Origin of the sequence: Rehaibacterium terrae (assembly GCF_014202935.1) — a bacterium.
Lineage (GTDB): Bacteria > Pseudomonadota > Gammaproteobacteria > Xanthomonadales > Xanthomonadaceae > Rehaibacterium > Rehaibacterium terrae.
On sequence record NZ_JACHHX010000016.1, the window covers coordinates 1 to 55,457 of the forward strand.

Below are 55,457 nucleotides of genomic sequence, written 5' to 3' on the forward strand. Positions count from 1 at the left end.
AAAACTCTCAGGAATTGGCAACGACGGTGTGATTTTCCGGGGATTCGCGCAGTCGTCCAAGGGGGGCCAAGCCAAGCCCGCTGCGGAGTTCGTGCGTTTTGCAGGGCCGACGAAAAAGCCGCGCAGCGGGCGCGGCTTGTCGTTTGCGTTGGAGGCCTGGGTCGGAATCGAACCGGCGTACACGGCTTTGCAGGCCGCTGCATGACCACTCTGCCACCAGGCCTTGTTCGGCGGCGCGCCGGGGAAGCGTAGCTTCGTCCGGCTGAAAAAACAAAACCCCGGCGGACCGAGGTTTTGTTCTTGAAGATGGAGCGGGAAACGAGACTCGAACTCGCGACCCCGACCTTGGCAAGGTCGTGCTCTACCAACTGAGCTATTCCCGCGGAAGAGAACGGGAATTTTACGGATGCTTCGAGGGCTGTCAACACCCCGTCACGTACTTTTTTCGCCGCGCATGGCCGGCCAGGCCGCGACCAGGTAGTTCCAGCCCGACCACAGGGTGAGGAAGGCGGCCACCGCCAGCAGCACCTCGCCGACCCGGAAGGTCGGGAACAGGTACTCGCCGCCAGCCAGCGGGATCGGCGCGAAGTACAGCAGCAGGATCAGCGCGACCATCTGCACGATGGTCTTGATCTTGCCGACCCAGGCGACCTTGACCCGGCCGCGCTCGCCGATCTCGGCCATCCACTCGCGCAGCGCCGAGATGGTGATCTCGCGGCCGACGATGATCGCCGCCAGGATCGCCATGAACAGCGTCGGGTGCTTCTGCACGATCAGGAACAGCGCCACCGTCACCGCCAGCTTGTCCGCGACCGGATCAAGGAAGGCACCGAAGGCCGAATACATCCCGAAGCGGCGCGCGATCCAGCCGTCCAGCCAGTCGGTGATCGCGCCGATGGTGAAGATGAAGGCGGCGGCGAAGTTGGTCCAGGAATAGTCCAGGTACCACACCAGCACGAGCACCGGGATCAGGGCGATCCGGAACAGCGTGAGCACGGTGGGAATGGTCAAGGTCATCGGGTGCCTCCCTGCCCTGCGGTCGCGCCCGGACTGTCCAGGCCGTGCAGTGCGGCATAGATCCTTTCGGCGAGCGCGGCGTTGACGCCGTCGACGCGGGCGATCTCCTCGACGCCCGCGGCGCGCAGCCCGGCCAGCCCGCCGAAATGCTTCAACAGCTTAGCGCGTCGGCGCGGGCCGATGCCGGGAATGTCCTCCAGCCGGCTGGTTTCGCGCAGCTTCTGGCGCTTGCCGCGGTGGCCGGTGATGGCGAAACGGTGTGCCTCGTCGCGGATCTGCTGGACCAGCTGCAAGGCCGGCGAGCCGCCGCCGGGGCGCAGTTCGCTGCCGTCGGGCCGGATCAGCGTCTCCTCGCCGGGGCGGCGCGCTTCGCCCTTGGCGACGCCGACCAGTTCGACGCCGCGCACGCCCAGTTCGTCGAGCACGTCGCGCGCCTGCGCGAGCTGACCCCTGCCGCCGTCGATCAGCAGCACGTCGGGCAGCACGCCCTCCTCGGCGGCGCGCCGGAAGCGCCGCTCCAGCGCCTGGCGCATGGCGGCGTAGTCGTCTCCGGGCGTGATGCCGACGATGTTGTAGCGGCGGTACTGGCCGCGCACCGGGCCTTCGCCGTCGAACACCACGCAGGAGGCCACGGTGGCCTCGCCCAGGGTGTGGCTGATGTCGAAGCACTCCAGCCGCCCGGGCGGCGATTCCAGGCCGAGCAGCGCCTGCAGGGCGTCGAGCCGGGCGCGCTGGTTGGCGCTGCTCTGCCTCTCGGTGGCGAGTGCCAGTTGCGCATTGCGCATGGCCAGGTCGAGGTAGCGGGCGCGCTCGCCGCGTACCGCGGTCTTCAGTTCGACACGGCGACCGGCCTGCTCGCTCAGCGCGGCGGCAAGCAGTTCGGCGTCGGGCACGGCGTGGCTGAGCACGATCTCGCGCGGCGGACGCTGCGCCAGGTAGTACTGCGAGAGGAAGGCGCCGAGCACTTCCTCGGGCGCGTCGGCGCCGTTGGTGCGCGGAAAGAAGGCGCGGGTGCCGAGGTTCATGCCGTTGCGGAAGCACAGCAGCAGCACGCAGGCGCTGCCCTGCTCGACCACGCAGGCGAGCACGTCCATCTCGGCCTGGCCGCCCTCGACGTACTGGCGCGCCTGCAGCCGGCGCAGGTCGGCGATCAGGTCGCGCAGGCGGGCGGCGTCCTCGAAGCGCAGCGCGGCGCTGGCCTGTTCCATGGCCGCGCCGAGCTCGCCAAGCAGCTCCTCGCCGCGGCCGTCGAGCAGCAGGCCGGCGCGGCGCACGCTGTCGTGATAGTCCTCGCGCGAGACCAGTCCCACGCAGGGCGCCGAGCAGCGGCCGATCTGGTACTGCAGGCAGGGACGGCTGCGGTTGCGGAACACCGAGTCCTCGCAGCCGCGCAGGCGGAACAGCTTGTGCAACAGGTCGAGCGCGTCGCGCACCGCCGAGGCGCTCGGGTAGGGGCCGAAATAGCGTCCCGGCGCGGCGCGGCTGCCGCGATGGAAGGCGATGCGCGGCCACTCGCCGGCGGTGATGTGGATGTACGGGTAGCTCTTGTCGTCGCGCAGCAGCACGTTGTAGCGCGGCCGCAGCGACTTGATGAGCTGGTTTTCCAGCAGCAGTGCCTCGGCCTCGGTGCGGGTGACCGTGACCTCCATGCGCGCGATCTGCGACACCATGCGCTGGGTACGCAGCGGCAGCGCCTTGGTGAAGTAGCTGGCGACGCGCTTGTCCAGCGCCGACGCCTTGCCGACATACAGCACGCTGCCGTCGGCGGCGTACATGCGGTACACGCCGGGCGCGGAAGTCAGGGTGCGGACGAAGGCCTTGCCGTCGAAGACGCTGGCGGAAGTGTCGGTCTGGCTCATTCGCCCACGGGCAGCCGGCTCGCCTGGCCGCTGTCGATCTGGATGCGCAGGATCTCGTGCGCATCGGTGTTGGCCAGCCACAACGCCCCCGCGGCGACGGCGATCGCGGCCGGCCGCCGCAGTGGATGATCGCACGGGAATCGACTGAGCCCGCCACCGCCCAGCTTCAGGCGGCGCAGGGCGTCGTTGTAGGCATCGGCCACCCACAGCACCGGCGCGTCGGGGTCGAGCGCGATCGCCAGCGGGTATTGCAACCTCGCCGCTTCACGGCTGCCGTCCTGGTCGCCGAATTCGAACGGCCCACGCCCGACCAGCGTCTGCACTGCGCCGCTGTCGATGTTGACGCTGCGCAACGCCGAAGCCGATGCGTCGCAGACGTAGAGTGTCTTCTGCACCAGCGCCAGGGATGCCGGATGGGCGAATTCCGCCACGTCGGCCGCGCCGTCGGTGAGTCCGAACTGGTCGCTGCCGCAGAGCCGCCGCAGCACGCCGAGACCGAGGTCGTACTCCCAGATCTGGTTGCTGCCGGCCAGCGCGGCGAACAGGCGGCCCTGGGCGGCCGCCACCGCCCAGGGCTGGTCGAGCGTCGCGGCCGCCGGGTCGGCCACCGGCCCCTCCACCGGCGTGCCGGGCTGGCCGTTGCCGGCCAGCGTGTCGACTTGGCCGCGCGGCAGCGAAATCCGCCGCAGCGCGTGGTTGCCGGTATCGGCGACGTAGAGCGTGTCGCGTACCAGGCTGAGCCCGCGCGGGGCGTTGAAGGCGGCCTCGTCGAGGCTACCGTCCACCAGATCCGGAAAGCCGCCGCCGAACACACGCAACAGACGCCCGTCGTGGGTGCATTCGAGGATGCGGTGGTGGCCGCTGTCGGCGATGTACAGGTGCTTGGCACCCACCGCGATGCCGGCCGGCCAGGCCAGCGCCGTGCGCATGGCGGCGTTGCGCACGACCACGGCCTCGGCCTGCGGCACCACGCCGGGTTCGTCGAGCATGGCGGCGATGCTGGCATCGAGCGCCTCGCGCTGCATGTCGCCGGCGACGATCTCGCGCAGCTGGCCGCGCGCGTCGACCAGCGCCACCGAGGGCCAGGCCTGGATGCCGTAGTGCTGCCAGGCGACGAAGTCCGGGTCGTTGGCGACCGGGAAGGCCAGGCCGAGCCGGCCGACCGCCTGCTCGACCAGCGCCGGGCTGCGCTCGGCCTCGAATTTGGGCACGTGCAGGGCGAACACGCGCAGCCGGTCGGGGTACTTGGCCTGCAGATGGCGCAGGTCGCCGAGCAGGTTGTGACTGTAGGCCGAGCCGGCACTCCAGAACGCGATCGCCACCACCCGCCCGCGCTGGCCGGCCAGCGTCGCCGCCGGCGCGTTGATCCAGTGCAGGCGGTCGGTGAATTCGGGAGCGAGCGCGGCGGCGGTCATGACGGGCCTCCAGTGGGCCTGGCGCGATTATGCGCCCTGCCGCAGCCGTTGCAGCAAACCATCGGCGGCGTCCGAGAGCAGCGCGAAGACCTGCTCGAAGTCGGCCTCGTCGCCATAGTAGGGATCGGGCACCTCCGCGGACTCGCCCAGGCCGGCCGCATCGAGCAGCAGGCTGACGCGGGCCGGGGCGCCGGCCGGCGCACGGCGTCGCACCACGGCCAGGTTCTGGCGGTCGGCGCAGAGCAGCCAGTCGAAGTCGTGGAAGTCGCGCTCGACGAGCTGGCGTGCGCGCAGGCCGGCGATATCGATGCCGTGACGGCGCGCCACCGCGATCGCACGCGGGTCGGGCGGCCGACCGATGTGCCAATCCCCGGTCCCGGCCGAATCGATCCGGACCTGCCCGTCGACTCCCGCCGCTTGTAGCCGGGCGCGCACGATGCCCTCGGCCAAGGGCGAGCGGCAAATGTTTCCGAGACAGACAAAAAGCAATCCATTCATGTAGATATGGATTAAATCTAGGGAAGATCTGAACAAGTCCATCCTGGACTTGCCAGCCCACGCCGCGTCCGGCGCATGTCCGGACGCGGCTTCGACGAATCAAGCACTTGCGTGCTTGATTCGCGAGCCGGCCATCCCTGGCCGGCGGAACCTCTGAATTGATCAGAGGTTCCCTAAAGCTTTTTATCAGCAACGATCCGCGCCTCGGCCCGGGCCAGATCGGCCTCGGTATCGACGCCGGGCGGGAACGGCACGGGCGTCAGCGCCACCGCGATGCGCTGGCCGGCTTCCAGCACACGCAGTTGCTCCAGCGACTCGACCCGTTCCAGCCAGCCCGGCGGCATCGCCGCGAACCGGCGCAGGAAGCCGGCGCGGTAGGCGTAGATGCCGATGTGGCGCAGCCAGCCGCCGCCGGGCAGGCTCAGCCGGTCGACGGCGAAGCGGTCGCGGTGCCAGGGGATCGGCGCGCGGCTGAAGTACAGCGCCAGCCCGTCGGCGTCACGCACCAGTTTGACCACATTGGGGTCGAACAGCGCTTCGCTGTCGTCGACCGGCGCCGCCAGCGTCGCCATCGGCGCGGCGCTGGCCGCCAGCGTCTCGGCCACGCAGCGGATGCCCTCGGGCGGCGCGAACGGCTCGTCGCCCTGCAGGTTCACCACGATCTGCGCCTCGTCCCACCCCAGCGCCTGGGCGCATTCGGCGAGCCGGTCGGTGCCGGAGACGTGGTCGGCGCGGGTCATGCAGACGGTGACGCCCTGCCCGGCCACGGCCTCGGCGACGCGGGCGTCGTCGGTGGCGACCACCACCTCGCGCGCGCCGGCGGCCAGGGCGCGGCGGGCGACATGCAGCACCATCGGCTCGCCGGCGAGCGGGCGCAGCGGCTTGCCCGGCAGGCGGCTGGCGCCGTAGCGGGCGGGGATGGCGACGATGAAGTCGAGGGATGGGGTCATCCAGTCATTCCGAAGTCGAAGGTCTGCATGGCAGGAAGCGTGTGCTCGTCTGCCGCCGGCTGAGGGCGCAAGCCGCGACCGTGACCCGGCCCGGCCGTGGCGGCCGCTCGCGGCTCGCTCACGCCGCTCCTGCCGGGGCTGTCCGCAAACCGTCCAGCCGGGCCAGCAGCGCCTCGTAGAAGGCGTCCGGCAGCTCGGCCTCGACCGGCACCACCCAGGCATCCGGCAGCGCGAAGTCGCGGCACTTCACCGCATCCTTCTCGGTCATCAGCAGCGGCAGCGGCTCGTCGAAATCCAGCTCGTGCGGGGCGAAGACATGATGGTCGAGAAAGGCATGCTCGACCAGCTCGATGCCGAGCCGACGCAGGGCCTCGAAGAAGCGGGCGGGGTGGCCGATGCCGGCCACGGCGTGCACGCGACGGCCGGCGAAGGCGCTCAGCGGCAGGACGCGGTCGCCGGCCAGCGCACGGGCATCGAGCAGGCGCGGCAGCATCAGCCATTCGTCGTCGCGCGGCTCGCCGCCGTTGACGACACGGAAATCACAGGGGGGGCGGTCGCCGGGCCGCTCGCGCAAAGGGCCAGCCGGCAGCAGTCGGCCATTGCCGTAGCGGCGGACGCCGTCGAGCACCTCGATCTCGACGTCGCGGCCGAGCCGGTAATGCTGCAGGCCGTCGTCGGCCAGGATCAGGTCGCAGCCGGCATCGACCAGCGCCCGCGCAGCCCGCACGCGGTCGGCATCGACCCGCACCGGCAGGCCGGTACGCCGGGCGATCAGGCAGGGCTCGTCGCCGGCGTCGGTCGCCGGCGTGTCGGCCTCGACGGTGAGCGGCTCGCGTCCGCGCCGGCCGTAGCCACGGCTGACCACGCCGGGCCGCCAGCCGGCATCGCGCAGGCGCTCGCCTAGCGCGACGATCAAGGGCGTCTTGCCGGCGCCGCCGACGGTGAGGTTGCCGACCACCACCACCGGCACCGGCAACCGCTGCACACGCAGCCAGCCGCGCAGGTAGGCGGCGCGGCGCAGTGCGCTCAGCGCGGCGTGGATCGCCGCCAGCAGGCGCAGGCCGATCCCCGGCGCCTCACCGCCGTACCAGCGGCGCTGCAGCCGATCGACCAGTCCGTTCACGCCCCTTCGGTCTCCCGGAACTGCAGGCGGTACAGGTGCGAGTACAGGCCGTCGCGGGCCAGCAGCTCGGCATGGGTGCCCTGTTCGACGATCCGCCCCTGGTCGAGCACCAGCACCTGGTCGGCATGCTCGACGGTGGACAGACGATGGGCGATCACCAGCGTGGTGCGGTCCGGGATCAGGTGCGCCAACGCGTCCTGCACCAGCCGCTCGGATTCGCTGTCGAGCGCGGCGGTGGCCTCGTCCAGGATCAGGATCGGCGCGTCCTTGAGGAAGGCGCGGGCGATGGCCAGGCGCTGGCGCTGGCCGCCCGACAGCAGTGCGCCGTTCTCGCCGATGCGGGTGTCGAAGCCCTGCGGCAGGCGCTCGATGAATTCCAGCGCATTGGCGGCCTCGGCAGCGCGGCGGATCGCCTCGGGCGTGGCCTGGCTCTGCGCGCCGTAGGCGATGTTGGCGGCGACGGTGTCGTCGAACAGCATCACCTTCTGTCCCACCAGGGCGATCTGCCGGCGCAGGTCGGCCAACCGGTACTCCTGCAGCGGCACGCCGTCGAGCAGGATCTGCCCGGCATCAGGCTCGTAGAAGCGCGGGATCAGCCGCACCAGGGTGGACTTGCCGCTGCCGGAGCGGCCGACCACGGCGGTCACCGTACCGGGCCGGGCGATGAAGCTGACCCCGTCCAGCGCCGGCCGTTGCTGGCCGGGGTAGTTCAGCCGCACGTCGCGGAACTCGATCTCGCCACGCGCGCGCGCCAGCGGCCGGCTGCCGGTATCGCGCTCCTCGGGCGCATCGAGCACCGAGAACAGCCGCTCGGAGGCGGCGATGCCGCGCTGGATCGCGCTCTGCACATTGGTGATGCGCTTGAGCGAGGGCAGCAGCGCCATCATCGCCGTCATCAGCGAGACGAACTGGCCGGCGGTCATGCGGCCCTTGATCGCCTCGCGACCGGCGACGAACAGGATCACCGCCAACGCCAGCGCGGCCAGGAACTGCACCACCGACGACGCCGCGGCGCGCGTGGTCTCGACCTTGATGTTGAGATAGAGGTTGCGGTTGGCCAGCGCCGAGTAGCGTGAGGCTTCCTCGGCCTGACCGCCGTAAACCTTGACCTCCTGCTGCGCGGCCAGGGTCTGTTCGGCGCTCTGCGCCATCTGCGCGACGCCGTCCTGGATGCCGAGGTTGATGCGCCGGTAGCGGCGCGAGACGTAGCCGGAGATGGCGACGATCAGCGGCACCACCACGATCATCGCCAGCGTCACCCGCACGCTCTGGCTGAGCATGACGGCGATCAGGATGGCAATGGTGAGGGTGTCGGTGATGATCACCTTGAGCGCCTCGGCGCTGGCCTGGCTGACCTGCTCGGTGTCGTAATTGAGCCGCGACACCAATGCCGGCACCGGCTCGGCATCGAAACGCGCGCTCGGCAGCCGCAGATACTTGAGCAGCAGCGCCTCGCGCAGGTCGCGCACCACGCTGCGGCCGGCACGGGCCATGCCGTAGTCGGTGGCGAAGGTGGCCAGGCCGCGAATGATGAACAGGCCGAGCACCGACAGCGGCAGCGCCAACCGGACCTCCGGGTTGCGCGCCACGAAGGCCTCGTCGACCATCGGCCGCATCAGCAGGGTGAACGCGCCGGCCGCGGCCGCCTCGACGACCATGCCGATCGCCGCCGCCAGCAGCAGGTACCAGTAGCGCCCGGCATAACCCAGCAGGCGGCGGTAGATGCGCCAGCCGTCGGCGCTCACGCCGGGACTCATCGGGTCTCCTCCGGCGCGGTGGGGATGGCGATCTGGCGGAAGCCGAGCTGGCCGAGCACATCGATCGCGGTGACCACCGCCTGGTGCGGCGTGCGCGCATCGGCACGGACCATCACCGGCCGGTCGCGATCATCGCCGGCCACGCGCCGCACGGCTTCGCGCAGCGCGGCCGCGTCGCGCCGCAGCACCTCCTCGTTGCCGACGTAGTAGCGGCCCTCGACGTCGACCGTGATCGTGAGCGTCTGCGGCTGCTCCAGCGTGGGCGGCGCGTCGGCGCGCGGCAGCTGCAGCTTGAGCGCCGAGCGCGCATCGAAGGTGGTCGTCACCACGAAGAAGATGATCAGCGTGAACACCACGTCGATCAGGGAAGTGAGGCTGATCTCCGGCTCGTCGCGCAGCCGGCCGCTGTCCAGCCTCATGCGGTACCCCGCTGCGCACGCGACGGCGTGGCCGGCTTGGGCGGCACGGGCGCGACGCGGGTCTCGCCGTGCAGGGTGTCGAGCAGCGCGATCGCCTGTTTCTCCATCTCCACCACGTACTCCTGCACGCGGCCACGGAAATAGCGGTAGAACATCAGCGCCGGGATCGCCACCAGCAAGCCGGCCGCGGTGCTGATCAGCGCCTCGCCGATGCCGCCGGCCAGCCGGCTGGCATCGCCGACGCCGTGATCGAGGATGTTGAGGAACATCCGGATCATGCCGACCACGGTGCCGAGCAGGCCGAGCAGCGGCGCCACGCCGGCGATGGTGCCCAGGGTGTTGAGGAAGCGCTCCAGCGAATGGACGACGTGGCGACCGACGTCCTCGATGCGCTCCTTGACCTGCTCGCGCGGGCGCTGGCGCACGTCGAGCGCCGCCGCCAGCAGTTCGCCCAGCGGCGAATTGCGGCGCAGCGCCTCGATATGGGCCGGGTCGAGCTGACGGCGGGCCGCCCAGGCGCGCACCTCGTCGCCCAGGCCCGCCGGGATCACCGCCCTGCGACGCAGGGTCCAGAAACGCTCGACGATGATGGCCATGGCGATGGCGGACAGCGCCAGGATCGGCCACATCACCCAGCCGCCGGCGAACAGCAATTCCAGCACGTGCGGTCCTCGATACTTCCGATGGCCGATAGGATAGCCGCAAGCCGACCCCGACGCTCAGCCCGGCCCCCCGCGAGACCATCCACGACCGGCTCTGCATGGCCCCAGGGCGGGCCGGGCGCAGGGAGAATCCGCACGCGCTCAGCCGGCCGGCTCATGCCAGAACCGTCGCCGCGCCGTCCGTGCCCGCTCGACCACCCGCACCCCCTGCGCGTCCACGCGCAGCCGGACATGGCCATCGGCGGCGCTGTCCAGCCGTTCCGCGCCAACCGCATCGTAACGGGCCACCACCTCGGGCCGCGGGAAGTCGAAGCGGTTGCGGTGACCGATGCCATACAGCGCGTAGCGCGGGGCCACCGCCTCGACGAAGGCCGCCGAGGACGAGCCGCGGCTGCCGTGGTGCGGCACCACCAGCACATCGGCCGGCAACAGGTCCGGGCGCTCGCGCAGCAGGCGCTGCTCGATCACCACGCCGATGTCGCCCGGCAGCAGGGCCGAGCCGTGCGGCCCCGCGACCCGCAGCACGCAACTGGCCTCGTTGCCCAGATAGGGGAAATGCGGCGGCGGGTGCAGGAACTCGAAACGCACGCCGTCCCATTCCCACCCCTCGTCGGCCAGGCAGGGCGAGGTTTCGCCGTCGCGCCAGCCGGCCGGCGCCAGCACCCGCGCGGGCGCGTAGGCGCGACGGACGGCACCCAGACCGCCGGCGTGGTCGCTGTCGCCATGGCTGACCACCACCGCGTCCAGCCGCGCCACCCCGGTCGCGCGCAGCGCCGGCACCACGGCGGCCTCGCCCATGTCCAGGCCACCGGCATAGGCCGGTCCCGCGTCGTAGAGGAGCACATGCCCGGCCGTGCGCACCAGCAGCGCGCTGCCCTGCCCCACGTCGATCATCGTCAGCTCGAACTCGCCCGGCTCCATCCGCTCACGCGCCGGCCACAGCAGCGGCAGGAACAGCAGCAGCGCCAGCGGCTTGGCCGGCAGCCCCCGCGGCAGCAGCAGCCAGAACGCACCGGCCAGCGCCAGCAGCAGCGCAGCCAGGCTCGGTTCCGGCAGCCACACCAGCGCGCCGCGCAGGTCGGCCACCCGTTCCAGCCACGGCCAGAACAGATCCATCGCCCCGGCCGCCAGCCGCCATGGCCACAGCCCGAGGCCGGCGTGCAGCAGCTCGAACAGCAGGCCGAGCAGGGCCAGCGGCACCACCAGCAGGGTGATCCAGGGGATCCCGGCCAAATTGACCAGCGGCCCGGCCAACGAAGCCTGGCCGAAAAACCACACCGTCAGCGGCAGCAGGCCGAGCGCGGCCACGCCCTGCGCATTCACCAGGGCGCGCAGATAACCGGCGTCGCCGTCGCGCGGCAGGCACCACAGCAGCCAGGCCACACCGAGGAAGCTCAACCAGAAGCCGGCGCCGAGCACGGCCAGCGGATCGGCCAACAGCAGCGCGATCAGCGCCAGCGCCAGCGACTGCGCGGTCGAATGCGCCCGGCGCAGCAGCCGCGCCAGCAGGGCGGCGGCGATCATCAGCGTGGCGCGCAGCGTCGGCAGCGCGAAGCCGGCCGCGGCGGCGTAGCCGACGGCGGCGCACAAGGCGAGCACCGCCGCGCCCTGCGGCCGTGGCAGGCGCAGGCCCAGCGGCGGCCACAGCCAGTACAGCGCGCGTGCCAGCAGGGCGGCAAAGCCCGCCACCACACCGACATGGAAACCGGAGATGGCCAGCAGGTGGCTGAGGCCGGTGGCACGCAGCACCTCCCAGTCGCGCTCGCCCAGGCCGCGGGTGTCGCCCAGCGCCAAGGCGCGGACGAAGCGCAGCGAGGGCGAGTCGCCGGCGGCGTCGATCCGTGTCGCCATGCCGGCCCGCCAGGCATCCAGCCCGCCCGCCTCGCGCAGGCGCTGCGCGCTTTGCGGCGCGCGCACGTAGCCGGTGGCGGCCAGGCGCCGTTCCAGCGCACGGCGCTCGAAGTCGAAGCCGCCGGGATTGAGCACCCCGCGCGGCCGCCGCAGGCGCACGGTGAGCGCCCACTGCTCGCCGGGCGCGAATTCCGGCGCGCGGCCATACCAGCTCAGGCGCAGACGGCGGCCGGCGAGGACGGCCGCCTCGCCTTCGCCGGCGATCACGCGGGCATCCAGACGGGTCAGGCCCGGCCGTACGTCGGGCAGGCCGGCCAACGTCACGGTGAGGCGCAGATCCATCCCCGCCAGCTCGGGCGGCAACCGCGTGTCGAGCGCGTGCTGGCCGGCCAGCGCGGCCCAGCCGAAACCGAACGCCAGCGCACCGGCCGGACGCAGCCAACGCGGACGCGGGCACAGCCAGGCGGCCGTGCCGGCGATGCAGAACAGGACCAGCCAACCGGTCGCCGGCAATTCGGCCAGGCGCATGACCACAAGCACGCCCAGCGCGAGCGCGGCGGCCACCGCCAGACCGAACGGCGCGACGGCCGGGGCGGGCGCTTCCGGGCCCGCGGCGCGATCCTTGCGCCAGCCTGCGAACACCCGCTTACACCTCGTCGGGCGTCAGCGGGTGCAGCCTGCCGCCGGTCAGCTCCAGCGTGCGGTCGAGCCGGCGCGCCAGGCGGCGGTCGTGGGTCACCAGCACCAGACTGGTGCCCTGCTCGCGGTTGAGTTCGAGCATCAGCTCGAACACCGTGGCCGCGGTGCGCTCATCGAGATTGCCGGTCGGCTCGTCACCGAGCACGCAGGCCGGATCGTTGACCAGTGCCCGCGCCACTGCCGCACGCTGGCGCTCGCCGCCGGACAGCTCGCCCGGCTTGTGGTCCAGGCGTGCGCCAAGGCCGACCCGCTCGAGCAGGCCGCGCGCCTTCGCCGCCGCCTGCGCCACCGGCCGACCGGCGATCAGCAGCGGCATCATCACGTTCTCCAGTGCGGTGAACTCCGGCAGCAGATGGTGGAACTGGTAGATGAAGCCCAGGGCCTGGTTGCGCAGCTCGCCGCGGGCGCGATCACCGAGTTTCGACATCGAGCGGCCGGCGACGAACACTTCGCCCTCGGTGGGCGCATCCAGCCCGCCGAGCAGGTGCAGCAGCGTGCTCTTGCCGGCGCCGGAGGCGCCGACGATGGCGACCGTCTCGCCGCGCGCGACGCTCAGCTCCAGGTCGGCGAACACCGGCGTGCGCAGGTTGCCCTCGGCGTAGGTCTTGCCCAGCTTTTCGCAGCGGATCACGGCATCCATGACGTTCTCACTCGTAGCGCAGGGCGGTGGCGGGATCGGTCCGCGCCGCGCGCCAGGCCGGATACAGGGTGGCCAGCATGCACAGCACGAAGGCCACGCCGGCGATCAGCCCGACATCGCCCCAGTCGAGCATGGTCGGCACGCCGGTGATGTAGTAGACATCGGCGGGCATCACCTCGATGCCGAAACTGCGCTCGACGAAGGCCACCACCAGGTCGAGGTTGCGGGTCAGCAGCACGCCGCCGATCACGCCGAGCACGATGCCGACCACGCCGATCAGCGAGCCCTGCACCATGAAGATCCGCATCACCGTCGCCGGACTCATGCCGAGTGTGCGCAGGATGGCGATGTCCGACTGCTTGTCGGTCACCAGCATCACCAGCGAACTGACCAGGTTGAACGCCGCCACCGCCACGATCAGCGAGAGGATGATGAACATCACCGTCTTCTCCAGCTTGATCGCGCGGAAGAAGTTGGCGTGGTCACGGGTCCAGTCGCGCACCCGGTACAGGCCACCGAGGCGGTCGGCCAGATCACGCGCCACATGCCAGGCCTGGAACATGTCGTCGAGCTTGAGCCGCACGCCGGACACGCCCTCGCCCATCCGCAGAAGGCGCTGGGCGTCGTGCATGTGGACGATGGCCAGGCCGAGGTCGTACTCCTGCATGCCGGCCTCGAAGATGCCGACCACGGTGAAGCGCTTGAGCTGGGGCAGCACGCCGACCGGTGTGGTGCGGAATTCCGGCACGTAGACGGTGACCTGGTCGCCGATGTCCACGCCCAGCCACAGCGCCAGCTCCTTGCCGAGGATGATGTCGAAGCCGCCAGGCCGCAGGTCGGCCAGGCTGCCGGCCTTCATCTTGTCGGCCAGTTCGGAGACCTCGGGTTCGTGTTCAGGCAACACACCGCGCAGCAGCGCGCCCTGCACCCGCGCGCCCTGCAGCATCGCCTCGCGCTCGACGTAGGGCGCGGCGCCCAGCACGCGCCGATCCTGACGGGCCAGTTCGACCGCATGCGACCAGTCCTGCATCGACTCGCCGGCGCCACTGACGGTGGCGTGCGCCACCATGCCGAGAATGCGCGCGCGCAGCTCCTGCTCGAAGCCGTTCATCACCGAGATCGTCGTGATCAGTGCGATCACGCCGACAGCGATGCCCAGCATCGACACCGCCGAGATGAAGGAAATGAAGTGATTGCGGCGCTTGGCGCGGGTGTAGCGCAGGCCGATGGAAAGCGAGAGGGGATGGAACACGTCGGCCTCGAAGGTCGGTATGCCGCCTATCCTGCCACCAGCGGCAGCAGGGAATCACGCTTCGACAACCCGGACACCGCCAGCACCAGCGCCCGGCGTTGGTTCGCGTTCAGGGTGTCGGGCCACCACAGCAGGCGGTGGCTGCATCCTTCCGCATCACGGCAGCTCAGCCGCAGCAGCGGGCCGCGTCGCTCGATGTCGAGCCGGACCAGCGTCACCACCCGGCCACCGCTCTCCAGCCGGCAGACGCCCTCACCCGCCGGCAGGTACAGCACCGGGCGCGGGCGCCGCCACTCGCGGACGATCAGGATGCCGGCCCAGGCCGGGCACAGCAGCATGGCGGACCAGCGCAGACCGTCCGGCAGGCCGGACAGATGCAAGGACACGGCAGCGAGCAGACCCAGCGAACCCAGCGCGGCCAGCAGCCAGCGCGAGGGGCGCCACTCAATGCGGCAGGGCGAGGATGCGTTCGACGATGTCACGGAGCTCCGTCTCCTCGACCGCTTCGCGCCCCATGAACCAGCGCCACAGGCGGTCGTCCTCGGTGTCGAGCAGCCGCTCGAAGACGGCGCGCTCGGCGGTGTCGGCCTGCGGCCAGCGGCGTTCGAGGTAGCGCAACATGAGCTGGTCGAGCTCGCGCATGCCGCGGCGACAGCGCCAGCGCAGGCGGCGCAGTTCGGCCTCCTCGCTCATCGCGTCCACAGCCCCCAGGCCAGCACGCCCCACAATGCCCACAGCGCCAGCCCGCCCGCCACGTACGCGTAGAAACGATGCTTGACGCGATTGTAGGTGCACTGGATCGCGCTGTGCGCGATGCGCAGTGCGACGAAACCCCAGGCCAGGCCCAACGTGAGCGCATCGACCTGCGCGGTCAGAAAGGCCACGACCAGCGCCAGGTAGAACAGCACCGGCAGCTCGAACAGGTTGCGGAAATTGTCCGCGCCGCGGCTGTCGGTCAACCTGGCCGCCGCTTGGGAAGAGACGGCCACGGATTGCAGGCGGATGCGCTCGCGCCGGATCTGCCCGATGCGCTGGAAGAACATCACCCACCAGACCACGAAGGTCAGTGCCGCCATCGCGAAAGCCGGCCAGAAGATCAGGTTGGCGTCCATCGCTTGCATCCCTCATGCATGCCATCGCCCCGCCGTTCCCGCGGAAGCGGGAACACGACGCCTTGCCCTCGTCGGCCCGAAGCCGCTGGATCCCCGCTTCCGCGGGGATGGCGATGACGAGAGGGCGAAGTATCCAACATGGCAGCGTGGCGTCAGCCCCGCCGCTGCAGCATCAGCTTCTTGATCTCGCCGATCGCCTTGGCCGGGTTCAGACCCTTCGGGCAGGTCCGGGTGCAGTTCATGATGGTGTGGCAGCGGTACAGGCGGAACGGATCTTCCAGCTCGTCCAGGCGCGCGCCGGTATCCTCGTCGCGCGAGTCGACGATCCAGCGGTAGGCCTGCAGCAGGATCGCCGGACCGAGGTAGCGGTCGCCGTTCCACCAGTAGCTCGGGCAGGAGGTCGAGCAGCACGCGCACAGGATGCACTCGTACAGGCCGTCGAGCTTCTTGCGGTCCTCCGGCGACTGCAGCCGCTCCTTGTCCGGCGGCGGCGCGCTCTGGGTGCGCAGCCACGGGCGGATCGAGGCGTACTGGGCATAGAAATGGGTCAGGTCGGGCACCAGATCCTTCACCACCGGCATGTGCGGCAGCGGGTAGATCGGCACCTCGGCCTTGCCGCAGTCCTCGATCGCCTTGGTGCAGGCGAGCGTGTTGGTGCCGTCGATGTTCATCGCGCACGAGCCGCAGATGCCCTCGCGGCAGGAGCGGCGGAAGGTCAGTGTCGGGTCGATCTCGTTCTTGATCTTGATCAGCGCGTCAAGAACCATCGGCCCGCAACTGCCCAGATCCACCTCGTAGGTGTCCACGCGCGGGTTGGCACCGTCTTCCGGGTTCCAGCGGTAGACCTTGAAGGTACGCACCTTGCCCTTCGGGTTCTTCGCCGGGAAGTGCTTGCCCTGGGTGACCTTGGAGTTCTTCGGGAGAGTGAATTCGGCCATTGCCTGGATCCGGGATTCGGAATTCGGTATTCGGGGTTCGTGACAGCGGGACGGAAACGGCCGGCAAGCCTGCTTTGGCGGAACCGGGATCCCGTATCACGAATCCCGGCTGTCAATATGTCCGGGCCTTGGGCGGCACCGGCTCGACGTCCTTGCTGAGCGTGTACATGTGGACCGGGCGGTAGTCGATCCGGGTGTCACCCTTCTCGTCCACCCAGCACAGGGTGTGCTTGTGCCAGTTCACGTCGTCGCGCTCGGTATAGTCCTCGCGCGCGTGGGCGCCGCGCGACTCCTTGCGGTTCTCGGCCGAGACCATCGTCGCTACCGCCTGGCCGAGCAGGTTCTGCAGCTCCAGCGTCTCGATCAGGTCGGAATTCCAGATCAGGGAGCGGTCGCTGACCTTGACGTCGGCGAAGCCGGCGTGCACTTCGCGGATCTTCTTCACGCCCGCGATCAGCGTTTCGCCGGTACGGAACACGGCCGCATGCTCCTGCATCACGCGCTGCATGCGCAGGCGCAGCTCGGCGGTTGGCGTACCGCCGTTGGCGTGGCGGACGCGATCGAGGTTGGCCAGCGCCTTGTCGCAGGCCGAAGCCGGCAGGGTCTTGTGCGGCGCGCCCGGGCGGATCGTCTCGGCGCAGCGGTTGGCCACCGCGCGACCGAACACCACCAGGTCGAGCAGCGAGTTCGAACCCAGACGGTTGGCGCCGTGCACCGACACGCAGGCGGCCTCGCCGATGGCATACAGGCCCGGGACCACGGTGTCGGGGTCGCCGTCCTTCAGGGTCACGACCTCGCCGTGGTAGTTGGTCTGCAGACCGCCCATGTTGTAGTGGACGGTCGGCAGCACCGGGATCGGCTCCTTGGTCACATCGACGCCGGCGAAGATCCTGGCCGTTTCGGCGATGCCCGGCAGGCGCTCGTGGATGACCTCGGGCCCCAGGTGCATCAGGTTCAGGTGGATGTGGTCGGCGTGCTCGCCGACGCCACGGCCCTCGCGGATTTCGATCGTCATCGCGCGGCTGACCACGTCGCGCGAGGCCAGGTCCTTGGCGTTCGGGGCGTAGCGCTCCATGAAGCGCTCGCCCTTGGAATTGGTGAGGTAGCCGCCCTCGCCGCGCACGCCCTCGGTGATCAGGCAGCCGGCGCCGTAGATGCCGGTCGGGTGGAACTGCACGAACTCCATGTCCTGCAGCGGCAGACCGGCGCGCAGCGCCATGCCGCCGCCATCACCCGTGCAGGTGTGCGCGGAGGTGGCCGAGAAGTAGGCGCGACCGTAGCCGCCGGTGGCCAGCACGGTGCCGTGGGCACGGAACAGGTGCAGTTCGCCGCTGGCCATGTCCAGCGCCAGCACGCCGCGGCAAACGCCCTCCTCGTCCATGATCAGATCGAGCGCGAAGTACTCGATGTAGAACTCGGCCGAGTGCGCCAGCGACTGCTGGTAGAGCGTGTGCAGGATGGCGTGGCCGGTGCGGTCGGCGGCGGCACAGGTACGTTGCGCGGTACCCTTGCCGTAATGCGTGGTCATGCCGCCGAACGGACGCTGGTAGATCCTGCCGTCCTCGGTGCGCGAGAACGGCACACCGTAGTGCTCCAGCTCGATGATGGCCGGGATCGCCTCGCGGCACATGTATTCGATGGCGTCCTGGTCGCCCAGCCAGTCCGAACCCTTGATGGTGTCGTAGAAGTGGAAGCGCCAGTCGTCCTCGCCCATGTTGCCGAGCGCGGCCGAGATGCCGCCCTGCGCGGCGACGGTGTGCGAGCGGGTCGGGAACACCTTGCTGATGCAGGCGGTCTTCAGACCCTTCTGGGCCAGGCCGAAGGTGGCGCGCAGGCCGGCACCGCCGGCGCCGACGACGACCATGTCGTACTTGTGCTCGTGGATCTTGTAGGCGGTCATGGCGTGCTCAGGCGGTAAAGACGATGCGGCCGATCGCGATGAAGGCGAGCACGGCGGCGAACAGGCAGGCGAAGCGCACGACGAGCTGCAGCGCGATTTCGAGCCAGCGGGTGTGGACGTAGTCCTCGATCACCACCTGCAGGCCGAGCTGGGCGTGCCAGAACAGTGCGCCGACGTAGATCGCCAGCAGCGAGGCGGTGACCGGCTGCGCGAGCGTCAGCCGCACGGTCTGGTAATCGGCGCCGACCAGCGAGACCAGCGTGTAGACGAACCACGGTGACAGCAGCGCCAGCGCCACCGCGGTGACGCGCTGCAGCCACCAGTGGTGGACGCCGTCCTTGGCCGCGCCGAGGCCGCGGGCGACGGCGAGCGGGTTGCGAAGATGGCTCATGCCGCACCTCCGGTGAGCGCCAGCGTCCAGATCAGCGCGGTGAACAGCACGGTGAGCGCGGCGACCGTGTAGCCGCTGGCGTAGAGCTTCGGGATTTCGTAACCCCAGCCGATGTCCCACAGCAGATGACGGATGCCGTTGAGCAGGTGGTAGACGATCGACGCGGTGAAGCCGAACAGCGCCAGCTTGCCGAGCGGCGAGGCGGCGCAGGCCATGAACGTCGTGTAGCTGTCGCCGCCGGCCGCCAACGCATGCAGCCACCACGCCACGCCGAAGGCACCGAACGAGAGGACCACACCGGTGGCGCGATGCGCGATGGACATGACCATCGTGATCTGCCAGCGGTAGACCTGAAGGTGCGGGGAAAGGGGTCGCTGTATAGCGTGACGTTCGCGCGTCGCCATGGCTGTCCGGAGGCTGGTGGCTGGTCGGAAGAGTCGCGGATGCGGCGTGGAAGCTGCGTCAGAAATCGATGCAGCGGCCGTTCTTCTCCCAGTCGCCGTAGCGCGTCGGCTCGGGGCCGTCGCGACCGCCGATCTCCACCGGGCGCGTGGCCTCGTCGCGCGTCGCGACGGGAACGGCCGGAGCCTGATCGGACTCGGTCGGGATGGGAGTTTCGCCTATCATGCGCGACTCGGGATCAAAGCCCGTCAAGGGTAGCTCGCACCCCCATGTCTTTCAACCTGAACCCATCGTCAACAGCCCTCCCTGCGGTCTCGGGCTTCACCTTGCTGTCGATCGAGGGCATCGATGCGACCGCCTTCGCGCAAGCCCAGTTCACCACCGATGTCGCCGCGCTGGCGCCGGGCCATTGGCATTGGAGCGCCTGGCTCACACCGAAGGGCCGCGTGGTCGCCGTGTTCGCGCTGCTCAAGCTCGACCCACGGACGCTGCGGCTGCTGCTGCCGGATTTTCCCGCCGCCGAACTGGCCGCGCGGCTGCAACGCTTCGTGTTCCGCAGCAAGGTCGCGCTGACCCCATGCGCGGACGTCGCGGTCTGCGCCGATCTCGACGGCAGCAGACTGCCGGCGCCGCACGCCCCCGCGGCGCTGCTCGGCCGACCGGACGCGGGGCTGGTGCTGGACTTCTCCGCCGCCGGCGGCACGCGCCGGCTAGTCCTGCTGCCGGCCTCGCACCCGGCCGTCGGCGGCGGCGATCCCGACGCGGACGCCGCCTGGCGGCTGGCCGACCTGCGCCACGGCCTGCCGCGACTGGCGCCGACACAGGTCGAGGCCTGGACGCCGCACATGCTCTCGCTCGACCGGCTGGCCGCCTTCAGCGTGAAGAAAGGCTGCTACCCAGGACAGGAAATCGTGGCGCGCACGCACTTCCTCGGCCAGGCCAAGCGCGGACTGGTCCGCCTGCGCGCCGCCGCGCCGCTGCCGCCCGATGGCGAGGTCCTGGCCCGGGACGGCACCGCGCTCGGCCGGATCGTGAGCGTGGCGGCGGACGGTGCCGGCTGCGAAGCGCTCGCCGTCCTGCCGCAGGAGGCCGCCCATGACGCGCTGCGGGTCGGCGGGGTCGCCGCCGAGCCGCTGCCGCTGCTCGACGGCCTGGCGCGCTGAGCGGCCGCCGCCAACGCGGGCGCGCGCCCGCATGTGATCCGCATCACACGGCATTGCGGCGCTGCATTTGGCGGACGTGGGGATTTCTGCTATTCACGCTGTCGGGAGGAATCCGACATGAACCGACACTCCGGCCTGCTGGCCGCCTTCGCGCTGATCCTTGCTTCGGGCCAGGCCTTGGCCGAGACCTACACGGTGTCGGTCGAGCCGAGCTATCCGCCGGCGCAGGCCGAGGAGGTCTACCGCCCCCTGCTCGACTATCTGGGCAAGGCCACCGGCCACCATTTCGTGCTCTCGGTCCCGCGCAACTACCACCTGCTGTGGCGCGACATCCGCGCCAACGCCGAGGTCCATTTCGCATTCGAGGAAGCGCACCTGACCGACTACCGCGCCAGCCGCTTCGGCTTCCAGCCGCTGGCCCGGACGGCCGAGACCACCAGCTACGCCCTGATCGCCCAGCCAGACGTGGCGCGGCGCGGGGTCGAGGGACTGGTCGGCTACCGTGTGATCAGCATGCCCTCGCCCAGCCTGGGCTACGCGCTGCTAGGCGAGCTCTACCGCAACCCGGTCGCGCAGCCCGACGTGCAGTCGGCGGCGGCCTCCTGGCGCGACGGCGTGGAAATGATCTTCTCCGGCGAGGCCGAGGCGGCGATGGTGCCCTCGCACATCGCCCAGCTCTACCCCAACCTGGAGCCGGTGCACCGCACCCGCAGTTTTCCGGGCAGCGCGTTCTCGGCGTCTCCGGCGGTGCCGGAAGAGGTGAAACAGGCGGTGCGTGAGGCGCTGCTGCGCCTGCACGAGGATCCGGAGCTGTTCGACGTGCTCACCGAGCTCGGCGCCAGCCGCTTCGAACCGACCGATGCCGCCGAGTACCGCGGCCACGAGCGGATGCTCAGCGGCTTCTTCGGCTACGAGTCACGCTGAGACGAGCCCCCCCGGGACAGGCCGGCATCGTCGCGCGCCGCCTCGCAGCGCTCCGGCTTGCCGCCGCAGATGCCGCATTCGCCCTGTACGCCGAGCGCGCCCAGGCCGCCGCACGAACCCTTCACCGGCTCGCGGCCGAACATCACGCCGATGGCCATGCCCGCGAACAGCAGGCCCACCAGCACCACGGTGACGAGGATCGTGAGCAGTACGGTCATGGCGCCCGTTCCAGATAGCGTGCGAAGGCGGGGGTCATCCGCTCGGCGACCGAATCACCCTCGCGTACGAGCAAGAGTACGGCCAACCCGCGCGCCTCGGCAAACGCATACCCCTCCTCCGGCCCGAGCACGGTCAATGCCGTGGCCAGGGCATCGGCCCGCAGACAGCTCTCGTCGATCACCGTGACCGACACCAGCCCGTGCGCCACCGGACGACCCGAGCGCGGGTCGATGGTATGGGAAAACTCGCGGTCGCCGTCGCGGAAGAAGTTGCGGTAGCTGCCGGAAGTGGCCACGGCGCGGTCGCCGGGTTCGATGATCGTGTGCACGTCGCGGGTGCCCGGCACTGGCCGCTCGATCGCCACCCGCCAGCCGCTACCGTCCGGCTTGCGGCCGAACAGACGCATGTCACCGCCGATGTCGACCAGGGCGGCCGCCACGCCGCGCGCCGCGAGATGTTCGGCGATGCGGTCCACCGCATCGCCCTTGGCGATCGAGGACAGGTCCAGATAGACACCGCCGGGCTGCACCAGCGTGCGCGTGGCGGCGTCGAAGCGCAGCCGTTGCCAGCCGACCCGCTCGCGCATGGCGGCGATCGCCGCGTCCTCCGGCGCGCGGTCGCGATGGCCGTCCGGGCCGAAACCCCACAGGTTCACCAGCGGGCCCACGGTCGGGTCGTAGGCGCCACCGGTGTCCTCGGCCAGTGCCAGCGCCGCCGCCAGCACCCGTGCGAAGTCCTCCGACACGGTCATTGCCGTGCCGGCCGGGGCGCGGTTGAAGCGGGTGATCTCCGAGTCGTCGCGATAGGTGCTCATCTGCGCATTCGCCGTCTCCAGCAGCGCCTCGATCTCGGCGCGCAGCCGCGGCACGGTGACATCGGCCGGCAGGCCGGCCAGTCGCACGGTCCAGACTGTCCCCATGGTCGGCCCGGACAGCGTATGGACCTGCGGCGGCGGCGCGCAGGCGGCGAGCAGCAGCATCGCGACGAGCGCGAGACGGGCGACGGACGAACGGAAGCGGCGCATGCGGCCAGCCTACTACGGACGCACGGCGCGGAGGCCGCGCTCAACCACCGAAGTCATCGAACAGAATGTTCTCCGGCTCCACACCGAGGTCGTGGAGCATCTTGCGCGTGGAGGCCAGCATCATCGGCGGGCCGCACAGGTAGTACTCGCAGTCCTCGGGGGCCGGATGGTCCTTGAGGTACTGCTCGTAGACGACGTTGTGGATGAAGCCGGTGAAGCCCGTCCACTCGTCCTCCGGCAGCGCATCCGAAAGCGCCAGATGCCACTCGAAGTTGTCATGCTCCTCGGCCAGCCGGTCGAAATCCTCGATGTAGAACGCCTCGCGCAGCGAACGGGCGCCATACCAGAAGCTGATCTTGCGCTTGCTCTTGAGCCGCTTGAGCTGGTCGAAGATGTGCGAACGCAGCGGTGCCATGCCGGCGCCACCGCCGATGAAGACCATCTCGGCCTGGGTGTCCTTGGCGAAAAACTCGCCGAACGGGCCGAACACCGTCACCTTGTCCCCGGGCTTGAGCGAGAACAGGTAGCTGGAAACGATGCCCGGCGGAATCCCCTTGCTCCCCGGCGGCGGCGTCGCGATACGGATGTTGAACTTGAGCACGCCGCGCTCCTCGGGGTAGTTGGCCATCGAGTAGGCGCGCACCACCTCGTCCTGCTCGTTCCTGAGCTCGAGCTTGAACAGGTCGAACTTCTCCCAGTCGGCGCGGTACTTGTCGGGAATGTCGAAGTCGCGGAAGCGGACCATGAAGCGCGGCGCCTCGACCTGCATGAATCCGCCGGCGCGGAAATCCACGTCCACGCCTTCCGGCAACCTGAGCACCAGCTCCTTGATGAAGGTGGCGACGTTGTGGTTCGACACCACCTCGCACACGAGCTTGTGGACGTCGAAGAACTCCTCCGGCACGCGGATCTTCATGTCGTGCTTGACCGCGACCTGGCAGGACAGCCGCCAGCCCTCGCGTATCTCGCGCCGGGTGAGCTTGTCCTGTTCGGTAGGCAACACGTCGCCACCACCTGCGAGCACCTGACACTTGCACTGCCCGCAGGTGCCACCGCCGCCGCAGGCCGATGACAGGAAGATGCCCTCGGCCGCCAGCACGCCGAGCAGCTTGCCGCCGGGCGAGACCTCCAGCCGCTTGTCCGGCTCGTCGTTGATCTCGATCACGACGTGACCGCCAGGGATCAGCTTGGCCCGCGCGGCCAGGATCACCAGCACCAGCAGCAGCACCACGCCGGTGAAGGTCAGCACGCCGAACAGGATCTCGAAGGCCATCGCTCCCCTCCCTTCAGAGCTGGACGCCCGCGAAAGACATGAAACCCAGCGACATCAGCCCGACCACGATGAAAGTGATGCCCAGGCCCTTGAGCCCGTCCGGGACGTCGGAGTACTTGAGTTTTTCGCGGATGGCGGCCAGCAGCACGATCGCCAACGCCCAGCCGGCACCGGCGCCGAAGCCGAACACGACGCTTTCGCCGAAGTCGTAGTGGCGCTCGACCATGAACAGGCTGGCGCCTAGGATGGCGCAGTTGACCGTGATCAACGGCAGGAAGATGCCCAGTGCGTTGTAGAGCCGCGGCACGTGCTTGTCGAGCAGCATCTCCAGGATCTGCACCAATGCCGCGATGACGCCGATGTAGCTGAGCAGGCCGAGGAAGCGCAGGTCCAGCCGTTCCAGCGCGGGGATGCCGGTCCAGGCCAGAGCGCCGGCATCGAGCAGGCGGTGCAGGATCAGGTTGTTCAGCGGCACGGTCAGGGTCAGCACCACGGTCACCGCGATGCCGAGACCGAGCGCCGTCTCGACCTTCTTGGAGATCGCCAGGAAGGTGCACATGCCGAGGAAGAAGGCCAGCGCCATGTTCTCGACGAACACCGCGCGGATGAACAGGCCGAGATAGTGCTCGAACATGACCGCCTCCGCCTCAGATCGTGTCGCTTGCGCGGGTGTTTGGCGCGATCGAGAACTGCTCCTTCTCGACCTGCTGTGGCTTCCATGCGCGCAGCAGCCAGATGAAACCGCCGATCAGGAAGAAGGCGCTCGGGGGAAGCAGCATCAGGCCGTTGGGCTGGAACCAGCCGCCCTCGGCGACCGGAGTGAGCAGGCGAACGCCGAACAGGCTGCCCGAGCCCAGCAGTTCGCGCGAGAAGCCGACGAACAGCAGCACCACCGAATAGCCCAGCGCGTTGCCCAGGCCGTCGACAGCCGACAGCCAGGGCGGATTCTGCATCGCGAAGCCCTCGGCGCGGCCGAGGATGATGCAGTTGGTGATGATCAGCCCGACGAACACCGACAGTTCACGGCTCAACGCGTAGGCATAGGCGCGCAGCACCTGATCGACCACGATCACCAGCGAGGTGATGATGGTCATCTGCACGATGATGCGAATGTTGGCCGGGATATGCGTGCGGATCGCGCTGACGAAGAAATTCGACAGGGTCAGCACGAAGGTCACCGCCAGGCACATGGTCAGCGTGGCGTTGAGGTTGGTGGTGATCGCCAGCGCCGAGCAGATGCCCAGGATCTGCAGCGCGATCGGATTGTTGTCGAAGATCGGCTGGAACAGCGCGTCCTTGGTGGTCAGCTTGGCCATGCCCGTTTCCTCATTCGTTGCCGCCCGCGGCGAGCCGCTCGCGCAGACCGTCCAGGTACGGCCCGAAGCCGTTCTCGCCGATCCAGAAGCGCACCAGGTTGTTGACGCCACGGGTGGTCAGGGTGGCACCGGAAATCCCGTCCACCTTGTGCGCGGCGGCAGGATCACCCTCCGGCACGGCGCCCTTGAGCACCTCGATCGCCAGCCGCCCCTCGTCGTCGTACAGCCGCTTGCCCACCCAGCGCTGCTGCCAGCGCGGGTTGTCGATCTCGCCGCCCAGACCGGGCGTCTCGCCGTGCTCGTAGAAGCTCAGGCCGGCGACGGTGTCCAGATCCGGCTCCAGTGCGATGAAGCCGTACATCGTCGACCACAGGCCGTAGCCGTGGACCGGCAGGATCACCCGGGTGAGCTCGCCTGCCTCGTTGCGCGCCAGATACACCTCGGCCACCTTCGGCAGATGGCGGATGCCGGCCGGATCCTCGGCCAGGCGCCGCCCCTGGGCCGGATCCCGCGCGGCCAGGTACTGGTCGTAGTCGTCCGGACGCTCCACGTAGCGGCCGGTCTCCAGTTCGACGAAACGGCGCTCGATGTTGCGGAAGGCGGCGCGCACGTCCAGCCCCGGCAGATACATGCCGGCCGTGCGCAGGATGTTGGCCTGGCGATGGAGCTGCCGGTTCTCGCGCTGCAGCGGCTGCAGCGTCACCGCCGCGGTCGACACCACCAGCGCACACACCAGGCAGACCAGGAAGGCCACCCGCAGGGTATTGGCAATCGACTCCTTAGTGGCCATCGGACGCCTCCCGCAGTCGCCGCTGGCGCCGGCGGATGTTGGCCTGCACCACGAAATGGTCGATCAGCGGCGCGCACAGGTTGCCGAACAGGATCGCCAGCATCACGCCTTCCGGGAAGGCCGGGTTCACCACCCGGATCAGCACCGTCATCATCCCGATCAGCGCACCGAACACCCACTTGCCGGCATTCGTCATCGACGCCGAGACCGGGTCGGTGGCCATGTACACCAGGCCGAAGGCGAATCCGCCCAGGGTCAGGTGCCAATACCAGGGCATGGCGAACATCGGATTGGTCTGGCTGCCGATCCAGTTGAACACCGTCGCCAGGAACATCATTCCCAGCAGCATGCTCAGCATGATCCGCCACGAAGCGATCTTGGTCGCCGCCAGCACCAGGCCGGCGAGCGCGATCAGCACGGTGGACGTCTCGCCTATCGAGCCCTGGATGCCGCCGAGCGCAGTCTGCATCCAGCTCAGGTCGACCCCGGCGGCGGCGGCCGCGTTGGCGCCCAGACCGACGCTGAAATCGAGCTCACCGGCCGCCGCCAAGGCCAGCGGTGTGGCGCCGGTGAAGCCGTCCACCGCGGTCCAGACATCGCCGGACATCTGCGCCGGGTAGGCGAAGAACAGGAAGGCGCGCCCGACCAGCGCCGGGTTGAGGAAGTTCTTGCCGGTGCCACCGAACACCTCCTTGCCCACCACCACGCCGAACGAGATGCCGAGGAACACCTGCCACAACGGGATCGTCGGCGGCAGGATCAGGGTGAACAGGATGCCGGTGACGAAGAAGCCCTCGTTGACCTCGTGGCCGCGCTTCCAGGCGAACAGGCCTTCCCAGATGAAACCACCGAGGTAGGTGACGATGAAGATCGGCACGTAATACACCGCGCCGTGCAGCAGGTTGGCAGCCAGGCTCAGATGATCGAATCCGGTAAGCGCGGCCACCAGCTCACTGCGCCAGCCGGGGATCGGGCTGTAGCCGAACTGGGTGATCTGCAGATTGGCCTGGTAGCCGGTGTTGTACAGACCGAAGAACAGCGCCGGCAGCGCGCACAGCCAGACCGTCATCATCACCCGCTTGAGGTCGATGCCGTCGCGCACGTGGGTCGGCCCGCGGGTGGTGCTGGCCGGGCTGTACAGCATCGTGTCGAACATCTCGTAAAAGACGTAGAAACGATGCAGCCGCCCCCCCTCGTGGAAGTGCGGGGCGATGCGGCGGTCGATGAAGGCACGAAGACCCATCAGCCCTCCGTCTCGATGCGGGTGAGGTTGTCACGCAGGATCGGCCCGTATTCGTACTTGCCGACGCACACGTAGCTGCACAGCGCCAGATCCTCCTCGACCAGCTCCAGCGCGCCCAGCGCCTGCGCGGTTTCGGTGTCGCCCACGATCAGCGCGCGCAGCAACTGGGTGGCCAGGATGTCCAGCGGCATCACCTGCTCGTACTGCCCGAGCGGCACCATGGCCCGCTCGCTGCCATTGGTGGAGGCACTGAATTCGAAGCGCTTCCACGGCATCAGCCGCGACAGGTAGATGTTCAGCACCGAGTGCCTGTTCAACCCCGGCGACAGATAGCCGAGGAAGCGCCGCTCGCGCCCCTCGTGCAGCACGCTGACCTGGTTGTGCAGCCGCCCGAGCCAGCCGGTCGCGCCACGGGCGATGCGGCCGTTGAACACCGAGCCGGACACGACATGGCTCTCGCCGGGCTTGAGCTGGCCGCCGATGAGATCCTCGACGTGCGCGCCGACCCGGGTGCGCAGCAGGCGCGGATCCCGCACCAGCGGCCCGGCCAGCGCGATCACCCGCTCGCTGTGGATGCGGCCGGTGGTGAACAGCTTTCCGAACGCGATCACGTCCTGGTAACCCACGACCCAGACGGTTTTCTTTGGCCCGACCGGGTCGAGGAAGTGGATGTGGGTTCCCGGGTTGCCGGCCGGATGCGGACCGGCGAAGGATTCCTCGCGAACCTGCCCTCCGGCGAACGAGGGCAACCGTGATCGCGCCGCACGACAGACCCAGACCGTGCCTTCGGTCAGGCGTGACAATACGGCCAGCCCGTCGCGGAAGGCGTCGAGCTGCTCGCCGATCACCACATCGGGATCGGGCGCGAGCGGATTGGTGTCGATGGCCGGCACGAAGATCGAGTGGGGCACGCTGTCAGGCGCCGGCACCTTGCCGAACGGACGGGTACGGATCGCCGTCCACTCGCCCGACCTCAGCAGCTGCTCGCGAACGGCCTGCCGGTCCAGCTTCGCCAGTGCGCTGCGGGTATGCGCCTGGAAGGTCACTTCCGCATCGCCTTCCAGCGCGATCACGAGCGACTGCATGAAGCGCCGCTCGCCGCGGTTGATGGCGGTCACCACGCCGGCCCCCGGGGCGGTATACAGCACGCCCGGCAGTTTCTTGTCCTCGAACACCGGCTGGCCGCGGGCGACCCGCTCGCCCTCCTCGACCAGCAGGGTCGGCTTCATGCCAGGGTAATCGGCCCCCAGCAGGGCCACGGAATGCACGTGGGGGCCGCGTTCGATCTCCTGCCGCGGCGCACCGGCGATCGGCAGGTCGAGTCCCCGTCTGATCCTGATCACACCTCCAGCCTCCGCTTCGAACGCCGAGGCAACGCCACGGCCGCACGTTCCGGCAACGGTAACGGTAATGGGAGTGCGGAACAGGAACGTCCGCACTCCCCCGCGCCTCTCCCGCGCTCCGGCCGGAGAGGCCTGAAACAGTCGAGCAGCTATCTTGGCTGCGACCTTAACCATGGCCCCGGTCGCTGTCCAGACCGCGCGCGCCGCGCGCTATGCTTGCGGACACGCCATCGTGGGAGGCCAGGAGATGGAAACCATCCTTCGCACCGTACTGCAGGAAAAGGCCGAACTGCTGGCCGACAAAGGCGGCATCCTGTACTGGGTCGAACCCTCCGCGCCGCTGCGGGAGGCGACCCGCCTGATGGACGAGGCCCATGCCGGCTGCGTGCTGGTGATGGAGCAGGGCGAGCTGGTCGGGCTGCTCAACGAGCGCGACGTGGTCGTGGGCCTGTCGCGGCACGGCCCGGAAGTCGCGGACATGGCCGTCCATGCATTGATGACACCGCGTCCGTTCACCGTCCCGCCCTCCATGACCGTCGAACAGGCCCTGGTGCAGTGCACCGACCGGCGCGTGCGTCACTTGCCGGTCGTCGACGGCGGTGAACTGCTGGGCCTGATCTCCATCGGCGACCTGGTGCGCTTCGTGGTCAAGGACAAGGAGCGCACCATCGCCAACCTGATCGACTACATCCATGGCCCATGAGCGGGCCGCGCCGAACGGGGAGACCGCCACGGCGGCCCCGCCACACGACCCGGCCGGCGCCGGCGCGGGCGGTGTCGACGCGCGCCGCCTGCGCGACGCCCTCGGCCGCTACGCCACGGGCGTGGCCATCGTCACCGCCCGCGCCGGCGACGGCCGGCCCGTCGGCATGACGGTGAACAGCTTCGCCGCCGTGTCGCTGGCGCCGCCCCTGGTGCTGTGGAGCGCGCAGCGCGGCGTCCCGCCCTATGACGCATTCGCCGTTGCCGACCACTACGCCGTGCATGTGCTGCATGCCGGCCAGCAGGCGCTGTCGGACCGCTTCGCCACGCCCGGCATCGACCGTTTCGCCGGACTCGCACCGCTCGACGGCCTGGCCGGGCTGCCACTGCTGGCCGACTATGCCGCACGCTTCCAGTGCGCGGTCGAGCACCGCTACGACGGCGGCGACCACCTGATCCTGGTCGGTCGCGTGCTGGCCGTCGACGCGCGTCCGGGCGAGCCGCTGGTCTATCACGCCGGCCGCTACCACCGGCTGTGACCCGGTCCGGCAGGCACGGCCTGCGCCGCGACCCGGGGAAGCTTCAGGCCAGCGCGGCGGCGGCGGCGGCGATGTCCGCCTCCGACGGCAGCACCAGCAACGCTGCGCCGGCCAGCGGCGTGTAGGTGTCGGCGCCGACCACCCGGCGCAACGGCTTGCCGCCCAGGCCGCCCTCGACCAGCGCGGTGACGATGCCCTCGCCCACACCGGCGCTGCGGCGGCCCTCGTCGACGACGAGGATGCGCCGGGCCGTCTTCGCCTGCTCGACGATGAAGGCCTCGTTGAGCGGCACCAGCCAGCGCAGGTCCACCACGCGCACCTTCCAGCCACGCTCGGCTTCGAGCTGGCGCGCGGCGCGAAGGCTCATCGGCACGCCGTTGCCGAAGGTGAAGACCACCAGATCGTCGCCCTCGCCGTAGACCTTGCCCTCGCCGAGCGGGATGGCGCGGTCCGGCTCGGGATAGCCGGTCAGCCAGCCGCCGTCGCCGGGCTCATACAGATCCTTGGTCATGTACAGCGCGATCGGTTCGAGGAAGGCGCAGACGCGGCCGTCCACCTTCGCCAGCGCCGCCAGCGTGCGCAGCATCATCGCCGCGTCGTCGCCGCGCGACGGGCAGGCCACCACGAGGCCGGGGATATCGCGCAGCGCGGCGATCGAGTTGTCGTTGTGGAAGTGCCCACCGAAACCCTTCTGGTAGCCGAGCGAGGCGACCCGCATCAGGATCGGGTTGCGGTACTGGTCGTTGCTGAAGAACTGCAGCGAGCAGGCCTCGCCGCGAATCTGGTCGCAGGCGTTGTGGAAGTAGGCCAGGTACTGGATCTCGGGAATCGGCAGCATGCCCATGTTGGCGTAGCCCTGGGCCAGGCCGAGGATCATGGTCTCGTCGAGCAGGGTGTTGAACACGCGGTTGCCGCGGAAGGTCTTGTACAGCCCCTTGGTGACCGTGTACACGCCGCCCTTCTGCGCCACGTCCTCGCCGAACAGCAGCGACTCGGGATACTTGGCCATCAAGTCGTGCAGCGCCTGGTTGATCTGGATGGCGAGGTGCCGCGGCGGCTGCTTCTCGGGCAGCCTGTCCTCGCCGCCGAACACCCTGAGCCGGGCCTCGGCGTAATCGGCGCGCACGGCCTCGGCATTGACCGCATCGGGTGTGTACGGCGCCAGCGGCGCGACCACCTCGGCGAGCGTCGTCAGCTTCGGCCGGCGGTCGGCCTCTTCCGCGGCGGCGAAGCACTTGCCGCGGATTGCCTCGTACTGCGCCAGCACCTCGTCCCTGGTCATCAGCCCCGAGGCCAGCGCGATCTCCGCCGAGCGCAGCAGCGGGTCGGTGGCCTCGACCGCCACCAGTTCCTCGATGCTGCGCCACTCGATCTCGAAGTCGGTGCCGGCGTGGCCCATGATGCGCGTGGTGCGCAGGTGCAGGAAAGTCGGCCGACGAGTGCGGCGGCAATGCTCGACGGCGGCGGCGACCTGCGCGTAGCCGGCGGCAAGGTCGAGACCATCGGCGTGGAAGTAGTCGAGGTCGCGGCGGCCGGAGAAGTTCTGCGCTATCCAGCCGCCCGGCGTCTTCACCGAGATGCCGATGCCGTTGTCCTCGCAGACGAACAGCACCGGTGCCGGCAGCTTCTGGTAGGCGGTCCACGCCGCGGCGTTGAACGCGGTCTGGGCGGTGGCGTGGTTGCTCGACGCATCGCCGAACGAGCAGATCACGATGCTGTCGCCCGGCACCAGCAGCGCGTGGCCGATGCGCTGCGCCTGCTCGATGGCGATCGCCGTTCCCAATGCCTTGGGCAGGTGCGAGGCGATGGTCGAGGTCTGCGGCAGCACCCACAGCGGCTTGCTGCCCCAGACCTTGTGGCGGCCGCCGGAGGCCGGGTCGTCCTTGCTGGCGGCGAAGCTCAGCGCCGAATCCATGATCGGATCCATCCCCGGCAGCTTGCGGAAGCGCTCGGCCATGAAGCCACCGCTGCGGTAATGCAGGAAGGCCGGATCGGTGTGGCGCGTCAGCCGCGCCACCATCGCGTTGCCCTCGTGGCCGGAGCTGCCGATGGTGTAGAAGACCTTGTTCTGCACCCGCAGCACGCGCGCCATCAGGTCGAGGTGGCGCGAAATCAATTGCGACTCGAACAACTCCAGGAACGCGGCGGCGCTGAGCGCGCTGCCCGGCAGCACGGCCTCGTGCGGCGCCGGCTTCGGCAGCACCTCGCCGTCCCAGCCGCGGACGAACTCGGTGAAGTTGCGGTCGCAGATCTCGGCGCGGTTGAGGCCCTTCATGCGGGCCGGGATCGGGTGCGGGATCGAAGCCATGTCGATGTCGGTGCTCGCAAACAGGACGGTAGCCCGCAGGGGCTGACAGTGGACGATCGAGGCGGCGGCGCGGACGGCCCAAAGCGGACCGCAAGCTGTGCCGGCGCCGGCGGCGGCCGCGCGGTGGCCGATGTCCGCAGGGTCTAGAACGCGTTGATGCCGGTGACCTCGCGGCCGACCACCAACTGGTGCACGGTCTCGGTGCCCTCGTAGGTGATCACCGATTCGAGGTTGAGCGCGTGGCGGATCGGCGAGTGCTCGGTGGTGATGCCAGCGCCGCCGAGGATGTCGCGCGCCTCGCGGGCGATGTCCAGCGCCATGCGCACGTTGTTCCACTTGGCCAGCGACACCTGGGTGGGCTGCATGGTGCCGGCGTCCTTCAGGCGGCCCAGCTGCAGCGAGAGCAACTGCGCCAGGGTGATGCGCCGGGCCATGTCGGCCAGCTTGAGCTGCACCGCCTGGGTGGCGGCGATCGGGCGGTCGAACAGCACCCGCTCCATGGCGTAGTCGCGCGCCTCGGTGAAGCAGGCGATGGCCGCGCCGATCGGGCCCCAGGTGATGCCGTAGCGGGCCTGGGTGAGGCAGCCCAGCGGCCCCTTGAGACCCTTCACGTTCGGCAGGCGGTTGGCCTCCGGCACGCGCACATTGTCGAGGAACAGCGCCGAGGTCACCGAGGCGCGCAGGCTCATCTTCCTGTGGATCTCCTGCGCGCTGAAACCGGGCGCATCGGTCGGCACGATGAAGCCCTGGATGCCGTCCTCGGTCTGCGCCCAGACGATGGCGATCTGGGCGAGGTTGCCGTTGGTGATCCACATCTTGGCGCCGTTGATCACCCAGTCGCCGCCGTCCTTGCGGGCGTGGGTCTTCATGTTGGCCGGGTCGGAGCCGCCGTGCGGCTCGGTCAGGCCGAAGCAGCCGATGACTTCGCCGGCAGCCATGCGCGGCAGCCACTGCCGCTTCTGCTCCTCGGTGCCGTAGGCGTAGATCGGGTACATGCACAGCGAGCTCTGCACCGAGACGAAGCTGCGGATGCCGGAGTCGCCGCGCTCCAGCTCCTGGCAGATCAGGCCGTAGCTGACCGCGTTCAGGCCGGCGCAGCCGTACTCCTCGGGCAGCGACGAGCCGAGCAGGCCGAGCGAGGCGATCTCGGGGATCAACTCCTTCGGGAAGCGGCCCTGGTCGAAGCAGTCGCCGATGATCGGCAGCACGCGCTCGTCGGTGAAGCGGGCGACGGTGTCCTGCACCGCGCGCTCTTCTTCGCTGAGCAGGGATCGGACGTCGTACAGGTCGGTCGGGTTCAGGGCCATGGGCTCGCCACTCGGGGGCTGGGACGGGAAAAGCGCGATTCTACCCGTCGCCCCCACCCCGGCCCACCCCGCCGCCGGTTGCCCGAAATGACACGGGGCCGGCGATGGCCGGCCCCGTGGGCTCGTGCAATGTCCGCAGGCGTCAGCCCTTGCCGCCGCCCTGGGCCACGATGACCACGCCGTTCTCGACCGGCAGACGCTTGCCCGGTTCCTCGTCCATGCGGATCGTGCCGACCTGGTCCTTGTAGCGCCAAGTCACGTCGTAGCCGACGATCTGGTCCTTCTCGCCCATCGGCAGGCGCTTGCCCGGTTTCTTCTCGGTGCGCATCTGGCCGACCTGGCCATCCAGGTTGTAGGTCACGTCGTAACCGATGGTCCTGGTCTGCGGCTCGGTCACCATCTGGCAGACCCGTTCGGTGCGGGTTTCGACTCGGCGCTCCTGCTGGTTCTCCTGGATCTTGCGGCCGGCATAGGCGCCGCCCGCCGCGCCGGCCACCGTGGCCAGCTTGCGGCCGCTGCCGCCGCCGACCTGGTTGCCGATCAGGCCGCCGACGACCGCACCGGCCACCGTGCCGGTGACCTTGTTCGGGTCCTTGGGCTGCACCTGGTACTCGACGACACGATCCTCGCAGACCTCACGATTGCCCTCGATGGTCTGGGTCACCGGCGTGGCGCTGACCACGTCGGCAAACAGCTGCACACGCTCGGTGACCGGCGTGACCTCGATGACCTCGGCGTACTCGCCCTGGTTGATGCGCTGGTAGGCCGCGAAGGCGACACCGCCCGCGAGCACCGCCGCGATGGCCACAACAAGCGTCTTGTTCATGCTGTCCTCCCTTGATGCGGGCCCTGCCCGCTGCCGGATGCGAGACCATTCCAGCAAGGGCAAGCTGAACACAGTCCAATCAATCCTGAATGCTGTTCAGGTTTCAGCCGGCAGGCGCGCTTGGCTATCCTGCCCCCCTTCCCGTCAGGATCGTGTCGTGCCGAATCCGCTGCTCGTCCCACTGCTGCGCTTCGCCCGCCGGCTGCGCTTTCCGACGCTGTTCTTCGTCACCGCGACCCTGTTCGTGGTGAACCTGTTCATCCCCGACCCGATCCCGCTGATCGACGAGCTGCTGCTGGGCCTGGCCACCCTGCTGCTGGGCTCGCTGCGGCGACGCAAACGGCCCCCCGGCGATGCGACTGATCGATAGCCACAGCCACTTCGACGTCGCCGACTTCGACGCCGACCGCGCCGAGGTGCTGGCCCGCGCGCAGGCCGCCGGCGTGGCGGCACAGGTCGTGCCGGCGGTGCAGGCGGCCACCTGGCCCACGCTCAAGGCGGTGTGCGCGGCGCATCCAGGCCTGCACGCCGCCTATGGCCTGCACCCGATGTACCTGCCGGCGCATCGCCCCGAGCATCTCGCTGCCCTGCCCGGCTGGATCGAGCGCGAGCGCCCGGTGGCGGTGGGCGAATGCGGGCTGGATTTCCACGTCGAGGGGCTGGATGCCGACACCCAGCGGCACTACTTCGTCCGCCAGCTGGAGATCGCCCGCGACTTCGGGCTGCCGGTGATCCTGCACGCGCGCCGCGCCGTGGAGGAAACGATCGCCACCCTGCGCCGCATCGGCGGCCTGCGTGGGGTGGTGCACAGCTTCTCCGGCAGCCAGGAGCAGGCACGTCAGCTCTGGCAGCTGGGCTTCCACCTGGGGATCGGCGGGCCGGTCACGTACGAGCGCGCGCAGCGCCTGCGCCGGCTGGTCGCCGCCATGCCGCTGGACCAGCTGCTGCTGGAAACCGACTCGCCCGACCAGCCGGACGCCGGCTGGCGTGGCCGGCGCAACGAGCCGGCCCGCCTGCGCGACGTGCTGCGGGTGGTGGCGGCGCTGCGCGGGGAAAGCGAGGAACGGATCGCCGAGGCGACCACCGCGAACACGGCGCGGCTGTTCGGCCTGCCGGGCTGAGGCAGGCTCAGGCCGCCGCGTCGGTGGTGAAGCTCTCGCCGCAGCCGCAGGCCGCGGCCACGTTGGGGTTCTCGAACGCGAACTGGTGGTTCAGTCCCTGGCGCACGTAGTCGATGCGGGTGCCATCGACCAGCGGCAGGCTGTCGGCATCGACCAGGATGGTGACGCCTTCGAACTCGAACGCGGTATCGCCCTCGCGGCGGGCGTCGGCGATGTCCACCACGTAGCCCCAGCCCGAACAGCCGGTGCGCTTGACGCCGAAACGCAGACCGGCGGCCAGCGGAGACCGGGCCAGGAAGCGGCGGACATGGTCGAGCGCGGCAGGGGTCAGGGTGATGGCCATCGTGCGATGTTCCCGGCAGGGTGCGTTGCGGGCCGGATTATAGCGGCGGGCGCATGAAGCCCGGCCCGCTCATCCGCTATGCTACGGCGCTTGTCCACCTGCTGTCAGGTGGAGCCAACTTCCCGGAGATTCAAGACATGGCGGTGGTCAGCGTCCAGCAGGCGCTGTCGGGGGCGGTCGCCCCGGGCAGCGAGATCACGGTGCGCGGCTGGGTGCGTACCCGGCGCGATTCCAAGGCGGGTCTGAGCTTCGTCAATCTCAGCGACGGCTCCTGCTTCGACCCGATCCAGGTCGTGGCGCCGAACACGCTGCCCAATTACGAGGACGAAGTCCGCCACCTCACCTCCGGTTGCGCCGTGATCGCCACCGGCACGCTCACCCCCTCGCAGGGCCAGGGGCAGGCGTTCGAGGTGCAAGCGAGCCGGATCGAGGTGGTCGGCTGGGTCGACGACCCGGAGACCTACCCGATCCAGCCCAAGCCGCACTCGCTGGAGTTCCTGCGCGAGGTCGCCCATCTGCGTCCGCGCACCAACCTGTTCGGCGCGATCACCCGCATCCGCCACTGCCTGGCGCAGGCGGTGCATCGGTTCTTCCATGAGAACGGCTTCTTCTGGATCAACACGCCGATCATCACCACCTCCGATGCCGAGGGCGCCGGACAGATGTTCCGCGTATCCACCCTCGACCTGGCCAACCTGCCGCGCGACGACGAGGGCGAGGTGGATTTCTCGCGCGACTTTTTCGGCAAGGAAGCCTTTCTCACCGTCTCGGGCCAGCTCAACGTCGAGGCCTACTGTCTGGCGCTGAGCAAGGTCTACACCTTCGGCCCGACCTTCCGCGCCGAGAACTCCAACACCGCGCGCCACCTGGCCGAGTTCTGGATGATCGAGCCGGAAATCGCCTTCGCCGACCTGAACGACGACGCCAACCTGGCCGAGGCCTTCCTCAAGCATCTGTTCCGCACCGTGCTCGACGAGCGCATGGACGACATGAAGTTCATCGTCGAACGGGTCGAGAAGAACGCGATCGCGCGGCTGGAGAACTTCCTCGCCTCGCCGTTCGAGCGCATCGACTATTCCGAGGCGATCACGCTGCTGCAGAAGTCGGGGAAGAAGTTCGAGTTCCCGGTCGAGTGGGGCCTGGACCTGCAGACCGAGCACGAGCGCTGGCTGACCGAGGAGCACGTCGGCCGCCCGGTGGTGGTGATGAACTACCCCGAGCAGATCAAGGCCTTCTACATGCGCCTGAACGACGACGGCAGGACGGTCGCCGCGATGGACGTGCTGGCCCCGGGCATCGGCGAGATCATCGGCGGCTCGCAGCGCGAGGAGCGGCTGGACGTGCTCGACGCGCGCATGGCGCAGTTCGGCCTGGATCCCGCGCAGTACCAGTGGTACCGCGACCTCCGCCGCTACGGCACGGTGCCGCACGCCGGCTTCGGCCTCGGCTTCGAGCGGCTGGTGGTGTACGTCTGCGGTCTGAGCAACATCCGCGACGCCATCCCCTACCCGCGCGCCCCCGGCCACGCCACCTTCTAAGAGGGCGGCGCGATGGCGGAACTGCTCTGGCTGCTGATCGCCCTGGCCCTGGCCATCTCCGGACTGAGCGGTTACGCCATCTTCGGGCCGCTCACCTACCGCCACCTGCAGGACCGGCAGCGAGTGGTCGGCGAGTCGGCCTTCGATCCGGCCTTCCTGCGCTGGATCCTCGCGGCGCGCTACCGCTACCACGGCGACCCGGTATTGCCGACGCTGGCGACGCCGGCACGCTGGCTGCTCGCCACCTGCCTGCTGGGCGCCGCCGGCGTGCTGGCCTGGCTGGTGTGGCGGGCGGTTTGAGGTCCTGGACTCGGGAAAGAGCGTTTCAGAAACGTCATCCCCGCGACAGCGGGAATCGCGGGACTTGCCCGCAAACTCGTATCTCAGGCGCCCCCGCTTTCACGCGGATGGCGATGCTGCGATGCTTGTCCGCCATCCCCGGCCCGGCATTGCGGGGGCGCCGGCGTCACTGACACAGACCCGAGAGACACGATGAACGATCAATGGTGGGTGGCCTCGCTGGGCACGACGCTGGTCTGGGCGCGCCTGCGCGTGCTCGACAGCGGCACGGCCGAGGTCTTCGACTGCGACGGCAACACCCTGACCTACGACAGCCAGGACAGCGCCCACGCGGCGCTGCTGGATGCCGACTTCTTCGCCTACGACGGACTGGACGAGGACGACGCCCGCGCGCTGGGCTTTGACCTCGCCACCGTCTCGCCACCGCAGGCCGAGAGCGACGAGGCCCTGCGCGAACTGATGGTCCAGACCCCACCGCGCAAGCACTGACACGCCCCGGCCCGCGCCGATGTACATGCCCCGCGCCTTCGCCGAAGCCGACCTCGCCGGACTCGACCGGCTGGTCGAACGCGACCCCTTCGTCAGCCTGATCACCAGCGGCAGCGACGGCCTGCCCTTCGCCAGCCACCTGCCAGTGCTGTACCGGCGCGCGGGCGACCAGGTGCTGCTCGAAGGGCACTGGGCCCGCCCCAACCCGCAGGCCCAGCACGCCGGCCCGGCGCTGGCCATCGTCCACGGCCCGCACGCCTACATCTCACCGGGCTGGTATCCGGACAAGAAGGACCTGCCGCGCGTGCCGACCTGGAACTACGCCGTCGCGCACCTGTACGGCACGCTGGAGACTTTCGACGACAGCACCGCGCTGGCCGATCTGGTAGACCGGTTGAGCCTGCGCTTCGAGACTCTCGTCGGCAGCGGCTGGCGCTTCGAGCACGATCGCCCAGACCATGTCTCGCAGCTGCGCGGCATCGTCGGCTTCCGCTTCCGCGCCGAGCGCATCGAGCTCAAGTTCAAGCTCAACCAGAACCACCCGGAAGCCAATGTCCGCAACGCGGCCGCCGCCCTGCAGGCATTGCCGGGCGATAATCCGCGGCAGGTCGCCGCCCTGATGCTCGACCGGCTGGCGCGGCGTACCACGGAGTAAGACGATGGATCTCGACCTCACCGGCAAGCATGCCCTGGTCTGCGGCGCGTCCGAAGGCATCGGCCGCGCCACGGCGCACGAGCTGGCGCTGCTCGGCGCCGATGTCACCGTGCTGGCACGCCGCCAAGATACACTGCGCGAAGTCGTCGACGCACTGCCACGCCCGTACCCGACCCAGCGCCACGGCTGGATCGCCGTGGACATGGACGACACCGCCGCGCTCAAGGCCAAGGTCGAGGCGCTGGTCGCCACCGACCCGGTGCAGATCCTCATCAACAACAGTGCCGGCCCGCCGGGTGGTCCGGCGCACCGCGCCGACACCGAAGCCTATCTGGCGGCCTTCCGCCGCCACCTGATCGGCGGCCAGGTGATGCTGCAGGCCGTGCTCGGGGGCATGAAGACCGCCGGCTACGGCCGTCTGGTCAACGTGATCTCGACCTCGGTGAAGGAGCCGATCGCCAACCTCGGCGTTTCCAACACCGTGCGCGGCGCGGTCGCGAGCTGGGCCAAGACGCTGGCCAGCGAGCTGGCGCCGTTCGGCATCACCGTCAACAACGTGCTGCCCGGCTTCACCGAAACCGGGCGTCTGGCCAGCCTGATCGCCGCCAATGCCCAGACCAGCGGCAAGAGCGAAGACGCCATCGCCCAGGCCATGCTGGCCGGCGTGCCCGCGGGCCGTTTCGGCAGGCCGGAGGAGACCGCCGCCGCCATCGCCTTCCTGTGCTCGCCGGCCGCGGCCTACATCAACGGCGTCAACCTGCCCGTCGACGGCGGCCGCACCCGCTCGCTGTAGCCGGACGACACAAACCGCGCGCCACGCATGCCGGGCACCGGCACCTGCCCGGCAAAACCTGTCCGTACGGACGGCCCGACGGTTAAGCTTGCCGGATGACCCTGCGCCTGATGCACCACATCGGTGGCCTCGCCCGCCCGCCGGCCTCCGCTGCCTGGCTGCCCGTCCACGAACCCGCCACCGGCCGGGTCTTCGCCGAGGTTCCGGACGGCGACGCGCGCGATGTCGAAGCGGCCGTCACCGCCGCCGCGCAGGCCTTCCCCGCCTGGTCGGCCCTGCCCGCCAGCGGGCGCGCCGCCTGGCTGCATCGGCTCGCCGACGCGCTGGAGGCACGGATCGACGACTTCGCCGAGGCCGAGTCGCGCGACGGCGGCAAGCCGCTGCGGCTCGCCCGCGAAGTCGAGATCCCGCGCGCGGTCAGCAACCTGCGCTTCTTCGCCGCCGCGGCCACGCAGTTCGCCAGTGAGTGCCATCACGGCCAGGCCGGCCTCAACTACACCCTGCGCCAACCGCTGGGCGTGGTCGGCGGCATCTCGCCCTGGAACCTGCCGCTCTACCTGTTCACCTGGAAGATCGCGCCCGCGCTGGCGGCCGGCAACTGCGTGGTCGGCAAACCCAGCGAGATCACCCCGGTGACGGCGTGGATGCTGGGCGAGCTGGCGCGCGAAGTCGGCTTCCCGGCCGGCGTGCTCAACATCGTCCACGGCCTCGGCCCGAAGGCCGGGCAGGCACTGGTCGAGCATCCGGGCATCGCGGCGGTCTCCTTCACCGGCAGCACCGCGGTCGGCCGCGGCATCGCCGCCCACTGCGGACCGGCGCTGAAGAAGGTCTCGCTGGAACTGGGCGGGAAGAATCCGACCCTGATCTTCGCCGATGCCCCTCGCGACAGGCTGCTCGACACCGTGCTCCGCTCGGCCTTCCAGAACGCCGGCCAGATCTGCCTGTGCGGCTCGCGCATCCTGATCGAGCGCCGCTTCTACGAGCAGTTCCGCGATGCCTTCGTCGAGCGCGCGCGGGCGCTGCGCGTCGGCGATCCGCGGGACCCGGCCACCGGCATGGGGCCGCTGGTGTCGCAGGCGCATTTCGACAAGGTGATGCAGTGCCTCGATGTCGCCCGCGCGGAAGGCGGGCGCATCCTCTGCGGCGGCGAGCCGGTCAAGCTCACGGGACGCTGCGCCGACGGCTGGTTCGTCGCGCCGACCGTCGTCGAGGGTCTCGGCCCCGACTGCCGCACCAACCGCGAGGAGATCTTCGGCCCGGTGGTGACCCTGCAACCCTTCGACGGCGAGGACGAGGCGCTGGCGCTCGCCAACGCCACGCCATACGGTTTGGCCGCGAGCCTGTGGACCGCCGACCTCAATCGCGCCCATCGCCTCGCCGCCCGCATCCGGGCCGGCATCGTCTGGATCAACACCTGGCTGATGCGCGACCTGCGCACGCCGTTCGGCGGCGTCGGCCAGTCCGGCCTGGGCCGCGAGGGCGGGCTGGAGGCGATGCGCTTCTTCACCGAACCCAAGAACGTCTGCCTGGACATCGGATGAGCCAGCTCAAGGAACTCCTGGAAAACAACCAGGCGTGGGCCGAGCGCGTCCGCGCCGAAGACCCCGGCTTCTTCGAGCGGCTGTCGCGGCAGCAGGCGCCAAGGTACCTGTGGATCGGCTGTTCGGATTCGCGCGTGCCGGCCAACCAGGTCACCGGCCTGCAGCCGGGTGAAGTGTTCGTCCACCGCAACATCGCCAACGTGGTGGTGCACGCCGACCTCAACGCGCTGTCGGTGATGCAGTTCGCCGTGGACCTGCTCCGGGTCGGGCACATCATCGTCTGCGGTCACTACGGCTGCTCCGGCGTGCACGCGGCGATGGCCGGCACCCGGATCGGGCTGGCCGACAACTGGCTGCGCCACGTCGGCGATGTGGCCAACAGGCACGCCGACCTGCTCACCGGCGTCGAGTCCGAGTCGCTGCGCCATGCCCGCCTGTGCGAGCTGAACGTGATCGAGCAGGTGGTCAACGTCTGCCAGAGCACCGTGGTGCAGGACGCCTGGTCGCGCGGCCAGCCGCTGTCCGTGCACGGCTGGATCTACGGCCTGCACGACGGCCGCATCCGCGAGCTTGGTTTCGGCGTCGACAGTCCCGACGACCTCGCCCCGGCCTACGCCAGCGCCATCGAATCGATCCGCGGCGGCGCGCATCGCGCCGTCGCGTCCCCCTGCGAGCCCTGAACCGCCATGAGCGACATCATCCACACCGACAAGGCACCCAGCCCCGTGGGCGCCTACCCGCACGCCCGCCGCGTCGGCAATCTGCTGTTCCTGTCCGGCATCGGCCCGCGCACGCCGGGCAGTGACGCCATCCCCGGCAACGAATACGACACCGACGGCAGGCTGGTCGGCTACGACATCGCCGCGCAGACCCGCTCGGTGTTCGCCAACGTCCGCGCCGTGCTGGAGGCCAGCGGCGCGCGCTGGGAAGATCTGGTCGACGTCACCGTCTACCTCACCGACATGGCGCGCGACTTCAAAACCTACAACGCGCTGTGGGCCGAGCACTTCCCCGACCCGGCGACCGCGCCCTGCCGCACCACGCTCGGCATCGACGCGCTGCCGACACCGATCGCCATCGAACTCAAATGCATCGCCCACCTGCCCTGACGTCGCCATGGACCTGCTGCTGACCAACCTCTCCTCGCCGGTGGTGCTGGCCTTCGGCCTCGGCCTGCTGGCCCGCGCCGTACGCAGCGATCTGGCGATCCCGCCGCAGATCCAGGTCTACCTGTCGATCTTCCTGCTGCTCGCCATCGGCCTGAAGGGTGGCGTGGCGCTGCGCGGCCAGGATCCGGGCAACCTGCTGCTGCTGCTGGCGATGACCATCGCCGCCGGCATCGCCACCACCTTCAGCGCCTATGCACTGGCCCGGATCGCGCTCGGCGACGACCGCCGCGAGGCCGGCGCACTGGCCGCACACTACGGCTCGGTGTCGGCGGTGACCTTCATCGCCGCCAACCAGTTCGTCGAACGCGCCGGCACCCCGGCCGAAGGCGTGCTGGTGGCGCTGGTGGTGGCGCTGGAAGTGCCGGCGCTGCTGGTCGGGCTGTGGCTGGCACACCGCGGCGAGGACCGCCGCATCCATCCCGAGCACCACACCTTGCGCGAGGTGTTCACCGGCAAGACCTGCCTGCTGCTGGTCGGCGGCCTGGCGATCGGCGTGATCTCCGGCCCGGGCGGGATCAAGGCGGTGGACGCGATGTACTTCGCCCTGTTCCAGGGCGTGCTGATGCTGTTCATGATCGACATGGGCATGGTGGCCGCCAACCGCCTCGCCGAGCTGCGTCGCGACTGGTGGAAACTCGGCCTGTACGCGACCGGCGTACCGCTGCTGCACGGTTTGGCCGGCGTGCTGCTGGCGCATGCCTGCGGGCTGTCGGCGGCGGGTGCGGCGGTGTTCGGTGCGATGCTGTCGAGCGCCTCCTACATCGCCGCGCCGGCCGCCGTGCGCGCCGGCCTGCCCGACGCCAACGCCGGCCGCTGCATCACCGCCGCGCTCGGCCTGACCTTCCCCTTCAACCTCGGCATCGGCATTCCGCTGTATGCCGGCTTCGCCCACTGGCTGGCCGGCTGAGGCCGGCGGGAGCCCATCATGCGCCTGACTCCACCCATCGATTTCCGGCAATGGATCGACGAGCACCGCCATCTGCTCAAGCCGCCGGTCGGCAACAAGTGCATCGTCGACGGCGACTTCATCGTGATGGTGGTCGGCGGCCCCAACCAGCGCACCGACTACCACTACGACGAAGGGCCGGAGTTCTTCTACCAGATCGAGGGCGAGATGGTGCTCAAGGTGCAGGAGGATGGACAGGTACGCGACATCCCGATCCGCGCCGGCGAAGTGTTCTACCTGCCGCCGAGGGTACCGCACTCGCCACAACGCATGGCCGGCTCGATCGGGCTGGTGATCGAACGCCGGCGACTGCCCGGCGAACGCGACGGCCTGCTGTGGTACTGCGAGCGCTGCAACCACAAGCTGTACGAGGAGTACTTCGTGCTGCAGAGCATCGAGCACGACTTCCCGCCCGTGTTCGAGCGCTTCTACCGCTCCGTCGAGCACCGCACCTGCAAGGCCTGCGGGCACCTCAATCCGGCGCCCGCGAAATATTCCTGATGCGCCTGCAGGCACGACGCACCCGCCTGCCGTGGGCTGACGGCGTGAGCCGCGAACGCGGGCCCGGTGTGTGTCCGGTCGCGGCGGATGCCGCTGCCGCACGAGAGAAACGCCACTACAATCCCGGCCCATGCTGAAAATCGACACCCACGCCCACTATCTGCCGCAGCACTGGCCGGATCTCGCCACCAAGTACGGCGACAACCGCTTCGCGGTCATCCATCACGCCGACGACGGCCGCTCGCGGATCTACAAGGACGGCAAGTTCTTCCGCGAGATCTGGCCCAAGACCTGGGATCCGGCGCTGCGCATCGCCGACTACGCACGCTTCGGCGTGCAGGTGCAGGTGATCTCCACCGTGCCGGTGATGTTCAGCTACTGGGCGGCGCCGCACCAGGCGCTGGAGCTGCACCAGGCGCTCAACGACCACATGGCCGAGACCTGCCGTGCTCACCCCAGGCACTACGCCGGCATCGGCACCGTGCCGCTGCAGTCGCCGCGGCTGGCCGTGCAGGAGCTGGAGCGCTGCATGGACCAGCTCGGCCTGCAGGGCGTGCAGATCGGTTCGCACGTCAACGACTGGAACCTCGACGCCCCCGAGCTGCTGCCGTTCTTCGAAGCCGCACAGGACCTCGGCGCCGCGATCCTGATCCACCCCTGGGACATGATGGGTGCGGCGAGCATGCCCAAGTACTGGATGCCGTGGCTGGTCGGGATGCCGGCCGAACAGGCGCGCGCCGCCTGCGCACTGATCTTCGGCGGGGTACTCGAGCGCTTTCCGAAGCTGCGGGTGTGCTTTGCCCATGGCGGCGGCAGCTTCCCCTACACCATCGGCCGTATCGAGCACGGCTTCAGGATGCGTCCGGACCTGGTCGCCACCGACAACCCGCGCAACCCGCGCGAATACTTCGGCCGCATCTACTTCGACTCCTGCGTGCACGACGACCGCGCGCTGCGCTACCTGCTCGACGTCGCCGGCGTGGACACGGTGATGCTGGGCACCGACTACCCCTTTCCGCTCGGCGAGCAGGAACCGGGCAGCTGCATCGCCCGGCTCGGCCTGAGCGAAGCCGAACAGGCGCGGCTCTACCACGGCACCGCGCTGGAATGGCTGGGCCTGAGCAAGTCGCGCTTCGAATGAGGCCCACTGCATGACCGCGCCCTACTCCGAAGCCCACGCCCTGGCCCTGGATGCCGCCGACCCGCTGCGTGGCTTCCGCGACCGCTTCCTGATCCCGCGCCACGGCGACGGTGACCAGCTCTACTTCTGCGGCAATTCGCTCGGCCTGCAGCCCAAGGCCACCCGCGCCGCATTGCTGGAGGAGCTCGACGCCTGGGCCGAACACGCCGTCGAGGCGCACTTCCGCGGCCGCCACCCGTGGATGCCTTACCACGGGTTCGTCCGCGAACACCTGGCCGAACTGGTCGGCGCGCAGCCGGGCGAAGTGGTGGCGATGAACTCGCTGACGGTGAACCTGCACCTGATGATGGTCAGCTTCTACCGGCCGACCCGCGAGCGTCCGGCGATCCTGATCGAGGCCGGCGCGTTCCCCTCGGACCGCCATGCCGTCGAATCGCAGATCCGCTTCCACGGCTTCGATCCGGCCACCGACCTGATCGAGCTGGAGGGCGACGAGCCGGATGGCACCCTCTCCATGGCCGCCATCGAACGCGTGCTGGCCGAGCACGGGCACCGCATCGCACTGGTGCTGTGGCCGGGGGTGCAGTACCGCACCGGCCAGGCCTTCGACCTGCGCGAGGTCGTGCGCCTCGGCCATGCCCGGGGCTGCATCGTCGGCTTCGACCTCGCCCACGGCGTCGGCAACCTGCCGCTGGCGCTGCACGACAGTGGCGCCGATTTCGCCGTCTGGTGCAGCTACAAGTACCTCAACGCCGGCCCGGGTGCGGTCGCGGGCTGCTTCGTGCACGCCCGTCACGCCGACAGCCGGCGTCCGCGCTTCGCCGGCTGGTGGGGTCATGACCAGGCCACCCGCTTCCGCATGGGCCCCGAGTTCGTACCCACGCCCGGCGCCGACGGCTGGCAGCTCAGCAACCCGCCGATCCTCGCGCTGGCCCCGTTGCGCGTATCGCTGGAAATCTTCCACGACGCCGGCATGGCGCGGCTGCGCGAGAAGTCCGAGCAACTCACCGGCTATCTGGAAATGCTGATCCGCGAGCGGCTCGACCGCGTGCTGCACATCGTCACTCCGTCCGAACCCGAGCGCCGCGGCTGCCAGCTCTCGCTGCGCGTCGCCGGTGGCCGCGAACGGGGCCGCGCGCTGTTCGAATACCTGATGGCCAACGGCATCGTCGGCGACTGGCGCGAGCCGGACGTCATCCGCATCTCGCCCACGCCGCTGTACAACCGCCATATCGACGTGCTGCGCTTCGTCCGCGCGGTAGAAAGCTGGCGCGACGCCCGATGACCACGCCCCGCTCCATCACCATCGCCGGTGCCGGCCTCGCCGGCGCCCTGCTCGCCACCCTGCTGGCCCGCAACGGCTGGAAAGTGGAAGTGCTCGAACGCCGCCCCGACCCGCGGGTGAAGGGCTACGAAGGCGGGCGCTCGATCAACCTGGCGCTGGCCGAGCGTGGCCTGCACGGCCTGCGCCTGGCCGGACTGCGCGACGCGGTAATGGCACAGGCGGTGATGATGCGCGGGCGGATGGTGCACTTTGCCGACGGCCGGCAGCAGTTGCAGCGCTATGGTCGCGACGACAGCGAGGTGATCTGGTCGGTGCACCGCGGCCGGCTCAACCTGACCCTGCTCGACGCCGCCGAGGCCGCCGGCGCGAGCATCCGTTTCCACCAGCGCATCGAGTCGGTGGACTTCGAGCGCCGCTGCATCGAGGCGGTGAACGACCACGACCGCAGTCGCGCCTGCTTCGGCTTCGACGTGCTGGTCGGCGCCGACGGCGCCGGCTCGGCGGTGCGCCAGGCCTTGGGCCGGGTGCTCGACCTCGGCGAGCGCTTCGAGCCGCTCGGCCACGGCTACAAGGAGCTGGAAATCCCGCCGGCCGACGACGGCGGTTTCCGCATCGAGCCCAACGCCCTGCACATCTGGCCGCGCGGCGGCTACATGTGCATCGCCCTGCCCAACTCCGAGCGCACCTTCACCGTCACCCTGTTCCTGCCCAACGAAGGGCCGCACCCGAGCTTCGCCACCGTGCGCAGCGCGGCCGAGGCCCGCGCGCTGTTCGAAGCCGACTTCGCCGACGCGCTGCCGCTGATTCCCGACCTGGAGCACGACTTCGTCGCCAACCCCACCGGCCAGCTCGGCACGCTCTACCTCGACCGCTGGCACCTCGACGGCCGCGCCGTACTGATCGGCGACGCGGCGCACGCGATGGTCCCGTTCCACGGCCAGGGCATGAACTGCGCCTTCGAGGACTGCGTGGCGTTGGCCGAGCACCTGCGACATCAGGACGACTTCGCTGCTGCCTTCGCCGCCTTCGAGGCCGAGCGCCGGCCCAACGCCGTGGCGATCCAGCGCATGGCGCTGGACAACTACATCGAGATGCGCGACCGCGTCGACGACGCCGACTACCTGTTGCAGCGCGAGCTGGAGCGCATCCTGGCCGAGCGCCATCCCGACCGTTTCGTGCCGCGTTACACGATGGTCACCTTCCGCCGCGTGCCTTATGCCACCGCACTGGAGCGCGGCCTGCTGCAACGCGAGCTGCTGGCCGAGCTCACCCGCAACTGTGAACGGATCGAGCAAGTCGATCTGGCCCTCGCCGACCGGCTGGTACGCGAGCGCCTCGCACCGCTCTGACGCTTTTTCGCAGCGGCGGCCTCAACCGAGCGGCAATTCGATGCGGGCGACGCAGCCGCGCCGGTCCTCGCGGTTGCCCAGCGTCAACATGGTTGACCCGGTGCAAACCGATAAATAGGATCGATGAATCGCCATGCCGCGTCTCCCGCGGCGCATCGTCCCTTCTAACAGATCCACTGCATGTTGCGCCGTGCAATCGCTCCCGTTCCTGTCCGCCGCGAGCACTGGCTGCTGACGTGCTGGCTGTTCGGGCTCGTCGTGCTGCTGGCTGCAGCGGCGCCAGCAAGCGCTGACATCCCCTCGGACGGCGAGCGCTTGCGCAAGGCGCAGCTGCTGACCGAGAGTTTTCTGCGCTACCACCCGGACATCCGCTATCGCCTGGAAGGACTGAGCCTGCTCGACGACGGTGAGCCGCAACGCGCCGCCACTGCGTTCATGCGGGCAGCGAAGTACGCCGACAAGATCTCGCAGGCGGCAGTCGCCGAGCTGATCTGGAACGGTGCTCTGCCCGGCCGCAGCCGTGCCGAGGCCTACGCGTGGATGGACCTTGCCGCCGAGCGCGGCTACGCGTTTCTGGTCGCCAAGCGCGAGCGCTACTGGGCTGCACTCGATGCCGACGAGCAGCAGGAGGCAATCCGCATCGGCTCCGGGCTGTACGCCGAGTACGGCGACGAGGTCGCCAAGCCCCGGCTGGAAAGGCTGCTGGCCAAAGGGCGCAGGGCGGCCACCGGCAGCCGGGTCGGCTCCCTCGGCGCGCTGCAGGTGCTGGTGCCCGGACCAGATGGTCGCTTCATCAGCGTATCCGGCGACGAGTACTACCAGAACCGGCTGTGGCAGCCGAAGGACTACTTCGCGTGGCAGGACAGCATTTGGGGGGGCATGCCGGTCGGCACGGTCACGGTCGGCGATCTCACGCCGGACGCCACGGGGACAGACGAGAAGCAGAACTGAACCGGCGCACGCTCAGCAGCGCGGTGGCCCATGTGCTGACGCGGGAACTGAGGCTGCGCACGCGGCAAGCAATGCACCCGTTGGCAGGTCGGCACCTCGTGTGAGCACTTGCTCAAGCTCGGCGTGTGGATCGAGACCTCGGCCCGGCACATCGTCCCGCATCTGTCGCTGGGGGCGCCGTTGGCAGAGGGATGGCGCCGCATCGATGGGCAGGAGGCGGGGCCGCCCCCGCCGTCCTCCCACACCACCGGGCATACGGATCACGTATCTGGCGGTTTCTGCCTGCCCGTTTGCGGGATGAGCTTACGTCCCGAGGACTAATCGCCCATTGGCCTACGGATGCCGCGACCGCCCTCGGGACTTCCGGCCCGGACGGCTTTGTCGCCAGCTCCCTTTCGGGACGACTGTCCAGACCACACGGAAGAGACAGCCACCTTTCCGCTCTCGGCAGACTCAGCGCTTCGCAGCCTGGCCAGTGCCGCTACGCTGGCCTCTGCTGACACCCGCCTGCCCATCCCGATCCCTCACGATGCAGCAGCACAAGGCAGACTGGCGGGCCTCCCAGGGAAGTGCGCGTGACCTTCATGCTTGTGCCTGTCGGACCTGCGTCCTGGCATTCCGTGCAGGTATCGGGCTTTGCAGACAGTGGCCTGCTGACCCCGCTACATCTCGGTCTCTCCTCTTGAGGCTGGGATCCTGCAAGAGCATGTCCAGGGAAACCGGAGGTGGGGAGGGCGGCAGATCGGGTTTCAAGAGCACATGACTTCTGATCAATAATCCCGGGCAATCCCTTTCTCATCAACCGCTTGGGAAATGTCGACCGCGGTTGGGCTGTCCCTTTCCGAACACCGCGCCAGCCCGGCCGTCCGGAATCGAACAGCACAGGATCAGCCGCAGCCGCCCAGCCGCAGGACAGGCCGCGGAACGGACACGGCAGCCGCCGGCCCGTGACAGCCGCCGCGGCTCGCCGCATCATTCAATGCCTCCTGCAGGGACGCGCCACGCATGGGCAGCTTCTACTGGTACGACCTCGAGACCTTCGGCCGCAGCCCGCGGCAGAGCCGCATCGCCCAGTTCGCCGGTCTGCGCACGGATGAGAACCTCGATCCGGTGGGCGAGCCGCTGGTGCTGTTCTGCCGCCCCGCCGACGACCTGCTGCCCTCGCCCGGCGCCACCCTGGTCACCGGCATCACCCCGCAGCAGGCGCTGCGCGAGGGGCTGCGCGAAGCCGAGTTCGTCGCCCGCCTCCATGACGAGCTGGTCCAGCCCGGCACCTGCGCGGTCGGCTACAACTCGCTGCGCTTCGACGACGAGTTCATCCGCCATGCCCTGTACCGGAACTTCTTCGACCCCTACGAGCGCGAGTGGCGCAACGGCAACTCGCGCTGGGATCTGCTCGACCTGATGCGGCTGGCCTTCGCATTGCGGCCGGATGGCATGGAATGGCCACGCCGCGAGGACGGCGCGCCGAGCTTCAAGCTCGAGCACCTCACCGCCGCCAACGGCATTGCCCATGGCCAGGCCCACGATGCGCTGAGCGACGTGCAGGCGCTGGTCGGGCTGGCGCGCAAGCTGCGCGCCGCGCAGCCGCGGCTGTGGGACTACTATCTCGGCCTGCGCGACAAACGCCGCGCGGCGGCGCTGGTCGATGCGGTCGGCCAGATCCCGTTCCTGCACATCTCCGGCAAGTACCCGGCCACCCGCGGCTGCGCGGCGCTGGTGGTGCCGGTCGCGCCGCATCCGTCGATCCCCCACCGGGTGATCGTGTTCGACCTCGACAGCGAACCGGACGCGCTGATCGACCTGTCCGCCGAGGACATCGCCGACCGCCTCTACACACCCACCGCCGATCTGCCCGAGGGCGAGTCGCGCATCCCGCTCAAGGAGATCCACCTCAACCGCAGCCCGGCGATCGTACCGCTGGAGTACCTGCGCGACGCCGACTTCGCGCGGCTGGGCATCGACCGCGAAGCCTGCCTGGCCCGTGCCGAACTGATCCGCCGCGCGGACGGCTTGGCGGAAAAAGTGCGCCGCGTGTACGCGCGACCGCCGCGCGAGGCCGCCAACGATGTCGATGCCGCGCTCTACGACGGCTTCCCTGACGATGGCGACCGGCGCCTGTTCGTCAAGGTGCGCACCACGCCGCCCGAGGCGCTCGGGCAGGTGCCCTTCCCGTTCGTCGATCCGCGCTACACCGAGCTGCTGTTCCGCTACCGCGCGCGCAACTGGCCGGACACGCTCACACCCGACGAACGCGCCCGCTGGGACGAGTACCGTCGCCGACGCCTGAGCACCGACCTCGGCCTCTCCGAGCACACCTTCGACAGCTACTTCGCCGAGATCGCGGAACTGCGCGCCGCCAGCCCCGACGATGGCCGCGTGCAGACCCTGATGGACGCCCTGCAGTCCTGGGGGCTGGACCTCCAGCGCAGCCTGTGACGGTGGCCGCCGCCAATGTCCGCCTACTTCACCGACAAGACCTTCGCCTTCCTGCGCGGACTGGCCCGCCACAACCACCGCGAGTGGTTCCAGGCGCACAAGGCCGACTACGAGGCGCACCTGCGCCAGCCCTTCCTGCGCCTGATCGGCGAGCTGCAACCCGACATCGCCGCGATCAGCCCGCACTACCGGGCCGATCCCAGGCCGGTCGGCGGTTCGCTGTTCCGCATCCACCGCGACACCCGCTTCGCCAACGACAAGACGCCCTACAAGACCTGGGCCGGCGCGCGCTTCTTCCACGAGCGCAGCCGACAGCTCGAAGCGCCTTCGTTCTACCTGCACATCCAGCCGGGCAACTGCTTTCTCGGCGCCGGCCTGTGGCATCCGGAAACCATCACGCTGCGACGCATCCGCGATTTCATCGTCGAAAACCCGGAGGCATGGAAGCAGGCCGTCCATGCGCCTGCCTTCCGCAAGCGCTTCCAGATGGGTGGGGAATCGCTGTCGCGCCCGCCGCGCGGCTATCCGGCCGAGCATCCGCTGATCGAGGACCTCAAGCGCAAGAGCTTCGTCTGCTGGCGAAATCTGGACGATGCGACAGTGACCGGGCCCAGGCTGCGCCAGAGCGTCGCCGAAGCCTTCAAGGGCGCCGCGCCGCTGGTCGACTACCTGTGCGCCGCGCTCGACCTGGAGTTCTGACCCCGTCCCGCGACCATCGCGCAGGCATAATCCGCCGATGCCGCCCACCGCCCGCTGGCGCTTCGCCCTCTTCTACCTCTGCTACTACGCCGCACTCGGCGCCTACACGCCCTACTTTGCCCGCTGGGTGGATGCGCTCGGGCACGGCGGCTACGTCATCGGCACCCTGCTTGGGCTGTGGTACGGCAGCCGCATCCTCGCGCCGCCGCTGTGGACCGCGCTGTTGCAGCGCAGTACGCAGCCCGGCCGCTGGTTCGTCGCCGGCAGCGCGCTCACCCTGCTGTGCTTCGCCGCCTTCACCGTGACCGACAGCGCCTTGGGCCTGTTCGCGGTGATGGCGCTGTTCGGGCTGTTCTACAACGCGCTGATGCCGCAGTTCGAGGCGATGACGCTGACCGCGCTCGGCCCGCGCGTGTCCGAATACGGCCGGCTGCGCGTCTGGGGCTCGGTCGGCTTCCTGCTGGCCGCCGGCAGCTACGGCGTCCTGCTCGACCGCTTCGGCAGCGCCGCCTTCCCCTGGCTCACCCTGCCGCTGCTGGCGGCGATGCTGGTCGCGGCGATCCCGCACCGCCACGACCGACCGCCCGGGCACGCGCCGAGCATGGCCGATGCCGGCCACCTGTGGAAACGGCCTGGCGTGCGCCGCTTCCTGCTGGTGGCCTTGCTGATGCAGGTCGGCTTCGGGCCGTTCTACGTCTTCTACACCCTGCACCTGCAGGCGCACGGCCACGACGGCGTGGCGGTCGGCGCGCTGTGGGCGGTCGGCGTGCTGATCGAGATCGCGCTGTTCTGGCAGGCGCCGCGGCTGATCGAGCGCTTCGGCGCACCGCGCCTGCTCGCGGCCTGCCTGGCGGTGACCGTGCTGCGCTGGACGGTCACCGCGCTGTACGCCGACTCGTTCGCCATCATGGCGCTGGCGCAGGCCACGCATGCCTTCGGCTTCGCCGTGTTCCACGCCTGCTGCATGCGGCTGATCGCCGAGTATTTTCCCGGTCGCCGCGCGGTCGCCGGCCAGAGCCTGCTGTACGGCTTCAGCTCTGGCGTCGGCGGCGTGCTTGGCGCCGGCCTGGCGGCGCTGATGTGGGAGCGCGGCGGTGGCGAGTGGGCCTTCCTCGCCGGCGCGGCGGCGGTCGCCGTGGCGTGGATGATCCACGCGCTGCGCGCGCGGCCGGCCACCGTGTCGTCACCGCCACCGCAGTAGCGACGGAAGCCGCGAACGCAATAGCCAAGAAATGAGTGAAGAGAAGTGAGAAACGAGGGAAAGCATCGGCTGGCCGCAGCCTTGTCGTTCTCTCACTCCTCATTCCTCCTCACTCGTTTCCCGCCTCCCCGGTCGCGGCGGAAGCCGCTCCACGCACAGCTCAGCGGTTGGACACGCCGTGCGGCACGTGGCCGGTGGCGACGTGCTGGCGGGCGCTCTCGGTGTTGTGGTGCGAGTCGTCGAAGAAGATGTCGGCACCGAAGGCCTTCAGGAACGGGCCCTTGTCGCGGCCACCGAGGAACAGCGCCTCGTCCAGCCGCACGCCCCACTGGCGCAGGGTCAGGATCACCCGCTTGTGGGCCGGTGCCGAGCGCGCGGTCACCAGCGCCGTGCGGATCGGGGCGCCCTCGCCGGCCGGGAACGCCTCCTGCAGCCGGTGCAGGGCGGCGAGGAAGCCCTTGAACGGGCCGCCCGAGAGCGGCTCCAGCGCGCGGCTGCTCTCGTGGTCGTGGAACGCCGCCAGCCCCTGCTCCTGCGAGATCCGCTCGGACTCGTCGCTGAAGATCACCGCGTCGCCGTCGAAAGCGATGCGCACCTGGTCGTGCGAATTCTCCGGCGCCTTGGACGGCAGGATGGTGGCGGCAGCCACGCCGTGCTCCAGCGCATGACGCACCGACTCGGGATTGGCCGAGAGGAACAGATGCGCGCCGAACGGCCTGATGTACGGATACACCGGCGCGCCGCTGGTGAACACCGCGCGCACGATGTCCAGCCGGTAGCGCTCGATCGAATTGAAGATGCGCAGGCCGGTGTCGCTGGAATTGCGCGAGAGCAGGATCACCTCCACCCGTGGCGCGCCGTCGGGCGCCGCGGTGTTCAGCGCCAGCAGCTTTCTGACCAGCGGGAAGGCGATGCCCGGCTGCAGCGGGTCGTCCTCGTGACGGCGCTGGAACTCGGCATAGGCCTCCAGTCCGCTTCGCTCGAACAGCCGGTGACTGTCTTCCAGGTCGAACAGGGCGCGGGCGGTGATGGCCACCACCAGCCTGTCGCCGGCGACGTCGGGCGCGGCGGCGGTGCCGAGGGGATTGGTCGCGGTGGAGGGCGCTTCGCTCATGGCGCGTATTCTGCCCTGCCGGCCGTCTCAGCGCCTGCGACGCCGCACGGTCATGGCAGCCGCGGCGGCGGGCGACGCTGCCGCGCCCGCGCTCGCGGCCGTGACCGCGCCCACAGCGGATCTCAGGTCACGAACTGCTCGTTGAGGATGCGCTCTTCGAGATTGTGCTCGGGATCGAACAGCAGCGTGACGGTGTGCTGCTCCGACTCGCGCACGGTCACTTCGACCACTTCGCGCACCTCGTGCGAATCGGCGGTGGCGCTGACCGGACGCTTGTCCGGATCCAGGATCGTGAAACGGACCTCGGTGTCGGCGCGCAGGATCGCGCCACGCCAACGGCGTGGGCGGAAGGCGGCGATCGGGGTCAGTGCGATCACGCTGCTGCCCAGCGGCAGGATCGGACCGTGCGCGGAGTAGTTGTAGGCGGTGCTGCCGGCCGGGGTGGCGACCATCACGCCATCGCAGACCAGCTCCTCCATCCGCACCTGGCCGTTGAGCTCGATGCGGACGTGCGCGGCCTGGCGCGTCTGCCGCAGCAGCGAGACCTCGTTGTAGGCCAGCGAATGGGTACTGGCGCCGGACTCGGTGACGGCGATCATCTCCAGCGGCCGCAATACCGCCGGCTCGGCGGCGGCGATGCGCTCCAGCAGCGCATCGGGCTGGTACTGGTTCATCAGGAAGCCGACCTTGCCCAGCTTCATGCCGAACACCGGCTTGCCGCGCGGGCCGTGCCGGTGGAGCGTCTGCAGCATGAAGCCGTCACCGCCGAGCGCGCAGATCACGTCCGCCTCGTCCGGCTCGTGCTGTCCGTGGACGGCGACCAGCGATTCGTACGCGGCCTGCGCCTCGGGCGTGCGGCTGGCGAGGAAGGCGATGCGGGGATGCGGCTGGGCCATCGGACACGCCTTGTCGAAGGGCGGCCAAAGCTTAGCGCAGCCTGGCGCGGGAAAGACACCCGGTGGCCTTCCGTGCCCCGGGCCGCATCCTGTGACGCGGCTCGGGCGGTGGACTCAACCGCGTTCGCCGGCCGCGGCCAGCTGCGCGAGGCGGCGCACCGCGACCTGCACGGTCGGGTAGTCCATCGCGCGCTGGCTGCGCATGTCGGCGAACATGTTGAGGGTGAACTTCAGCGCCGGATCGTCGCGCTCCATCCAGCGGGCGACCAGGTCGTCCTCGTCGGCGCCGGCAGCGGCCAGCACCTGGGTGACCAGCTCGGTCTGCTGCGCATGCAGTTCGTCGCGCAGCACGCCACGGGCGTGCGCATGCCAGCGTCCCTCCACCGGCAGCTCCTCGATCTTCTCCAGCAGCCACTTCAGATGCAGCGCCTGGCCGAGACCGAAGTGGACGCGCGCGACTTCGACCACCTCGCGGCCTGCGGCGGCGGCGACATCGATGATGTCCAGCGCCGAAGCCAGATGGGGCAACGCGGCCAGCCTGGCCGCCAGGTCGGCCGGGAAACCGTGGGCGACCCATTGCTCGCAGTCGGCGTCGAAGGCGGCCTTCAGCTCGCCCGGCAGCACTTCCTGAAGCTGCTCGCGCAAGGTGTCCAGGCCGGGCTTGAGACGCTCGACCATGCCGGCGATGTCCAGCCGCTGGCCCGGACGGTTGAGCAGCCAGCGGGTCATATGCCGCTGCAGGCCCCAGATCCGCATCAGCGCGTCGATCTGGGCGCTCTCCGGTACCTTGAGGTCGTGGGCATCGATCTCGGCCCACATCGCGCGCGAGTCGAGCACTTCGCGGGTGATGCTGTAAGCCTTGGCGATCTGCGCCGGCGATTCACCGGTGTCCTCCTGCATGCGCAGCATGAAGGTGGCGCCCATGCGATTGACCATCGAGTTGGTCACTGCGGTGGCGATGATCTCGCGGCGCAGACGATGCTCTTCCATCAGGTCGGCGAAGCGCTCCTGCAGCACTTGCGGGAAATAGCGCACCAGTTCCCTGGAAAGGTACGGATCCTCCGGCACGTCCGAGTCGAGCAGCTGCTGGTAGATCACCAGCTTGGCGTAGGACAGCAGCACCG

58 protein-coding genes and 2 tRNA genes (1 of these 60 running past the window's edge) are annotated in these 55,457 nt (G+C 69.7%); 23 read left to right on the top strand and 37 right to left on the bottom strand.

Features of this window, described 5'->3' with window-relative positions:
• Positions 1-149: 149 nt before the first annotated feature.
• The 22 genes from HNQ58_RS10455 to HNQ58_RS10560 form a co-directional block, all read right to left on the bottom strand.
• A tRNA-Cys gene (locus HNQ58_RS10455) sits at positions 150-223 on the bottom strand.
• A gap of 84 nt (positions 224-307) precedes the next feature.
• A tRNA-Gly gene (locus HNQ58_RS10460) sits at positions 308-383 on the bottom strand.
• Between the two features lie 49 nt (positions 384-432).
• Positions 433-1,017 (bottom strand): CDP-diacylglycerol--glycerol-3-phosphate 3-phosphatidyltransferase, encoded by a 585-nt coding sequence (gene pgsA / locus HNQ58_RS10465; protein WP_183948871.1) that lies wholly within the window; start codon positions 1,015-1,017, stop codon positions 433-435.
• A complete protein-coding gene (uvrC, locus tag HNQ58_RS10470) occupies positions 1,014-2,876 on the bottom strand; it encodes an excinuclease ABC subunit UvrC (RefSeq protein WP_183948872.1) in 1,863 nt (620 codons plus the stop codon). Before uvrC ends, pgsA begins: the two co-directional genes overlap by 4 nt.
• The gene (locus HNQ58_RS10475) at positions 2,873-4,291 is read right to left on the bottom strand and encodes a hypothetical protein (protein WP_183948873.1); all 1,419 of its coding nucleotides are present in this window, start codon (positions 4,289-4,291) and stop codon (positions 2,873-2,875) included. Before HNQ58_RS10475 ends, uvrC begins: the two co-directional genes overlap by 4 nt.
• A 27-nt stretch (positions 4,292-4,318) precedes the next feature.
• On the bottom strand, positions 4,319-4,789 hold the full coding sequence (locus HNQ58_RS10480; RefSeq protein WP_183948940.1) for a low molecular weight protein-tyrosine-phosphatase: 471 nt from the start codon (positions 4,787-4,789) through the stop codon (positions 4,319-4,321).
• Between the two features lie 173 nt (positions 4,790-4,962).
• Positions 4,963-5,739, bottom strand: a complete 777-nt coding sequence (kdsB, locus tag HNQ58_RS10485; RefSeq protein ID WP_183948874.1) for a 3-deoxy-manno-octulosonate cytidylyltransferase — start codon at positions 5,737-5,739, stop codon at positions 4,963-4,965.
• Positions 5,740-5,857: 118 nt separating this feature from the next.
• Complete coding sequence (lpxK, locus tag HNQ58_RS10490) at positions 5,858-6,862, bottom strand: tetraacyldisaccharide 4'-kinase (RefSeq protein WP_183948875.1); 1,005 nt, start codon at positions 6,860-6,862, stop codon at positions 5,858-5,860.
• A complete protein-coding gene (gene msbA, locus HNQ58_RS10495; RefSeq protein ID WP_183948876.1) occupies positions 6,859-8,619 on the bottom strand; it encodes a lipid A export permease/ATP-binding protein MsbA in 1,761 nt (586 codons plus the stop codon). Before msbA ends, lpxK begins: the two co-directional genes overlap by 4 nt.
• Positions 8,616-9,038, bottom strand: coding sequence for an ExbD/TolR family protein (locus HNQ58_RS10500; RefSeq protein WP_183948877.1), 423 nt, complete (start codon positions 9,036-9,038; stop codon positions 8,616-8,618). Before HNQ58_RS10500 ends, msbA begins: the two co-directional genes overlap by 4 nt.
• Positions 9,035-9,700 carry a MotA/TolQ/ExbB proton channel family protein gene (locus HNQ58_RS10505; RefSeq protein ID WP_183948878.1) on the bottom strand — a complete coding sequence of 222 codons (666 nt, stop codon included), beginning with the start codon at positions 9,698-9,700 and terminating at the stop codon, positions 9,035-9,037. Before HNQ58_RS10505 ends, HNQ58_RS10500 begins: the two co-directional genes overlap by 4 nt.
• A gap of 141 nt (positions 9,701-9,841) precedes the next feature.
• Positions 9,842-12,193, bottom strand: coding sequence for a DNA internalization-related competence protein ComEC/Rec2 (locus HNQ58_RS10510; protein ID WP_343057284.1), 2,352 nt, complete (start codon positions 12,191-12,193; stop codon positions 9,842-9,844).
• A 4-nt stretch (positions 12,194-12,197) separates the two neighbouring features.
• Positions 12,198-12,890 (bottom strand): lipoprotein-releasing ABC transporter ATP-binding protein LolD, encoded by a 693-nt coding sequence (gene lolD / locus HNQ58_RS10515; protein WP_183948879.1) that lies wholly within the window; start codon positions 12,888-12,890, stop codon positions 12,198-12,200.
• A 7-nt stretch (positions 12,891-12,897) separates the two neighbouring features.
• On the bottom strand, positions 12,898-14,142 hold the full coding sequence (locus tag HNQ58_RS10520) for a lipoprotein-releasing ABC transporter permease subunit (protein WP_183948880.1): 1,245 nt from the start codon (positions 14,140-14,142) through the stop codon (positions 12,898-12,900).
• 26 nt (positions 14,143-14,168) lie between these two features.
• The gene (locus HNQ58_RS10525; protein ID WP_183948881.1) at positions 14,169-14,624 is read right to left on the bottom strand and encodes a hypothetical protein; all 456 of its coding nucleotides are present in this window, start codon (positions 14,622-14,624) and stop codon (positions 14,169-14,171) included.
• Positions 14,587-14,835, bottom strand: a complete 249-nt coding sequence (locus HNQ58_RS10530; protein WP_183948882.1) for an FAD assembly factor SdhE — start codon at positions 14,833-14,835, stop codon at positions 14,587-14,589. Before HNQ58_RS10530 ends, HNQ58_RS10525 begins: the two co-directional genes overlap by 38 nt.
• Positions 14,832-15,254 (bottom strand): MAPEG family protein, encoded by a 423-nt coding sequence (locus HNQ58_RS10535; RefSeq protein ID WP_183948883.1) that lies wholly within the window; start codon positions 15,252-15,254, stop codon positions 14,832-14,834. The genes HNQ58_RS10530 and HNQ58_RS10535 overlap by 4 nt, the downstream gene beginning before the upstream one ends.
• 152 nt (positions 15,255-15,406) lie before the next feature.
• A complete protein-coding gene (locus tag HNQ58_RS10540; protein WP_183948884.1) occupies positions 15,407-16,192 on the bottom strand; it encodes a succinate dehydrogenase iron-sulfur subunit in 786 nt (261 codons plus the stop codon).
• Between the two features lie 112 nt (positions 16,193-16,304).
• Positions 16,305-18,092, bottom strand: coding sequence for a succinate dehydrogenase flavoprotein subunit (gene sdhA / locus HNQ58_RS10545; RefSeq protein WP_183948885.1), 1,788 nt, complete (start codon positions 18,090-18,092; stop codon positions 16,305-16,307).
• Between the two features lie 7 nt (positions 18,093-18,099).
• Positions 18,100-18,483, bottom strand: coding sequence for a succinate dehydrogenase, hydrophobic membrane anchor protein (sdhD, locus tag HNQ58_RS10550; RefSeq protein ID WP_183948886.1), 384 nt, complete (start codon positions 18,481-18,483; stop codon positions 18,100-18,102).
• Complete coding sequence (sdhC, locus tag HNQ58_RS10555; RefSeq protein ID WP_183948887.1) at positions 18,480-18,887, bottom strand: succinate dehydrogenase, cytochrome b556 subunit; 408 nt, start codon at positions 18,885-18,887, stop codon at positions 18,480-18,482. The genes sdhD and sdhC overlap by 4 nt, the downstream gene beginning before the upstream one ends.
• 58 nt (positions 18,888-18,945) lie before the next feature.
• Entirely contained in the window at positions 18,946-19,110 is a 165-nt protein-coding gene (locus tag HNQ58_RS10560) for a DUF1674 domain-containing protein (RefSeq protein ID WP_183948888.1), read from the bottom strand.
• Positions 19,111-19,154: 44 nt separating this feature from the next.
• Between HNQ58_RS10560 and ygfZ the strand changes: the two genes are divergently transcribed.
• Together ygfZ and HNQ58_RS10570 are read left to right on the top strand one after the other, a co-directional pair.
• The gene (ygfZ, locus tag HNQ58_RS10565) at positions 19,155-20,048 is read left to right on the top strand and encodes a CAF17-like 4Fe-4S cluster assembly/insertion protein YgfZ (protein ID WP_183948889.1); all 894 of its coding nucleotides are present in this window, start codon (positions 19,155-19,157) and stop codon (positions 20,046-20,048) included.
• Between the two features lie 117 nt (positions 20,049-20,165).
• On the top strand, positions 20,166-20,972 hold the full coding sequence (locus HNQ58_RS10570) for a phosphate/phosphite/phosphonate ABC transporter substrate-binding protein (protein ID WP_183948890.1): 807 nt from the start codon (positions 20,166-20,168) through the stop codon (positions 20,970-20,972).
• Here HNQ58_RS10570 and nqrM read toward each other — a convergent pair.
• The 8 genes from nqrM to HNQ58_RS10610 are packed head-to-tail and all read right to left on the bottom strand — an operon-like array spanning position 20,957 to position 28,180.
• Positions 20,957-21,190, bottom strand: coding sequence for a (Na+)-NQR maturation NqrM (nqrM, locus tag HNQ58_RS10575; RefSeq protein WP_183948891.1), 234 nt, complete (start codon positions 21,188-21,190; stop codon positions 20,957-20,959). The genes HNQ58_RS10570 and nqrM overlap by 16 nt on opposite strands.
• Positions 21,187-22,215, bottom strand: a complete 1,029-nt coding sequence (locus tag HNQ58_RS10580; RefSeq protein WP_183948892.1) for an FAD:protein FMN transferase — start codon at positions 22,213-22,215, stop codon at positions 21,187-21,189. The genes nqrM and HNQ58_RS10580 overlap by 4 nt, the downstream gene beginning before the upstream one ends.
• A 40-nt stretch (positions 22,216-22,255) precedes the next feature.
• The gene (nqrF, locus tag HNQ58_RS10585; RefSeq protein ID WP_183948893.1) at positions 22,256-23,488 is read right to left on the bottom strand and encodes an NADH:ubiquinone reductase (Na(+)-transporting) subunit F; all 1,233 of its coding nucleotides are present in this window, start codon (positions 23,486-23,488) and stop codon (positions 22,256-22,258) included.
• A gap of 13 nt (positions 23,489-23,501) precedes the next feature.
• A complete protein-coding gene (gene nqrE / locus HNQ58_RS10590) occupies positions 23,502-24,122 on the bottom strand; it encodes an NADH:ubiquinone reductase (Na(+)-transporting) subunit E (RefSeq protein WP_183948894.1) in 621 nt (206 codons plus the stop codon).
• A 13-nt stretch (positions 24,123-24,135) separates the two neighbouring features.
• Positions 24,136-24,804, bottom strand: coding sequence for an NADH:ubiquinone reductase (Na(+)-transporting) subunit D (locus HNQ58_RS10595; RefSeq protein ID WP_183948895.1), 669 nt, complete (start codon positions 24,802-24,804; stop codon positions 24,136-24,138).
• Positions 24,805-24,814: 10 nt separating this feature from the next.
• A complete protein-coding gene (locus tag HNQ58_RS10600; RefSeq protein WP_183948896.1) occupies positions 24,815-25,594 on the bottom strand; it encodes a Na(+)-translocating NADH-quinone reductase subunit C in 780 nt (259 codons plus the stop codon).
• Positions 25,584-26,837, bottom strand: a complete 1,254-nt coding sequence (locus HNQ58_RS10605; RefSeq protein WP_183948897.1) for an NADH:ubiquinone reductase (Na(+)-transporting) subunit B — start codon at positions 26,835-26,837, stop codon at positions 25,584-25,586. The genes HNQ58_RS10600 and HNQ58_RS10605 overlap by 11 nt, the downstream gene beginning before the upstream one ends.
• On the bottom strand, positions 26,837-28,180 hold the full coding sequence (locus HNQ58_RS10610) for a Na(+)-translocating NADH-quinone reductase subunit A (RefSeq protein ID WP_183948898.1): 1,344 nt from the start codon (positions 28,178-28,180) through the stop codon (positions 26,837-26,839). The genes HNQ58_RS10605 and HNQ58_RS10610 overlap by 1 nt, the downstream gene beginning before the upstream one ends.
• Before the next feature lie 247 nt (positions 28,181-28,427).
• On the opposite strand from HNQ58_RS10610, the gene HNQ58_RS10615 reads away from it, so the two are divergent.
• Entirely contained in the window at positions 28,428-28,883 is a 456-nt protein-coding gene (locus HNQ58_RS10615) for a CBS domain-containing protein (protein WP_183948899.1), read from the top strand.
• Positions 28,873-29,421, top strand: a complete 549-nt coding sequence (locus tag HNQ58_RS10620; protein WP_183948900.1) for a flavin reductase family protein — start codon at positions 28,873-28,875, stop codon at positions 29,419-29,421. Before HNQ58_RS10615 ends, HNQ58_RS10620 begins: the two co-directional genes overlap by 11 nt.
• 43 nt (positions 29,422-29,464) lie before the next feature.
• On the opposite strand, the gene HNQ58_RS10625 is transcribed toward HNQ58_RS10620, so the two are convergent.
• The 3 genes from HNQ58_RS10625 to HNQ58_RS10635 all read right to left on the bottom strand — a co-directional run bounded on the left by HNQ58_RS10625 (position 29,465) and on the right by HNQ58_RS10635 (position 33,862).
• Complete coding sequence (locus HNQ58_RS10625) at positions 29,465-31,729, bottom strand: thiamine pyrophosphate-dependent enzyme (RefSeq protein WP_183948901.1); 2,265 nt, start codon at positions 31,727-31,729, stop codon at positions 29,465-29,467.
• A gap of 143 nt (positions 31,730-31,872) precedes the next feature.
• Complete coding sequence (locus HNQ58_RS10630; protein WP_183948902.1) at positions 31,873-33,036, bottom strand: acyl-CoA dehydrogenase family protein; 1,164 nt, start codon at positions 33,034-33,036, stop codon at positions 31,873-31,875.
• Positions 33,037-33,178: 142 nt separating this feature from the next.
• A complete protein-coding gene (locus tag HNQ58_RS10635) occupies positions 33,179-33,862 on the bottom strand; it encodes a glycine zipper 2TM domain-containing protein (protein ID WP_183948903.1) in 684 nt (227 codons plus the stop codon).
• A 157-nt stretch (positions 33,863-34,019) separates the two neighbouring features.
• Between HNQ58_RS10635 and HNQ58_RS13465 the strand changes: the two genes are divergently transcribed.
• Both HNQ58_RS13465 and HNQ58_RS10645 read left to right on the top strand, forming a co-directional pair.
• The gene (locus tag HNQ58_RS13465; RefSeq protein ID WP_183948904.1) at positions 34,020-34,232 is read left to right on the top strand and encodes a DUF6116 family protein; all 213 of its coding nucleotides are present in this window, start codon (positions 34,020-34,022) and stop codon (positions 34,230-34,232) included.
• Complete coding sequence (locus tag HNQ58_RS10645) at positions 34,216-34,983, top strand: TatD family hydrolase (RefSeq protein WP_183948905.1); 768 nt, start codon at positions 34,216-34,218, stop codon at positions 34,981-34,983. Before HNQ58_RS13465 ends, HNQ58_RS10645 begins: the two co-directional genes overlap by 17 nt.
• Positions 34,984-34,990: 7 nt before the next feature.
• Here HNQ58_RS10645 and HNQ58_RS10650 read toward each other — a convergent pair whose 3' ends face one another.
• A complete protein-coding gene (locus HNQ58_RS10650) occupies positions 34,991-35,326 on the bottom strand; it encodes a HesB/IscA family protein (protein ID WP_183948906.1) in 336 nt (111 codons plus the stop codon).
• A 137-nt stretch (positions 35,327-35,463) separates the two neighbouring features.
• On the opposite strand from HNQ58_RS10650, the gene asnS reads away from it, so the two are divergent.
• From asnS to HNQ58_RS10735, 17 genes are all read left to right on the top strand, one after another.
• Positions 35,464-36,864 carry an asparagine--tRNA ligase gene (gene asnS, locus HNQ58_RS10655; protein ID WP_183948907.1) on the top strand — a complete coding sequence of 467 codons (1,401 nt, stop codon included), beginning with the start codon at positions 35,464-35,466 and terminating at the stop codon, positions 36,862-36,864.
• A 12-nt stretch (positions 36,865-36,876) separates the two neighbouring features.
• Complete coding sequence (locus HNQ58_RS10660; RefSeq protein WP_183948908.1) at positions 36,877-37,164, top strand: hypothetical protein; 288 nt, start codon at positions 36,877-36,879, stop codon at positions 37,162-37,164.
• A 192-nt stretch (positions 37,165-37,356) separates the two neighbouring features.
• Positions 37,357-37,653 (top strand): hypothetical protein, encoded by a 297-nt coding sequence (locus tag HNQ58_RS10665; protein ID WP_183948909.1) that lies wholly within the window; start codon positions 37,357-37,359, stop codon positions 37,651-37,653.
• 19 nt (positions 37,654-37,672) lie between these two features.
• Positions 37,673-38,308 (top strand): FMN-binding negative transcriptional regulator, encoded by a 636-nt coding sequence (locus HNQ58_RS10670; RefSeq protein ID WP_183948910.1) that lies wholly within the window; start codon positions 37,673-37,675, stop codon positions 38,306-38,308.
• 4 nt (positions 38,309-38,312) lie between these two features.
• A complete protein-coding gene (locus HNQ58_RS10675; RefSeq protein ID WP_183948911.1) occupies positions 38,313-39,101 on the top strand; it encodes an SDR family oxidoreductase in 789 nt (262 codons plus the stop codon).
• Between the two features lie 95 nt (positions 39,102-39,196).
• Positions 39,197-40,642, top strand: coding sequence for an aldehyde dehydrogenase (locus tag HNQ58_RS10680; RefSeq protein ID WP_183948912.1), 1,446 nt, complete (start codon positions 39,197-39,199; stop codon positions 40,640-40,642).
• Positions 40,639-41,322 (top strand): carbonate dehydratase, encoded by a 684-nt coding sequence (gene can, locus HNQ58_RS10685; RefSeq protein WP_183948913.1) that lies wholly within the window; start codon positions 40,639-40,641, stop codon positions 41,320-41,322. The genes HNQ58_RS10680 and can overlap by 4 nt, the downstream gene beginning before the upstream one ends.
• Before the next feature lie 6 nt (positions 41,323-41,328).
• Positions 41,329-41,751 carry a RidA family protein gene (locus HNQ58_RS10690; protein ID WP_183948914.1) on the top strand — a complete coding sequence of 141 codons (423 nt, stop codon included), beginning with the start codon at positions 41,329-41,331 and terminating at the stop codon, positions 41,749-41,751.
• Positions 41,752-41,758: 7 nt separating this feature from the next.
• A complete protein-coding gene (locus HNQ58_RS10695) occupies positions 41,759-42,718 on the top strand; it encodes a sodium-dependent bicarbonate transport family permease (RefSeq protein WP_183948915.1) in 960 nt (319 codons plus the stop codon).
• Between the two features lie 18 nt (positions 42,719-42,736).
• A complete protein-coding gene (locus tag HNQ58_RS10700; RefSeq protein WP_183948916.1) occupies positions 42,737-43,258 on the top strand; it encodes a 3-hydroxyanthranilate 3,4-dioxygenase in 522 nt (173 codons plus the stop codon).
• Positions 43,259-43,388: 130 nt separating this feature from the next.
• Positions 43,389-44,399 carry an amidohydrolase family protein gene (locus HNQ58_RS10705; RefSeq protein ID WP_183948917.1) on the top strand — a complete coding sequence of 337 codons (1,011 nt, stop codon included), beginning with the start codon at positions 43,389-43,391 and terminating at the stop codon, positions 44,397-44,399.
• Between the two features lie 10 nt (positions 44,400-44,409).
• Positions 44,410-45,684, top strand: a complete 1,275-nt coding sequence (kynU, locus tag HNQ58_RS10710; protein ID WP_183948918.1) for a kynureninase — start codon at positions 44,410-44,412, stop codon at positions 45,682-45,684.
• Positions 45,681-47,033: an FAD-dependent oxidoreductase gene (locus tag HNQ58_RS10715; protein ID WP_183948919.1), complete on the top strand. Its 1,353-nt coding sequence runs from the start codon at positions 45,681-45,683 to the stop codon at positions 47,031-47,033. The genes kynU and HNQ58_RS10715 overlap by 4 nt, the downstream gene beginning before the upstream one ends.
• 180 nt (positions 47,034-47,213) lie before the next feature.
• Positions 47,214-47,984 (top strand): SEL1-like repeat protein, encoded by a 771-nt coding sequence (locus HNQ58_RS10720; RefSeq protein WP_183948920.1) that lies wholly within the window; start codon positions 47,214-47,216, stop codon positions 47,982-47,984.
• A gap of 1,005 nt (positions 47,985-48,989) precedes the next feature.
• Positions 48,990-50,423, top strand: a complete 1,434-nt coding sequence (gene sbcB / locus HNQ58_RS10725; protein WP_183948921.1) for an exodeoxyribonuclease I — start codon at positions 48,990-48,992, stop codon at positions 50,421-50,423.
• Positions 50,424-50,438: 15 nt separating this feature from the next.
• A complete protein-coding gene (locus tag HNQ58_RS10730; protein ID WP_183948922.1) occupies positions 50,439-51,122 on the top strand; it encodes a DUF2461 domain-containing protein in 684 nt (227 codons plus the stop codon).
• A 37-nt stretch (positions 51,123-51,159) separates the two neighbouring features.
• Complete coding sequence (locus HNQ58_RS10735; protein ID WP_183948923.1) at positions 51,160-52,323, top strand: MFS transporter; 1,164 nt, start codon at positions 51,160-51,162, stop codon at positions 52,321-52,323.
• A 160-nt stretch (positions 52,324-52,483) separates the two neighbouring features.
• Here HNQ58_RS10735 and HNQ58_RS10740 read toward each other — a convergent pair whose 3' ends face one another.
• From HNQ58_RS10740 to HNQ58_RS10750, 3 genes are all read right to left on the bottom strand, one after another.
• Positions 52,484-53,365, bottom strand: coding sequence for a 5'-nucleotidase (locus tag HNQ58_RS10740; protein ID WP_246417310.1), 882 nt, complete (start codon positions 53,363-53,365; stop codon positions 52,484-52,486).
• Positions 53,366-53,559: 194 nt separating this feature from the next.
• Complete coding sequence (locus tag HNQ58_RS10745) at positions 53,560-54,333, bottom strand: NAD kinase (protein WP_183948925.1); 774 nt, start codon at positions 54,331-54,333, stop codon at positions 53,560-53,562.
• 114 nt (positions 54,334-54,447) lie between these two features.
• On the bottom strand, positions 54,448-55,457 hold the 3' end of the coding sequence (locus HNQ58_RS10750; protein ID WP_183948926.1) for an NAD-glutamate dehydrogenase. Its footprint extends 3,937 nt past the window's final position; 1,010 of the gene's 4,947 nt are visible here — the last part of the coding sequence; the start codon falls outside the window, past its right edge; it ends in the stop codon at positions 54,448-54,450.

Coding starts and splice junctions, on each gene's coding strand:
- pgsA (WP_183948871.1), bottom strand. CDS start 1,017: ATGACCTTGACCATTCCCACCGTGCTCACGCTGTTCCGGATCGCCCTG.
- uvrC (WP_183948872.1), bottom strand. CDS start 2,876: ATGAGCCAGACCGACACTTCCGCCAGCGTCTTCGACGGCAAGGCCTTC.
- HNQ58_RS10475 (WP_183948873.1), bottom strand. CDS start 4,291: ATGACCGCCGCCGCGCTCGCTCCCGAATTCACCGACCGCCTGCACTGG.
- HNQ58_RS10480 (WP_183948940.1), bottom strand. CDS start 4,789: ATGAATGGATTGCTTTTTGTCTGTCTCGGAAACATTTGCCGCTCGCCC.
- kdsB (WP_183948874.1), bottom strand. CDS start 5,739: ATGACCCCATCCCTCGACTTCATCGTCGCCATCCCCGCCCGCTACGGC.
- msbA (WP_183948876.1), bottom strand. CDS start 8,619: ATGAGTCCCGGCGTGAGCGCCGACGGCTGGCGCATCTACCGCCGCCTG.
- HNQ58_RS10500 (WP_183948877.1), bottom strand. CDS start 9,038: ATGAGGCTGGACAGCGGCCGGCTGCGCGACGAGCCGGAGATCAGCCTC.
- lolD (WP_183948879.1), bottom strand. CDS start 12,890: ATGGATGCCGTGATCCGCTGCGAAAAGCTGGGCAAGACCTACGCCGAG.
- HNQ58_RS10530 (WP_183948882.1), bottom strand. CDS start 14,835: ATGAGCGAGGAGGCCGAACTGCGCCGCCTGCGCTGGCGCTGTCGCCGC.
- HNQ58_RS10535 (WP_183948883.1), bottom strand. CDS start 15,254: ATGGACGCCAACCTGATCTTCTGGCCGGCTTTCGCGATGGCGGCACTG.
- HNQ58_RS10540 (WP_183948884.1), bottom strand. CDS start 16,192: ATGGCCGAATTCACTCTCCCGAAGAACTCCAAGGTCACCCAGGGCAAG.
- sdhA (WP_183948885.1), bottom strand. CDS start 18,092: ATGACCGCCTACAAGATCCACGAGCACAAGTACGACATGGTCGTCGTC.
- sdhD (WP_183948886.1), bottom strand. CDS start 18,483: ATGAGCCATCTTCGCAACCCGCTCGCCGTCGCCCGCGGCCTCGGCGCG.
- sdhC (WP_183948887.1), bottom strand. CDS start 18,887: ATGGCGACGCGCGAACGTCACGCTATACAGCGACCCCTTTCCCCGCAC.
- HNQ58_RS10560 (WP_183948888.1), bottom strand. CDS start 19,110: ATGATAGGCGAAACTCCCATCCCGACCGAGTCCGATCAGGCTCCGGCC.
- ygfZ (WP_183948889.1), top strand. CDS start 19,155: ATGTCTTTCAACCTGAACCCATCGTCAACAGCCCTCCCTGCGGTCTCG.
- HNQ58_RS10570 (WP_183948890.1), top strand. CDS start 20,166: ATGAACCGACACTCCGGCCTGCTGGCCGCCTTCGCGCTGATCCTTGCT.
- nqrM (WP_183948891.1), bottom strand. CDS start 21,190: ATGACCGTACTGCTCACGATCCTCGTCACCGTGGTGCTGGTGGGCCTG.
- HNQ58_RS10580 (WP_183948892.1), bottom strand. CDS start 22,215: ATGCGCCGCTTCCGTTCGTCCGTCGCCCGTCTCGCGCTCGTCGCGATG.
- nqrF (WP_183948893.1), bottom strand. CDS start 23,488: ATGGCCTTCGAGATCCTGTTCGGCGTGCTGACCTTCACCGGCGTGGTG.
- nqrE (WP_183948894.1), bottom strand. CDS start 24,122: ATGTTCGAGCACTATCTCGGCCTGTTCATCCGCGCGGTGTTCGTCGAG.
- HNQ58_RS10595 (WP_183948895.1), bottom strand. CDS start 24,804: ATGGCCAAGCTGACCACCAAGGACGCGCTGTTCCAGCCGATCTTCGAC.
- HNQ58_RS10600 (WP_183948896.1), bottom strand. CDS start 25,594: ATGGCCACTAAGGAGTCGATTGCCAATACCCTGCGGGTGGCCTTCCTG.
- HNQ58_RS10605 (WP_183948897.1), bottom strand. CDS start 26,837: ATGGGTCTTCGTGCCTTCATCGACCGCCGCATCGCCCCGCACTTCCAC.
- HNQ58_RS10615 (WP_183948899.1), top strand. CDS start 28,428: ATGGAAACCATCCTTCGCACCGTACTGCAGGAAAAGGCCGAACTGCTG.
- HNQ58_RS10620 (WP_183948900.1), top strand. CDS start 28,873: ATGGCCCATGAGCGGGCCGCGCCGAACGGGGAGACCGCCACGGCGGCC.
- HNQ58_RS10625 (WP_183948901.1), bottom strand. CDS start 31,729: ATGGCTTCGATCCCGCACCCGATCCCGGCCCGCATGAAGGGCCTCAAC.
- HNQ58_RS10630 (WP_183948902.1), bottom strand. CDS start 33,036: ATGGCCCTGAACCCGACCGACCTGTACGACGTCCGATCCCTGCTCAGC.
- HNQ58_RS10635 (WP_183948903.1), bottom strand. CDS start 33,862: ATGAACAAGACGCTTGTTGTGGCCATCGCGGCGGTGCTCGCGGGCGGT.
- HNQ58_RS10645 (WP_183948905.1), top strand. CDS start 34,216: ATGCGACTGATCGATAGCCACAGCCACTTCGACGTCGCCGACTTCGAC.
- HNQ58_RS10650 (WP_183948906.1), bottom strand. CDS start 35,326: ATGGCCATCACCCTGACCCCTGCCGCGCTCGACCATGTCCGCCGCTTC.
- asnS (WP_183948907.1), top strand. CDS start 35,464: ATGGCGGTGGTCAGCGTCCAGCAGGCGCTGTCGGGGGCGGTCGCCCCG.
- HNQ58_RS10660 (WP_183948908.1), top strand. CDS start 36,877: ATGGCGGAACTGCTCTGGCTGCTGATCGCCCTGGCCCTGGCCATCTCC.
- HNQ58_RS10665 (WP_183948909.1), top strand. CDS start 37,357: ATGAACGATCAATGGTGGGTGGCCTCGCTGGGCACGACGCTGGTCTGG.
- HNQ58_RS10670 (WP_183948910.1), top strand. CDS start 37,673: ATGTACATGCCCCGCGCCTTCGCCGAAGCCGACCTCGCCGGACTCGAC.
- HNQ58_RS10675 (WP_183948911.1), top strand. CDS start 38,313: ATGGATCTCGACCTCACCGGCAAGCATGCCCTGGTCTGCGGCGCGTCC.
- HNQ58_RS10680 (WP_183948912.1), top strand. CDS start 39,197: ATGACCCTGCGCCTGATGCACCACATCGGTGGCCTCGCCCGCCCGCCG.
- can (WP_183948913.1), top strand. CDS start 40,639: ATGAGCCAGCTCAAGGAACTCCTGGAAAACAACCAGGCGTGGGCCGAG.
- HNQ58_RS10690 (WP_183948914.1), top strand. CDS start 41,329: ATGAGCGACATCATCCACACCGACAAGGCACCCAGCCCCGTGGGCGCC.
- HNQ58_RS10695 (WP_183948915.1), top strand. CDS start 41,759: ATGGACCTGCTGCTGACCAACCTCTCCTCGCCGGTGGTGCTGGCCTTC.
- HNQ58_RS10700 (WP_183948916.1), top strand. CDS start 42,737: ATGCGCCTGACTCCACCCATCGATTTCCGGCAATGGATCGACGAGCAC.
- HNQ58_RS10705 (WP_183948917.1), top strand. CDS start 43,389: ATGCTGAAAATCGACACCCACGCCCACTATCTGCCGCAGCACTGGCCG.
- kynU (WP_183948918.1), top strand. CDS start 44,410: ATGACCGCGCCCTACTCCGAAGCCCACGCCCTGGCCCTGGATGCCGCC.
- HNQ58_RS10715 (WP_183948919.1), top strand. CDS start 45,681: ATGACCACGCCCCGCTCCATCACCATCGCCGGTGCCGGCCTCGCCGGC.
- HNQ58_RS10720 (WP_183948920.1), top strand. CDS start 47,214: ATGTTGCGCCGTGCAATCGCTCCCGTTCCTGTCCGCCGCGAGCACTGG.
- sbcB (WP_183948921.1), top strand. CDS start 48,990: ATGGGCAGCTTCTACTGGTACGACCTCGAGACCTTCGGCCGCAGCCCG.
- HNQ58_RS10730 (WP_183948922.1), top strand. CDS start 50,439: ATGTCCGCCTACTTCACCGACAAGACCTTCGCCTTCCTGCGCGGACTG.
- HNQ58_RS10735 (WP_183948923.1), top strand. CDS start 51,160: ATGCCGCCCACCGCCCGCTGGCGCTTCGCCCTCTTCTACCTCTGCTAC.
- HNQ58_RS10745 (WP_183948925.1), bottom strand. CDS start 54,333: ATGGCCCAGCCGCATCCCCGCATCGCCTTCCTCGCCAGCCGCACGCCC.